A 43,763-nucleotide genomic window follows, 5' to 3' on the forward strand; every position below is an offset into this window, starting at 1 on the left:
ATCGACGAAATCCCCTACGAGCATCTGCGTGATCATCTGGTCGCCTACCGCCAAAGTGGCGAACGCGGCTTGGAATGGGACGACGAGATCAGCTCTGGCTGGGTCCGCCCGCTAAATTTGGATCCGGTCCGAAAGGCGATGAAGGGGCGGATGATCATGGCACATGGGACTTATCTGCTACGACTGCTGACGGGCGAGTATCGACGCCATGCCAGCTATCTCACCGCGCTCGATCTCAAGCCCGCGGGGAACCCCCGCTATGCCGAAGATTGCCGCCAAGCCATCGTCCTGCGGTGGGAGGCGCTGGCGCCGGCCTCAATCGACGGGCGGGCCAAAGACATCTTCAAAAAAATCGTCGAAGCCGTCGACCAGCTTCCCGACGATGTTCCAAGCGTGATCCACATCGGCTTTGAAGCCGTCGAGGGCGACGCCGTCGAACAGGCTCGCTACGACAAGATAATCAAGGCCGTGAAGCGCTTCGATCCGAAGGGTAAACCGCTGCAGTACATCTACTGTCACTATCTCGTACCGGAGAGTCCGCCAGACGAGCATTGGGCCTACGACGAAACCACTCAACACGTCGGTGTCGCGCCGACCCTGGATCGCCCGTTGAAGAATACGTTTCTGGTGCTGCCCCCCGAAGCCGCTGGCCGCAAGGGCCCACACTGGCAAGAATGAAGCGCCAAAGCGCCGGGTGCACACGTCGCCCTCCTCGCGTCGCTGGTGACAACACACGGGACTTTTCAAGGCTCACCCTGCCCGTCGTGGGGGTGCGGAGCCCTTCGCAAGGTCGGCGACCAGCGCCTCGATCACGGCCCGTGTTTTGGCGGCGAAGCTTTTACTCTGCCTGACCGCCACGTGGTTGAAGTCCAGCACGAGCGCCGTACCGGTAACATCGATTAGTCCGCAGCCGCCGGGCGCGCCGATTAGCGTTCTCGTCTGACGCCCGACAACATGTCGGCTAGCGTTGGCCATTGCGCGCCCTACTTTTCGCCTCGCCCCCGTCGCCCACGGACGAACACGCGATCCGTAGCCATGAACCGCGCCAGCATGGGTCCGATCAGGCGTGCGGGTTCGACCGCCTTGCTACCGTTTTGCGCGGCATGGGCCTGGGCGTAGGCCAGTAGATCGCGGTGGATCGCCGCCGGAAGATCCAGACTGAGTTTGACAGGTGTCTCGTCTTCGAGCGGCCCCAGCTTGAGCTTGCTCATCGGCTCGTGTTCTCCAGATAGGGTTCCAACACCAGGTCGCGGGTCAACAGGACCCTGAGCGGCGCGCCCGGGCGAATGGCCAGGGTGGGCGTCAAGGCAAGGCTTTGTCCGACCATTTGCTGGCCAACGTCGCTGACCGACTGGCTAGCTCCGCGGCGGATCGCGCGTTCGAGCTCGCTTCCGTCGCTCGACTGCCCGGTCTCCGCGCCGATGGCCAAGAAGGTGCTAAGGGCCGCGGCGGCGAGCACGGCTCTTCCATGCCGGTCGACGCCATCTTGCAGCCCCGCCATGCCTTGCGGATCCGTGGCTGGAAGCTTGTCCAGGACGATCGATCGGCCCGAAGGCAGGATCAGCCGCGTCCAGGCGACGGACAGACGGCTCTGTCCGGCTTGGGTCGTGGTCGCGTACTCGCCGATCAGACGCGCGCCGGCCGGAATGAGCAGGTGATGGCCGCCCAAGCTGTCGAAGACGTCCTGAGTGACCTGAGCAATGGCCAAGCCCGCCGCGTCTGATCGAAGTCCCGTAACCAGGGCGGCAGGAATGACGGCGCCGGCCTGAAGCAGGTAGGGAGAGACCGGCGCCTGCAATCGCTCGGGGCTGGTCAGACGCTCGTCAGGCACCGGCGTCTGCTGCGTGAGGACAGGCCCAGCAGCCGTTCCCGATCGCCCCCGGATCGCGAACAGATCGCTGGCCCACGGGCCGGTCCTGGCGGCAACGCGTGGGTCGGCCTCCTTTGGCGCGACGGGCCGCGCGACATAGCCAGGCGGATTGGCCAGGTTCGGCGTCGCCAAGTCCGCCGGGCCCGCTTGCACCTCGCCGGGGCCATGCGCCCGCTGAGCACTGAGGATGGGCCGACCCAGATCGCCTGGCAGCGGCGGCCCCAGAACAGGAACCGTATCGCGGCGCTGCAGATAGTCCTTGGGCAAGGCCGAAATTTGCTCGGGCGGTGGCGCCGCCGGTTGAAAGACGGGCTGTGAGATCGTGTGGCCGCGCTCACGCAATGACCAGCCCAAGGCCGTGCAGACCCCGACCGCCATCAGGCCGCCCGCGACGATCAGTGCTTTTCGCGAGACCCGGGTCGCCGCCTTGGGCGCGCCGCGCAAGCGCAGGTCCTTGGCGATGGCCTTTTGCTCCTCGTCGATGGTCCCGCTCATCGCCCCCCCTCCGGCGACGCGGCCAGACGTTTTATGCGAACGCGCTGGCGCCACCGCTTGAGGCCAAACCGCAGTTCGGCGCGGTCGAACAGCCGGTCGATCACCATGCGGCGTTCGGAAATCCGGTAGTTGACCAGCTCGGCGCTCTTGCCGTCCGGACCGACCAGAAACAGCGGCGGCAGATCGCTCAGCACGACGCCGGGCCCAAACTCCACGAAGGTGCGCACGCCGTCGTCATAGACCCGCACAGGCCGCCACCGCGCATTGCCCGTAACGCGATAGGCAAAGCTGAAATTGGCTGAGGCGGGTTCAGCAACAGGCGGAACCGACGGCGCCGGCACGGCGATGACAGGTGCGCCGATCATGGCCGGCGCGGCTTCCGATGACGCGGGATAACGCCAGCCCACCTGAGACAGGAAGGCTCGGTCCGAAGCGCGCAATTGCAGGTGATAGGTGCGACGGGTCGTGTTGATGACCAGATTGGTCGCCAGGTCGCCTTGGACAGGTTTGACCAGGACATGGACCCGGCGGTTAGCGCCCTCCCCGCTCGTGGTGTCGCCGATCACCCAGCGCGCGGTGTCGCCCGCCGCGATCGGATTGGCGTCCACCAGAGCCTCGCCGGCCTCGAGCGTGATGTCGGTGATCCGCCCCGGCGAAGCGACCAGTTCATAGACCGCTCGATCCACGAAGAGGTATTCCGTCGCGGCGGCGACCTGCGGCTGGCGAGCCTGCGTTGCTTTGGGCGCGGCGGCTCCAGGCGTGGCCGTCGCTGCGGCCAATACGGTGATCAGCATGGTCCGGATCATGCGTTGTATTCCCGTGACCAGGAGACGGCGCGAACGTAGATGCCGAACGGGTTCTTGACGAAGGCGTCGGCCGAGGTCGGGGTAACGATCGTCAAGGTCAGGATCGCGCTCCAGCGCTGCGTGGACGCCAACTGGCCTTCGACATAGCGCCGCTCGACCCAGGCCAGGCGGAAGCTGTCGGGTGAAGCCCGCACCACATTGGCGATGTCGACGGAGACCTGCGCCTTGCCGACCTGAGCGAAGGGATCTGCGCCGCGCGCGTAGTCGGAAAGCGCCGCCGCGCCGCCCGCGTCGGTGAAGTCGTAGGCTCGTCGCCAGTTTTGGCCCAGGACCACCGCGTCAGCCGGCACCGAGCGGGTGTTTTCGATGAACCGCGACAGCGCCCAGGCGATCACCGGATCCGGCGGCCGGTAGCCGCGCGTGGCCGGGCCGACCGCCAGTGTCTGGCCCAGCCGATCGACCTCCACGACCCAGGGCGTGATCGTGCCGTGGGCGGCCTGCCAGATCATGCCGCCGGACTGGACGATGTTGCTGGCCAGGAGGCCAACGGCGATCAAGCGCCAGTTGGCGGCTTGGACCCGGGCCGCGCCAATGCGCTCGTCCCAGGCTTGGCCGGCCCGCTGGTATGGCGTTTCGGGAACGGGGGTCGCGCCCAGGCGCGAGCCGCCCTTGAAGGGGTTCATCAGCTTTGCTCCGAGAGAGAGGGACTGGCGCCGCCGCTGTGGTCGTCGCCGCTGGCCAGGCCGTGTGCGGCCAGGCTCGCGCCATGGGCCAGGGCCTGCTGGTGTTTGAGATCGCGCGCCCAATCGGGGGCGTCCGCGCCGTCCGCTCGGGCGGGCGCGCTTCCCGAGCCGGAGCCATCGCTGCCCGTGCTGGACCTTGCCTTGGGCTGACCGCCCGCGGCCCCGGCCGCGCCACCGCCGGATGTGGGACCAGGTCCGCCGCCGGTCGGGCCTTGCGGCGTCGCGGCTCCGGGAGCCGGACCTGGACCCGCCGCTTCAGCCGCGCCGGACGCCGAGGCCAGACTCGCCCCGCCGCCCGCAACCATCTGGGCCGCGCCGGCGCCGACCATGGCCATGCCCGCGACCGTCAGGCCCGTGCCGATCGCCGCGCCCGCTCCAAGTTGGGGCGCGCCCGACACCAGGCCCGAGGCGATGCTGGGACCAAAGATCGACAGACCCAGCAAAGTCAGGGCCGCCAAGGCCATGGCCAGGACCTCTTCCAGGGTTGGCTGACCCGAAGCGGCGCTGGTGAATTCCGAAAACAGGGTCGATCCGATGCCGACGATCACGGCCAGGACCATGACCTTGACGCCCGAGGCGATGACGTTGCCCAGCACGCGCTCGGCCAGGAAAGCGGTGCGGCCGAAAAGGGCGAAAGGCACGAGGACGAAGCCGGCCAGGGTGGTCAGCTTGAACTCGATCAGCACCACGAAGATCTGCACCGCGATCACGAAGAAGGCGACGATCACCAGCAGAGCCACGACCAGCAGGATGACGATCTGGACGATGTTTTCGAAGAACCCCGGGAAACCGCCCAGTTCGCTGGCCGCCATGAGGATCGGCTTGCAGGACGAGATCCCCAACGCCGCCAGCTTGCCCGGCCGCAGGAATTCGTCACCCGAGACGCCCGCTCCCGACGCTTTCAGGCCAAGCCCCGAAAAGCTCTTCAGGACCACGAGGCTCAGGCTGTGAAAGTTGCCGATCAGGAAGGCGAAGAAACCGACATAGAGCGTCTTCTTGACCAGGCGCGCGGTGACGTCCTCCTGCGCCCAGGCCCAGAAGAGCGCGGCCAGGGTCATGTCGATCGCCACCAGGGTGGTGGACAGATAACCAACCTCCCCGCCCAGCAGGCCAAAGCCGCTGTCGATGTGCTGGGTGAAGACGTCCAGCATTCTGTCGATGACGCCGGTGTCGCTCATGACGCCGGCCGCCCGAAGAAGCGGTCGCGAGCCGCGGCCCAGGCCGCTTGGCAAGCAAGGTCGCCCTGCCCGACCGTTCGGCATCGCGCCAGTTCGGTATCGACCGGTGCGGTGCTCGCGGCCTTGATCGGTGGTGGCGCCTGGGACGCTCTGCCCGCCAAGACAGCAGCCCCAAGCAAGATGATCAGTACGGTCCCCCAGATGAGGGACCGGGTCATGGCTGCGGTGCGGCTCCCATGAACTTGGAAAAGCGCGCCTTGGCGTCGGCTCTGGCCGCGGCGCGATCGGCGGCCTCCAGCGCCTGAGCCCGGCCGTTGGCGACAACCACCGCCGTCAGCGCGGAAAGCTGCTGGGCTTGAAGCGCCAGAAGTTGATTGCCGGCCTGCGCGGCCTGCAGCGCTCCGCTGGCGTCCTGGCTGGCCGACACCAGGCTTTGCATCTCGCCGCGGCTGGTCTCCAGCCCCTCGACGACACCGGCCTGGACGGTCAGCGCGTCCTGAAATCCGGCGACCGAGGTTGTCCAGCGCTCGTCGGCGCGCTGCGCGAGGTCGGCGTCGCTAGCCAGGAGATCGGCCAGCCCGTAGCGCCGATGAAAGGCGTCCTGGATATCGCGCACATTGTAGGCCAAGGCCCGCGCCTGGCCGAGCAGCGCCTGGGTCTCCGCGACTTGGGTTTGAAGAGCCGACAGGGACGAATACGGCAGGCTGGCAAGATTCCTCGCCTGGCCGATCAACATCTGAGCCTGGTTCTGCAGGCTGGTGATCTGGTTGTTGATCTGCTGCAGGGCGCGGGCGGCCTGCAGGACGTTCTGGGCGTAGTTGCTGGGGTCATAGACCGCCACTTGCGCCGCGGCGTGGGGAACAAGACCTGGCGCGCCAAGGATCGCGGTCGCGCCGCACAGGAGCGCCGCCAGACGGCGTCGAGAAAAGCTCATCGGGAAGACTCCGCAAGCATGATGGAAGGCAGGAGGTCGGCGGCCCATGGCAGCCGGCGATGGCGCAGCCAGGCGGCGGCAAAGCCCTCGGGCCCATGGGCTTGGAGCACCGAGGCGATGTCGGCCTGGTCGGTTTTCGAGGAGGCCGCGCACAGCGCCAGGGCGATCGGCCCAAGGCCTAGGTCGAACAAACGCTCGCCCGCCCGCGACTGGACGTAGTAGTCGCGCTTGGGGGTGGCCCGGCTGAGGATCTCCACCTGGCGGGCCCTGAGGCCAAAGCGGGCGTAGATCGCCCCACTCTGCGGTTCCAGGGCGCGGGAATTGGGCAGGAAGATCCGGGTCGGACAGCTCTCGACAATAACCGGCGCGATGGGACTGGCGTCGATGTCGGTCAGGGACTGGGTGGCGAACACCACCGAGGCGTTTTTCTTGCGCAGTGTCTTCAGCCACTCGCGCAACTGCGCGCCGAACGCCGGATCATCGAGCGCCAGCCAACCCTCGTCGATCAGGATCAGGGTCGGACGCCCATCCAGACGGCGCTCGATGCGATGAAAGAGGTAGACGAGCACAGCCGCGGCGGCGGGTGTCCCCAGGAGCCCTTCGGTCTCGAAAGCCTGAACCGCATGATCGGCGAGCGCTTCATGCTCGGCGTCCAGCAGACGCCCCCAGGGCCCAGCCAGGGTGTAAGGCGCCAAGGCGTTCTTCAGGTCGAGGGTTGGCAGCAGCGCGACTAGCCCGCTCAGCGTGCGCTCCTGAACCGGGGCGGACGCCAGGCTCGCCAGGGCCGACCAGAGGTGATCGCGAATGGCCGGCGTCGCGTCCACGCTTTGGGCCGCCAAGAGTCCGACGATCCAATCGGCCGCCCAGACCCGTTGGGCCGGATCGTCCAGGTCGGCCAAGGGCTGAAGTGCGACGGCCGGTCGGTCCGCATCGAGCAGGGTGCCGCCGAGATCGTGAAAGGCTCCGCCCATGGCCAGCGTCGCCGCGCGGATCGAACCGCCAAAATCAAAAGCGACGATCCGTGCACCGGCATAGCGGCGAAACTGCAAGGCCAACATCGCCAGGAGCACGCTCTTGCCCGCGCCGGTTGGCCCCACGACCAGCATGTGGCCGACATCACCGACGTGGGTCGAAAGTCGAAAGGGCGTCGAACCCTCGGTCTTGGCCATCAGCAGCGGCGGACCGCCTAGATGCTCGTTCCACCTAGGCCCGGCCCACACCGCCGACAGCGGCGCGATATGTGCCAGGTTCAGCGTCGACAGCGGCGGCTGGCGGACATTGGCGTAGGTCTGACCCGGCAGGGTCCCCAGCCAGGCCTCGACCGCGTTGATCCGCTCCTTGATGATCGTAAAGTCGCGGCCGGTAATGACCTTCTCGGCCAAGGCAAGCTTGGCGTCGGCCTGAATGGGATCGTCGTCCCAGACGACCAGGCTCGCGGTGACCAGAGCATAGGCGACGGCGTCGCCGCCAAGGTCCTGCAGGGCCTGGTCGGCCTCTCCCGCCTTGTTGGTCGCATCGTTGTCGACCAGCGCCGAGGGCTGTTGCGTCACCGCCTCCTGCAGCAAGGCGCCGATAGACTTGCGCTTGGCGAACCACTGGCGCCGGATCTTGCCGATCAGCCGGTTGGCGTCAGCCTTGTCCAGGCAGAGCGCCCGCGTCGACCAGCGGTAGGAGAAGGCCAGGCGATTGAGCTCGTCCAGCAAGCCCGGCAGGGTCTGGCTCGGAAAACCGACGATCGTCAGGGTCCGCAAATGCGCGCCGCCCAGTCGGGGCTCAAGGCCTCCGTCCAGCGGCTGGGTCGCGACCAGCGCGTCCAGCTGCATGGGGATTTCGGGAACACGCACGGCCTGGCGCTGGGTCGTCACCGCACCGTGCAGGAAGCCGAGAGTCTGGCCGTCGTCCAACCAGGCGGCTTCGCGGGTCAGCCCGTGGATCAGCGCCAGCAGACGGTCCGAGCGCTCGACGAAACCGGCCAACTGAGCGCGCCAATCAACGCCGGTCTGCTCTCGTCCCTCGACGAAGAGGTTCTCCAGGCGCCCCGTCCGCTCGGCCGGCGGCAGGTAGACCAGCGTCAGGAAATAACAGCTCTCGAAGTGCGCGCCTTCCTCCAGGAAGGCTTGGCGCCTCTCGATATCGACCAGAGCCGAGGCCGGATCGGGAAAGACGCTGTCGGGATAGGCCATGGCCGGATCGCGGCGGGCCTCGACGAACAGCGCCCAGCCCGAACCCAATCGACGCAAGGCGTTGTTCAGCCGCGCGGCGACGGCGGCCACCTCGGCGTCACCAACCGAAGCCAGGTCTGGGCCCCGGAAGCCGGCGGTGCGCTGGAACGCCCCATCCTTGTTGAGCACCACGCCCGGAGCGACCAGGGCCGCCCAGGGCAGGTAGTCGCACAGGAGCTTGGGTCGGCGCTGGTATTCGCGAAGATCCAGCATCGCTAGACCTCCAGCCGGGCGGGAATGCGAACAGACCGCCGCCCGACATCGAAGATCAGCGGGTCGTTGCGCGCGGCCCAGACGGCCAGGCCGTGACCAGTCACCCAGACCAACAGGCCAATCAGCCACAGGCGAAGACCAAGGCCCAAGGCCGCGGCCAGGGTGCCATTGACCAAGGCGATCGCGCGAGGCGCGCCGGCCAGCAACATCGGTTCGGTCAGAGCCCGATGCACGGGCGCGGCGAACCCCATAGCGCGATCACCGGCCATCAGATGACCGCCCCGCCACCGAACGAGAAGAACGACAGGAAGAAGCTGGAGGCGGCGAAAGCGATCGACAGGCCAAAGACGATCTGGATCATCTTGCGCGAGCCGCCCGAGGTGTCGCCGAACGCCAGGGTCAGCCCCGTAACGATGATGATGATCACCGCGATGATCTTGGCGACGGGGCCCTCGATCGATTCCAGTATCCGCTGCAGCGGCTCTTCCCAGGGCATGGACGAACCGGCCGCCTGGGCGTGGCTGGCGACCAGGATGGCCATCCCCGAGAGGCCGGCTCCCATCGACCGCAGGGTCAGACGCGAGAGCCGCGGACGCGGCAATTGGAGCGAAACGCCAGGCGCGATGAGGCTATGGGACATGGGTCTCTCCTTCAGGTCAGGGCGGGGGTGAGCTGGTAGGCGCCGTCGGGGCCAAGGCCCTGCAGACGGACGAGATCGACCAGGCGGCGCTGGCGGCCGCGGCCGGCGATGACCGCCACGAGGTCGATGATTTCGGCGATCAGGGCGCGCGGTACGGTGATCACCGCCTCTTGGATCAGTTGCTCCAGGCGCAGCAGCGCGCCAAGCGCCGTGCCGGCATGCAGGGTCGCCACGCCGCCCGGATGCCCCGTGCCCCAGGCCTTGATCAGATCGAGGGCCTCGGGCCCGCGGACCTCGCCGATGATGATCCGGTCGGGCCGAAGGCGCAGAGACGAGCGCACGAGGTCGGCGAGACTGGCCACGCCGTCACGGGTGCGCAAGGCCACGACGTTGCGGCCCGGGCATTGCAGCTCCCGAACGTCCTCGATCAGGATCACGCGCTCATCAAGCGCGGCCACCTGCGCCAACAGCGCATTGACCAGGGTGGTCTTGCCGCTCGAGGTCGGACCGGCCACCAGGATGTTGCGCCGCTCGGCGACGGCCAGGGCCAGCGCCCTGCCCGCCTCGGCGCTCATCACTCCCTGCTCGACATAGGCGCCGAGCGGGAAGACCACGCTGGCGGGCTTGCGCAGGGAAAAGGTTGGACCAGAGACCAGAGGCGGCAGCAGCCCCTCGAACCGCTCGCCGCCACCAGGCAGTTCGGCGGCCAGACGCGGCCGACCCGCATGAACTTCGACCCCGACGTGATGGGCGACCAGCCGGATGATCCGCTCGCCGTCGGCGGCGCTCAGCGTCAGATCAGCCGACCGAAGGCCGACATCGAACCGGTCGATCCAGACCGACCCATCGGGGTTGAGCATGACCTCGGCGACGCCAGGATCTTCCAGGCGCGCGAGCAGCAGCGGGCCCAGGGCCGTGCGCAGCATGCGATGGCTGCGCGACATCTCCGGATCGGATTTGGAAGGCTCCACGGCGCATCCCCGTTGTTCACGGGGACGAGTAAGAAGACCGCGTTCGCGCCAGCCTCAACAGCCAAATCGGCCGAGAAATCATCGGCTACAAAAGAGAACCTGCCGGCGTGGTCCAAAAACGAAGCCGATGTCAGCTCTGCTGCTGCGTCGTCTCCGGCTTAGCTCGCTGCCCCGCCTGAGGGGGATGACCGGGCGCACGAAATCTAAAAATTCATCTCAAGAGCCGGTATTTCAATTCCCGGCGTGGTTGCGTCCCCAGGGCGGGTGCGATTAATGCTTGTCTCGGATGAATGCGAGCTCCAGGGGGCAGGATCGATGATCGACCTCAGCGAGGCTCAGGCAAAAGCAGATGAGTTCGATATTCACCAAGTGAATGTCGAACGCGACTATGTCTTTGGCTGGTTGCTCAAGGCGTTCTACGAGAACGAATATCTTCGCAGGCTGCTGGTCTTCAAAGGGGGCAATTGCCTGCGGAAGGCCTATTATCCGCACTCGCGGTTTTCCAGCGACTTGGACTTTTCCGTCCCTGGCGCAATTGACCAGCCACGCCTTCTCCAGGCGATCAACGACGCGTGCGGCGAGGCCCAGCGTATGTGCGGCGTGGAGTTTCTCACCGATCGCAACACGCTGAACATTGGGTCGTTCGGAGATAGAGGCCGCACGGTTTACAAGGGGCGACTGTTCTTCCACGACTTCCTTGGCGAGGAAGACGATCTGACGATCAGCATCAAGGTAGACATCGTTGAGCTAGATCGTCTTTTCCTTCCCCCTGTGACTAGGCGGCTGACCCACGCGTACTCCGACGCCGGACAATGCACCGCTGATCTGACGTGCATGGCGCTAGAGGAGATCGTCGCACTCAAGCTCAAATGTCTGATCCAGCGCCGGCACGCCGCCGATCTTTTCGACCTCGTCCACGCCACGTTCATGGATCGCTCCTTGGAGGTCGATCGCAAGCTTGTCCTGAGGGTGTTTCTTCAGAAGACCATCTTCGGCAACAACCCGGGTGCTGCGAAGGAGATCTTACTGGGGTTGCCGGTGAATTTCTTCGGTGGCCTGTGGTCGAAATTCACCCAGGCGCCACGGCAGGTTCGCTTTGGTTTCGACAAGGCGATGGAAGGCTTCAAGGCGTCCATCGATAGCTTGTTCGAAGGTAGCCCAACGTCCGGATGGGGCGACGATCTTTTCTTTCCGTCCGAGCAGCGAAACCTCATCATGACCGCGGGTGCCGAGCAGAAGCTGCTGCGCCTTACCTATGGAGGCGTCGCGCGCTTAGTTGAGCCTTATTCGCTTGCCTACAAGCAGCCCCAGGGCAAGCCGGCTCGAGAGTACTTCTACGGTTATGATCAGACCGGCGGCACCAATTCTGATCCTGGGATCAAGGCCTTCGTTCAAGCCAACGTCCAAGGCTTGGAACTGACCGACCAGGACTTCGAACCCAGGTTCGAAATCGAACTCTCCAAAGCCGGGGAGAATTCCAAGAAGGGCTATTTCACCAAGAACTTTGGCGCGAGCGTGCGGCGGGCGACGGCGCTGAGAACGATGCGATCGGCGCCGGCCTTCAAGCTGCAATGCCCTTACTGCCAAAAGGTTTTCACGCGGACCACCCGGGACGCCGCGCTCAACGAGCATAAGGCACCGAACGGATTTCGTTGTGGTGGCAGGCGTGGCAGTTGGTTGAACTGAGAGAAATACGGGGGAAGAGCACTTGGATACTCCAACGCCAATCTGGCGCGTCCATCCGCTGCTAGGCACAATGTGGAAGACGAAAAGCTCGCGCTTCCATGCCGCTGATCGCCTCAGATCTCGCGGCTGGTGGAAAGGCATCGCGCTGAGCGTCTTGTCCGCCTACGTGCTGGTGCTTTCAGTCGTTCCTAAGTTTATCGAGGATACTGGAGCGGTCGCGCATCGAGATTATATCGGACTGGTGGCTCTGACCGCTTCTATTTTCCTCCTGGTATTCTCCGTCATGAGCATATTTGACGAAGATAAGCTTCGATATAATTATATGCTCGACAATGCGAAGGATATTGCCAACCTCTATCATATCTACAAGCTTGAGATCGACGCGGCGAATAAGGCCGGGGCAGCGCTGCCGGCGTCCGATGCGACCAACGCGAAATATCAGCTAGCGATCGAGAAATGCCCCTTCAATCACGATCGGATAGATTGGCTCAAGACGACGATTGAGATCGACAAGGAAGAGGGAAAGCCCGTCTTCTGGAAGAGGGTGCATTACGTCTCTTGGATGTTTTACGACATCTATTTTTGGCCCGTGGCCTCAATGATCATAGCCCTCGTCCCGTCATGGGGATTGCTAGCCCGAGTGTGTTGAGCTCCGAGGCAATGATGCGCCATAAGCGGCCGTTGGCGAACCTCCAGGAACACGACGTTCAAAGGAGGGCGTAGGCTCAACGGGCGCCTGATCGGACTAACCGATCAGCCAATCTCGGCTTGAAGCCCTCCCGACTCCGGCACCGGCCAAGTCCCACCATAGCTCGCCCTGGCCAGCGTGGCGTTGAACGCCTGATGCCGTGTGCTGAGCGGTATCTTTTCCAACACCTGACCGTAGAGCCGCTCGACGAGTTGCTGGACCGTATCGGCCTGAGACTTGCTCACTGACCTTTTGCCGGTGTGGACCAAGCTGGAGCGAGCCCCGTAGAGGCTTCGGATCTGAGCCGCCAGGTCAGCGCGTTCGCCCGGGTCCTGCGCAAGGATCACGGCGGCGTGGCGGGCAATCGTCTGGGTTACGGGCGCGGTCTTGTCGTCATTGCTCAGAAGGGCCTCGATGGCGGTGAAGAAATAGAGCAGACGCTCAGCCCGGTCGATGGCGCGCCGTCCCCGGGTCATCCAGCCCAGACCCTGGGCGAACCGCTCGCCGACGGTGCCGCGCGCCGGATCGAAGACGGCCCCGGCGTGATTCAGGAAAGCTTGGCTCTGGGTAATAGCCACGAGCCCGCTATCGACGCGGTAGTAGCCGCGAAGTTCGCCGCCGTCCCCGCTCATGGAGCTGCCGTCGAAGACCAGAGCCATGTCCTGGGCCTCGCTGGCGGCCAGAGGGTGGGCTTCTTCGTCGCCGATGAGCGGGAAATAGACGGTGACGCCCTCGTGCAGCAGCCGCAACAGGCTCAAAGCGACGTCTATCAACCAGGCTGCCTGCTCCTTAACAGTGCGCGGCGAGGCGGCGAGGGCCACCGACCAGACCACCTCGCTCATGTTGAAGGCGACCGGCCCGTTCTCGAACAGCGTCAGAGACCGCCCACCAACACCCAGGAGCCATTGCCGATCAGGTTCACGGGCCTGAAACTCCGCGTCGAGCACGCGCGTGCGGATGGCGCGAACCGGACCGATCCTGATCTGGTCAACATTTTGTTCGAGCATCATCACGTAGTTGCGATCGACATAAACCAACGCCTTGGCCGCGCTAGCTTCCAGCGCTTCTAGGAAGCTCGACACCGTGATCTCGATGGCGGTCTCATGCCCCTTGGCGGCGCGCGCGCCGGCGAACCGCCAAAGAAGATCATGCACGTCGGAGTCGTGGCAGACCACAGGCCCGAGAACCTTGAGGGCCCGTTGGACGACGGCATCATAGGCATCCTGGGTGGTCTGGGTGGTGATGAACGGAATGCCATCTTCGAAGTGGCCTCCAGGATGATTGATCAGGGCCGCCCAGCTGGTCATGAGCGGTTGAACGTCGGCCTGCGCGCCTTGGAAAAACGCGCTTGCCGCGCTGCAAAGCTCTCTATCGCCCTTCAGCGCTCCCGCCATCGGCCTCTCCCCTCACGCCCGACCCCCGCCCGCAGCCAATCGGGCTGCTCCAGCGGTCCTGAGTGCTGTCCCTATCGGCGCATTGCTGCAGGTGGTCGCCAATATGCGCATGAATGAGTGCAAGGGCTAACCTCGGTCTCGCGCCAGTTGCTGACGTTTGGACCCCGCCGTCAGTCCACGGTGATGCCGTCAAAGAAGAATTTGACGACGAACCGATCAAACCGGCTCAGCTCTTGCGCCGCCAGAACCCTTTCCTCCCCAAGCTGCTTGAACCGCTCCAGGGCGACCAGCAGGTCCATGTCAGGATCTTCGAAGTTGACTAGGCCTGCACGGTGGATCTTCTTCGAGATCATCCGTGGAAGACCGTACTCCTCCAGGTGGTAGACCGCGCTTGGCAGGAACGCGCGGCTCATCCGGCCCACGAAGCCGGAGACGTCCACGGACGGGTTGATGATCAACTTGTGCAATTCATTCGTATCGCTGAGCAGCGCCGACAGCTTGAAGGTTACCGCCCGTTCGAGCTTGAAAAATTCCTCGATATCGATCCCGGATTCTTCCAAAGAGCGGATAATCTGAGAGAGGTCCTGCTTCCAATTGTTGGCAATGGCCTTCGTTACGGTGACGACGTTGCTCCACGGCGCGTCCCAGCCATTCGGCTTCAACTTGAGCACCTTATACAGCGTGCTTTCCCAGTTGGACGAATTGCTGGAATTGAGGAAGGCGAACCCTCTCCAATCTTCTGGGGTGTCCCGCATGTCCGTCGCCAGACGCAGTAGAAAATCGGCATCGCTGTCGTGGAGCAGGTTTTCACGCTTGATCCGCGCGAAGTTCTCCTCGCCGACAATCGACGACATCTGAACTTTGTACTCGATAATTTTCTCAACCTGACGGTCAGTCAACTGCTCGGCGTCACCGGCTTCGTCCAGAGTGCCGAGAATTTCCTCGGGAAATTCGATCTCAAGCTGCGCGTCCTCCGATACCGGTGGCACATCGAGCAAATGGATGTTTCCCACGAAATATTTGAACATCCGGCCGCCGCGACCGATGATGTTTTTGTAGGTGAAGTCTTTTAGATTGTTCTTTCCAATTTTGCTCCGCCATAGAATGACGTTTTCGGCGGAGGTGTTGACGCCCTCGATAATTGATGATGTCGAGACGATATTGTTGAAGCCATTATCGTACTCGAAGAGCTTAACCTGAAGCTGACTTATGCAGCGGTGCATGCGCCCGTTATGAACGCCCACGCCACGGTCCGCGAGGTCCGCCAATATCCAATCGGGTTTATAGTTATCACGAAGCCATTGCGCGAAAGGTTTGGTGTACGGGTTATCCACCTTTGGCAAGTGATCAATGACGAGGTCGGAAACTCTCTTAATATCAGCGTAGGTGCCTGCATAGATGAGCGCCTTCTGATCCCCTGCCGAAATCAGCTCAATCAGCTTTTCGCCCTTCTTCTTTTCATCCCCCGCGATTGCGCTGTAGTGATCTTTGATATCCAGATATACGGTGTTGAAATCTAGAAGCTCAATGAATTCCATGCCTTTCGTGAACGCATTTTCACCGAGCTTCTTGATGTTTGGCGCCAGATAGTACCTCTGCGTTGCCTTTTTTGAGAGCTTCAATATCGCCTTGATCAACGAAGGCGCACGCTCCTTGTCGTGCTTTTGGCTGGCCTTGTAAAATTCATCGACAACGAGCAAGTCGATCTTATTGAGAAGATCTAAATAACCGAACGCACGTTCCTGCGGGAATATAAGGATATTCTTCGCGCCAAGCGCTGTGTCTGGCGCGGTGATCACCGTATAGTCTTTGGAGAATTTCTTAAATATCCGCCGACGCGTCTCATCCATCAGCGCGATGGTCGGCACGATTATCACGACGGTGTCGGGCTTCTTCGCCGCAATGAACGCATCAATGATGAAGCTTTTGCCAAAGCTGGTGGGCGCGCTAACGGCGATGCTTGTGCCGTCCAAGAGCTTTGCCAGAACGCTCGACTGCTCGCGATGCAAGGTTGCGACGCGACGACCGACGTCGACCTCGAAGGCCTGATGCACGTATTTGACGTCCCAAGACGCGCCATCGAGCTGAAGGTAGGGAAACAGTCCGGTCTCCCGGATCATGTGGTTCACGACCTGCGGATACGGCGTTCCGGCTTGCTCAAGGTCAGCCAGCAAACGAATGAGAAGGTTTCGCGCCGCAAGTTCATTGCGGGCGGTAAGAAGGTTGTTGATCTCGTGGCAAGTTTCAAAAACCTCCATCAGCCCTGCTCCTTATAGAAGGCGACAGTTTTGACGAAGGCGTCGATGATGCCCTTCTTGTTCGGAACCGGAAATAGAATGATATGAAAGCTTATATCGTCATATTTATGGACGTTGCTCGCCTTTGCCATCTGCTTGGCAAAGTACGCCTCCGCCCTATCCTGATGAGTTAGCTTTATCTGCGCCTTATATTCGTCCGAAGAATCCTTGGATTTTGCGGTGTCATCGCATTCGTGCAGGATAAGGATCGGAATATGAATTTTGGATTTTAGGTTATCGATCGACTCTCTGTTGCTAAGCGCCGCTCGTATATTTTCGCGTAACGTTGGATCTATCTGCAGGCCGTCCAGATCGGACACGCTCGTGATGATCGCGTTTTCCTTTTTCAGCTTGTCCGTCGAGAGGGACGCCATGACGGACGCAACGATGGCGTCGAGGCGATAGTCCTCGATGGAGTTGTAGAACTTCGCCTCCCCGAACCAGAGTGTGAAGTCATCTCCATCAACGACGATGTGGACGCTATCGGCACCCTTGGCGTTGTCCTGAACGTTCTGCTTGTAGAATATTTTCGGAACGACCGGCAGTGCTTTATATTGGTGCCGCATGATCCCATAGAGGAAGACTTCAGCGATCTCGCTGCCCTGCCCGACCTCATCCTTGTCGGTCAATCGCAGGTTCTTGGCCGCAGCCACCAGGCTGCTATGGCTTTGATCAACGAGCGAGGCGCGCTCCCTTTGGGACAGCGCCGTCTGGGCGATGTTGTCCCAGAGAAAGTTCTTGAACTTAGGATAGCGCCATTTCGCGTCCTCGAAGTCGTTCACCAGACTGAGAACGCGCTTTTTCACCAAACCTTTGAGCTGCGCAGCCGAGGTGATGTTGGATAGCGCATCGTCGATAAGGACGTCGAACACTAGTCCCGTCATCGACACGGGCTCCACTTAAAGATCGATCGCACCGATGGCCCCCAAGCTCCAGTTCGCAAAGGAGTTCCCCGACTCCTTGCGGAAAGGTGCAGCTTGCGATGCAAGGTTGCAAGGATCTTGGCCGGCACGCCCGTCGCGCTCTATCTGCGTGTCTCCGCCCGCCACGAGGCCGAAAGCGACCTGTCAATCCCGCGTCAGCCTCGGTCTATGCCAACATCCTCTAGCACCTCGGCCCGGAGCAACCTCCCCTCCGAAATCCTCCGCGCCAGCAGGTCGATGAACGCGGCGTACCGTTCCTGGCCCTTGGCCGCGGCCGCCCGGTCCTCGACGCCGGACATGGCCGGCGTCACCTTCAGCCAAGTCTTCACGTAGAGCCCAATCGCCTCGTTGGCGATCGTCACGTCCCGCTCGAGCCGGTCGAGTTGCCGCGACATCCGGTCCAACCGGCGAAACAGCGCCGCCTCCCCCGCGGCGCCCGAATAGACCCGGAAGTCGGGGCCCTTGGGGCTGGTCTTGTCGACCGGGCGGAATTGCACCGTCCGAACGTTGAGGCTCAAGCTGCGGATGGACCCCGAGAAGGTCCCGTTGGCGTTGGCCGTGAAGGTGCCGATGATAGCCATGTCGTCTCTCCGATCTGAACCGAGCCGCGCCGATCGCGGCCTCGATGGCGATCTTGAGACCGGGCCCAGGCCCGCCCCGCAGCGCGCCGAAGACCTGTCGCCCGGCGAGCCCGCAGCCTTGGCGAAGGACCAAAGAGCACGGGTTTGTTGCCTCGCGAGGAATGGGCGCTCGCGCCCAGGGGAAGAAACCTGGACTCGCGGTTGCGGTGGCGGAACGGGTCCCGGTCAGATCAGGCCAGAAGAGGACGCGGTCGACGCGCTCGTTTCAGATCACCGGAGAGATGACCTGTTTGTCGTCGGCCCCCTTCGCGGACAAGGCCAACCCAACCTTCTCGGGGGCCATTCGCAGCTTGAGCCTCAACCTCGCGACGGTGCGCCCGCCCGGTCGACAAGGCCTGCCCCAAGGGCTTCGGCTTGCGCGTCCATTCCGGCGCCGCGGTCTTCGGCGCGGCCGGGAACGAAGATCTCCAGGGACGGCCAGGATTACTTGTCGGTCACCCTGGACGACCCCAGCTTCACCGAGGAAATGAACGCCGCCCTGGTCGTGATCGATGGCGTCCACAGCCTGGTCTGGTCGCGTCCCGACGACAAGACGGTAAAGCCGGCGACCAAAGCCGAATAGTTCGCCAAGGGCCCGCTCCGCCATCCGGCGGGGCGGGCGCCGGCGCGCGATCGCACCGGTTTCGAGGTCGAAGACTGTCTGGTTTCAAGCCGGCCAGCCGACCGCGATCCCAGCCGGGCCAGGGCAGAGGCGCAAAGCGCGCTCAGACCTCCTCTTCCCAATCTAGCACCGTCAGCGGCGGCACGATGAAAGCGGCGGCCGCGAAGTGCTCGCGCAGGCGCGTCATCGTACCCAAAACCTCGACCGTCGCCTTGTCGACGAGGACGCGGTCGTCCTCGTCAGCGATAAAGCAGGCCGGCTCGCCCTGGCCAGTGAACACCACCCGCTCGGCGCTCCAGGATCCTGGATAGGATCCCGACCAGCGCGCGAACGGTACGCCGTGCGCGACGCACCAGGCTTCCAGTTCGTCAAATTGCCCGCCGGTCACTTCGCGGGCGACCAGCCGCAGCGGCTGGCCCTGAAGCAGATCCTGCGCCCTGAACCAGGGGCCATCCCAGTCGGTTGACAGACCTTCGTCGGCGATGAGACCGGCCATTTCGACAAAGGTCTCGCGATCAAGCGCGCCGCCCAGGGTGATCGTCGCGGAACAGCGATCGGACATTACGGCCTCCTGTTGGGAAGGGAGGCGCCGCCGCCGGGCGGACGCCTCGCCGGTTGGGTCAATATTCTTCGGGCAGCAGCAGGGTCAGCACGCGTCGGGTCACCGCCGGATCCGAAGGATCGGGCGACCCGGCCACCAGGTTCTGGTCGTAATAGTCGATCTTCCAGAACACCCGCCGGCCCTGGATGACCAGCGAGCCAAAATCGCGCTCGCCATAGGGGTCATCGTCCGGGTCGAAACGGTCATAGGCCATCACCGCAGCCATAGCCTCGGCGACGAAAAGCCGACCAAGGTTGGCCAGACCGCTGGTGAAGTACCAGCCAAGCCCCGGCGTGCGCCGCAGGGCGTCGTTCAACTCGGCGATCCGAGCGCTTCTGGTGTCGTCCATTGATCCCTCTCCTTGGGGCTGGGGTGCAGGCGCAAGGCGCGCCTGAACCCCTGCCCGTCGGCGAGACCGGGGGTGCAAACGGAGGGGCGGCTTCGCGGGGACCCGGCTGCAGGGCCTGGGCTGGACACGAATGGGCAACTTCACATCCCAGGTCCGAAGCGGGGCAGAAGCCGATCCGAAGTGCGCTGGGGGCGGAGCCCCAAGCCACCTGGCCGCGCAGCGGCCAGAACCAAGGCCGCGGCAGCGGCAAACAGACCCACGCGCTCGCCCCGAGCGCTTCTTCGCAAAATGAAGACTGCAAGGAGCCCGCGCTCGCGCGTGGCGGGAAGCGGCGCCGAGCGGCCGGCGGCGACCTCAAAGCTTATCTTTGAGGTCGCCCGCCAGGCGTCGCGCCCGAGGGAGCGGCGAAAGCCGCGGGACCGAGCGTGACCGCAGGCCGCTCTCCGGTTCTGGCGAAGCTGCGGAGCGCAAGCGAGCGGCGCAGCCGCCCTGGCATCGAACCGGGCCAAGCTTCGGGTCGACGTGGGCTCACACGAACATCCCGTGGCGTCGGACCCTTGCGATCCTGCCGTTTCATTGTCTTTGGCGCTGCCGGATACATGGCTCTGGTAAGCGCCTTGCCCTTGCGAAGCCAAACCCCAAACTCACCGCATCAAGCGGAGTTTCCGGCATGCGACAGCTCGACCTCACCGCCCAAGATCAACATCAGGCGACGGATCGCCTCGCCTATCGGGTCAAGGAGGCCGCCGAAAGCCTGGCGATCAGCCGCAGCCGCTTCTACGAGTTGGTCGCGGCCGGCGAAATCCGCGTGTTGAAGGACGGATCACGCACGCTGGTGCGCCGGAGCGAACTGGTGGCCTATCTCGATCGCCTGGAAGAGGCTGGCGACGCGCTCAATCGGCGAGCGCGCCGGCGCTCGCCCAGTCGTTCATGAGGGCGTGACGCTTGGCGAACATGTCGCCGCGTCGGTAGGCGGCTTCGACCTTGTTGGCGACCTTGTGCGCCAGGGCCATCTCGATCATTTCGCCGGGATAGTTGGTGGTCTCGTGAGCCCAATCGCTGAAGGTGCTTCGGAAGCCATGGGTCGTCAGGTCGCTGCGCTTTAGGCCCTTGAGGACCTTGAGCAGGCTCATGTTGCTCAAGCCCTTGCCCGCCCGCAGGCCAAAGAACACCGGGCCGGTGGGCTCGGCCGGCTGCTCCGGCGCGCCCCTGCCCCGCCAGCGCCTGGCGTCGACCTCGAGCCACCGCACGTGCATGGCCTCGAGGATGGCGATCGCCGGCGCGCTGAGCGGAACGCGGTGATCCCGTTCGGCCTTCATGCGCTCGGCGGGGATGGTCCACACCTTCTTGACCAGGTCGATCTCGCTCCAGACCGCGCCGACGACCTCGCTGGTGCGCGCGGCCGTCAGGATCGCAAATTCCAGCGCCCGCGCGGCCACGCCTTGGACCTTGGCCAGCCGTTTCATGAAGTCGGGGAGTTCCGGATACGGCAAGGCGGCATGGTGCTGAACCTTCGCCACCTTGGCCTTGGCCGGCAGGATCTTGTCCAGATGGCCTTTCCAGCGGGCGGGATTGTCGCCTGCGCGGTGGCCATAGACCGTGGCCCAATCGAGCACATTCTCGATCCGGCCGCGCACGCGGCTGGCCGTTTCGGTCTTGGACTGCCAGATGGGCTCGAGCACGGCCAGGACGTGGCGCGTTTCCACCTCGCCGACTGGCAGCTTGCCGATGCGCGGCGTGGCGTAGGTCGTCAGCGTGCTCTTCCACTGCTTGACGTGCTTTTCATTTCGCCAGGCGGCCTTGTTGGCCTCGATATAGGCGTCCACGGCATCTTCGAAGGTGACGCCGCTGCCCTGCTCGAGCTTTTGGTCGGCCTCGGCCTTGCGACGCTCCTCGATCGGATCAAGGCCTTGGATGCGAAGCTGGCGCGCGTCCCTGGCCGCGGCGCGCGCCTGGGCGAGCGAAACGGTATGGGCTGGCCCCAGGCCCATTTGCCGCTGGCGCCCCGGGACCCTGTAGCGAAAAATCCACGAGCGCCCGCCGTCCCCCATGATCTGGAGGTACAGACCGCCGCCATCGGCATGGAGTCCCGGCGCGTCGAGTCGCCGGACCTGAAGGGCGTTCAGACGTTCAAGAAGCCGGGCCACTACCCACACTCCTACCCACTCACCTGACGTCGACTGTGCTGGATCTGACTGGACGCGTCCAAACACGATTTCGCGATTTTCCCTTGTAGAACAAGGAATTTAGCGGACCCGCACGGACGCTGATGGACGGCTATGGATGGGGTGGTGGCGGAGACGGAGGGATTCGAACCCTCGATACCCTTTTGGGGTATGCCGCTTTAGCAAAGCGGTGCCTTCAGCCTCTCGGCCACGTCTCCTCCTGAGAGGGAGCGGTTCGATAGCCTGTTCGCGGCGGCATGACAACGCGCTGTCTCGAAAAATCCGCGTTAACGCGAAGCTCAGACCGCGAGGCTAGGTTGAACCCTGTTCTACAAGGGGTCTGAGCTTCATGTCGTCTGCTATCGCACATACGGAACTCGAGGCGGCCATCGCGACGGACGGCTCGACGGCGTCCGGTGTCGTGATCGGCAACGACCTGGCCGAGGCCAAGGGCCGGCGCGGTCCGTTCCGGCCGGGACGCCTGGTTCCGGCCCGGGCCCGGATGCAGGTGCGCAGCCTGTCGCGGCTGTTCCGCGTGGTCGACGGCCTGGCCTTCGCCGCCGTCACCGCCGCCGCGATCGCCATCGCCCGCGCCGCGCCCGAGGACTATGCGCCGCTGGTCCTGGGCGCCCTGGCCCTGCTGCCCGCCCTCTACATGCTGGAGGCTTACACCTTCCACCGCCGCGAGACCCTGGGCCGCCAGGCCCTGCGGGTGTCGGCCGCGTTCGGCGCCGCCGCGGTGGTCGTGGCGCTGGCGACCCTGGTCTTCGGACGAGGCCAGGCGGACGTCGCCCTGGCGGCCGGCTGGGCCGTGGCGCTGGCCGTGACCACCGCCGGGCTGCATGTGGCCTGGTGGCGCGTCGTCGACCACGGCCGTCGCGAAGGCCGCCTGACGCCGAACGTCGTGGTGGTGGGCGCGACCGCCAACGCCGAACACTTCATCCGCGCCGCCCTGGCCACCGGCGACGTCAACGTGCTGGGCGTGTTCGACGACCGCGCCGACCGCGCCCCGCCCCAGGTGCTGGGCGTGCCGGTCCTGGGCGACACCGGCGCCCTGATCGGCCACCGCATCATGCCCTTCGTCGACCGGGTGATCATCGCGGTGAGCGCCACCGCCCAGGCCCGCGTCGACCAACTGGTCGAGCGCCTGGAAGTGCTGCCCAACCCGGTCAGCCTGTTCGTCGACCTGAACCGCGACGCCCAGCGCAACGCCTCCCTGGCCCACTTCGTGGACCTGTCGGGCGCGGCCACCGACGCCCGCCGGGCCTTCGTCAAGCGCGCCCAGGACCTGGTGATCGGCTCGCTGGGCCTGCTGGTCGCCGCGCCGGTGATGCTGCTGGTCGCCGTGGCCATCAAGCTGGACACCCCCGGCCCGGTGTTCTTCCGCCAGCGTCGCCACGGCTTCAACAACGAGGCGATCCTGGTCTGGAAGTTCCGCTCGATGCGCCACGAGGCCGCCGACGCCAAGGCGGCCCGCCAGGTCACCGCCGGGGACGACCGCGTCACCAAGGTCGGCCGGTTCATCCGCAAGACCAGCCTGGACGAGCTGCCCCAGCTGTTCAACGTGCTGCGCGGCGAGATGTCGATGGTCGGCCCCCGCCCCCACGCCATCGGCATGAAGAGCGGCGACGTGGAGTCCGAGACCCTGGTCGCCCGCTACGCCCACCGCCATCGCATGAAGCCCGGCGTCACCGGTTGGGCGGCGATCAACGGCTCGCGCGGGCCGGTCGACACCGCCGAGCAGGTGCAGGAGCGCGTGGCCCTGGACATCGAATATATCGAGCGTCAGTCGTTCTGGCTTGATCTCTACATCATCGCCATGACTATCCCCTGCCTGCTTGGGGACCGGTCGGCTGTGCGCTGAGGACCAAACATGTTCTGGCGTGGCGTACTCGGATATCTGCCGGTCAATATCGCCCAGGGCGTGGTTGGCCTGCTCACCATCGTCCTGTTCACCCGTGTCCTGACGCCCGAGCAGTACGGGGTCTACGCCCTGGCCTTCTCGGTCCTGAGCCTGACCCAGACCATCCTGCTGACCTGGACGGAGGCGGCGATGGCCCGTTTCCACGCCCGCCAGGACGCCGACGGCCGCCTGCCTGATCACTTCGCCACCCTCTACCGCCTGTGGTTCGGCCTGGCGCTGGTCGCGCCGATCGTCGCCGCCGGCGTGCTGCGCTTCGCACCGCTGTCAGCCCCGATGAAGGTGGCCGTCGCCGCTGCCTTCGCCGGTGCGGTGGTCAAGAGCCTGGCCAAGCTGTCGCAGGAACGCCGCCGCGCGGCCGGCGAGGTGTCGGGCGCGGCCCTGCTGGACATCGTCCAGACCGTGGGCGGCTTCGTGCTGGGCCTGGTCCTGGCCCTGGTCGGGCTGGGGGGCGCGGCGCCGCTGCTGGGCATGGGGGCCATCTCGCTGCTGTGCCTGGTGTTCGTGCTGCCGGCCGAGCTGCGTCGCTCCACGGGCGGCCGCTATGATCCGGCCATGGCCAAGGCCTACGCCGCCTATGGCGTGCCGGTGGCGTTGTCGCTGGTCCTGGCCCTGGTGTTGTCGACCACCGACCGCTTCCTGCTGGCCGCCTTCCTGAACGAGCAGGCGGTGGGCGTCTATCACGCCGGCTATTCCCTGGGCTCGCGGACCCTGGACGTGGTGTTCATCTGGCTGGGCATGGCCGGCGGACCGGCCCTGGTCGCGGCGCTGGAGCGCGGCGGCCACCCCGCCCTGAAGGACGCCGCCCACGAGCAGGCCGGCTTCATGGTGCTGCTGACCCTGCCCGCCGCCGTCGGCCTGGCCCTGGTCGGCCGGCCGCTGGCCCAGGTGATGGTCGGCCCCGATCTCAGCGCCGGCGCCGGCCACGTCGTGCCGTGGATCGCCGTCGCCGGCTGGCTGTCAGGCGTGACCACCTACTACCTGCTGCAGGCCTTCACCCTGGGCCGGAAGACCCTGATGCTGATCGGCTGCATGGCCATTCCGGCCGGGGCCAACGTGATCCTGAACCTGGCCCTTATTCCGCGCTTCGGCCTGGACGGCGCCCTGTGGTCGACCGCCGCCAGCTATGGCGTCGGCGCGGTCGGCGCGGCGCTCCTGGGCCGCCGGGCCTGCCCCCTGCCCGTGCCATGGGCGGCCCTGACCCGGTGCGGCCTGGCCTGCGCCCTGATGGCCGCCGCCGTGCTGGCCGTGCCGGCCTTCGGCGGCGTGGTCGAGTTGATCCTGAAGGCCTGCGCCGGCGCCGTGGTCTACGGCGTCGCGGCGCTGGCGCTCGACGCGGGCGGCGTGCGCGGCCGGGCCCTGGACATCCTGCAACGGCGATTGAAGCCCGCATGACCGTCGTGACCGAAACCCTGACCGACAACGCCGCCTGGGCCGCCTTGGACCAAAAGGACGCCGCGCCACGCCTGTCGGTGTTGATCCCCACCTATCGCGACGACCCCAGCGCCCTGCTCAAGGCCTTGGACGAACCCGGCGCCGACGCCGAGATCGTGTTGCTGGACGACGGCGGCGGCGACGCGGCCCTGACCCGGCGCATGGCGGCGCGCATCGAGAAACTGAAGTTGCCGGCCCGGCTGATCGCCCTGTCGTCCAACGAGGGCCGCGCCAAGGGCCGCAACCGCCTGGCCCGCCACGCCCGGGGGCGCCACCTGCTGTTCCTCGACAGCGACATGCTGCCCGATCCGATCGGCTTCCTGGCCCGCTGGGCGGCCGTCGCCGCGGACGATACACCCGTCGCCTTCGGCGGCTTCACCCTGGACCAGACCCCGCGCCGCCCCGAGCACGAGCTGCACCGGGCCATGGCGCTGAAGAGCGACTGCACCCCGGCCCCGGAGCGGGCCAAGGAACCGGAAAAGCACGTCTTCACCTCCAACCTGCTGGTCCGCCGCGACGTCTTTGAAACCATCGGATTCGACGAAGGCTTCGCCGGCTGGGGTTGGGAGGACGTCGAGTGGGCCATGCGCGTGGCCCAGCGCCATCCGATCCTGCACATCGACAATTCGGCCACCCATCTGGGCCTCGACACCGCCGCGACCCTGGCCGCCAAGTACGAGCAGTCGGCCGGCAACTTCGCCCGGGTGGTGGCCGCGCACCGCGACGTGGTCAGCGCCTATCCCAGCTACAAGGTCGCCACGAAACTGAAGGCCTTGCCGCTGCGCCACGCGTGGCGGCCAATGCTGAAGACCTTCGCCCTCAACGAGGCGGCCCCGACGCCGCTTCGCGCCCTCGCCCTGCGGCTCTACCGCGCCGCGCTCTATTCGGACGCCGTCTGATGCAGATCTCTCACGAGAAAGTCGACGCCTACGAGCCCGACCGCAGCCTGAAGGGCAAGGTCCGCCGCCGGCTGATCCGCCTGGCTCACCGCCGTCCGGCCCGGGTGAAGCTGGAGCGGCCGATGGTGTCGTTCAGCTTCGACGACGCCCCGGCCACCGCCTGCGAGGCCGGGGCCCAGGTGCTGGAGGCCCGTGGCCTGCGCGGCACCTACTATTTCGCCGCCGGCCTGACCGGGCGCGACGGGCCGATGGGTCGCTTCGCCACCGGGGACGACGCCGCCCGCCTGCACGCCGCGGGCCACGAGATCGCCTGCCACACCTTCTCGCACCTGGACTGCGGCCAGGCCTCGCAAGCCGAGACCCTGGCCGACATCGACCTCAACGCCCGGCATCTGGCCGCGTGGGGAACGGGCGCGCCCGTCAGCTTCGCCTATCCCTATGGCGATGTCGCCGCGCCGGCCAAGACGGCGTTGGCCGGGCGCTTCAAGACCCTGCGCGCCCTGCACCATGGCCTGGTCGCCAACGGCGCCGACCTCAATCAGGCGCCGGCCGTCGGCATTGAGGGCGCGGACGGCGAGCAGGTGGCGCTGGACTGGCTGGACAAGGCCCACCGGCGCAAGGCCTGGCTGATCCTCTACACCCACGACGTCTCGCCCCAGCCGTCGCAATGGGGCTGCACGACCGCGGCCCTGGAGCGGCTGGTCGACGGCGCGCTGACGGCGGGCTTCGACGTGGTGACGGTGGCCGAAGGCGCGCGGCGGATCGGGCTGTAGCCCGTCTCAGTCCGACTCCTTCGCCGTACCGCCCATCGTCGCGAAGCCGTGCGCCTCGGCCAGGCTGGCCTGACCCGCCGCGATGCGCGCCGATGGATTGGGACGCGGCTCGGCGACCTTGGTCAGGGTGTTGCGGTCGACGTGGCGGAACGGCGCGGTGCGGCCGCGCACCTGGAGCATGGTGGTGGACACGTACGACCAGCCGCCGTCGGCGTCGAAGCGCACCTCCAGCTCATAGGAATCCGTCCGAAACGCCCATTCCAGGAAGTCGGCCGAACAGATCCCGTAGCCGGGACCGCCCCGCTCGGCCCGGACGACCAGGCCGGCGCCGTCCGGCGTGGCGCGGCCGCTGGCCAGGGCCACCTGTCCGCGCGGAATGGCCAGGGTCTGCATGATCAGGCCGGTGGCCGGTTCCCAGAGCCAGTAGCCGACCTGGTCGTGGAACGTGGTGTCCTCGTCCGACGCGACGATATGGACGTGGTAGCGCAGGCCGTAGAGCAGTTGCGGTCCGTTCGCCTGGGGGTCGATCGGCTGGATCTCGATGCGTTCGAGATAGTCGCGCCGCTCGGGCCCGTCGGCCTTCGGGTTCAGGTCGACGCCCTTGCGCCCTTCCCAGACCCCGGCCAGCGGCCGCAGCGGGCCCAGATTGGCCAGGGTGTCCGGATCCACGTCCTCGGGTTCGCTGAAGATGTCTTCGGGGAAATCGATCATCGGGTCCTCGGGCCAAGCTCGGGCATTGCCTCTAGCGGCAAGGCCTTCGGCGTCAAGCCCAGGTCGGGGCGGAAAGCGCCTAGGCCATCCACCACAGCGCCAGCGCCACCATGGCCGGCAGGGTCTGGACCAGCAGGATCGAGCGCTTGACGGTCAGGCCGCCCCACACGCCGGCCACGGCCACGCAGGCCAGGCCGTAGAAGGCGAACGCCTTGGCCGTCACGTCGTCGGGCCAGAACAGGCCCAGCGCCAGGGCCGCGACCAGGAAGCCGTTGTAGCAGCCCTGGTTCGACAGCGCCGGCTTGACGATCGCCGCCGCCTGGTCGGTCAGGCCGAACACCCGCTTGCCCCGGGTGTCGAACAGCACCGTCTCCAGCAGGACGATATAGACATGGATCAGGGCGACGATCCCGGTGACGATCTGGGCGGCCAGCAGCATGGGTTGTCCCTCCAAAGGTGGGAGTGAGACCCGGTTCGTCCCCCAAAGCAACGCTTAGGCCTGGATCTCGCGGTCCGGGAAGGCCAGCTTGGCGGCGAAGGCCACGAACAGCACCCAGCGGAAATCGTTGTAGACCACCGCGATGCTCTCGGTCAGCGACACCAGGCTGTAGACGACCAGGAACGGGAAGGCCAACAGCGCGCCGCGGTCACGGAAGACGGCGATCACCGCCAGGGTCATGGTCTGCAGGTAGAACAGCCCCCAGGCGATCAGGCCCACCAGCCCCAGGCCCAGCCACTGCTCCAGCCAGCTGTTGTGGGCGTGCTGGGCCTGGAAGCCGGCGTTCTTGCTGATCCAGGCGAACGGCCCCCAGCCGCTCTTGTCGCCCCATACCGCGGAGTAGCCATAGCCCTGCCAGGGACGGTCCTCGATCTCGCGCATCACCGCGCTCCAGATCTTGGTGCGGCCGGTCAAGGTGGCGTCCTTGCCGAGGATGGCGAAGAACACGTCGGCGGCGAACAGGGAAAAGGCGATCAGCAGGACGACGCCGGTCACCCCCGCCCAGGTGGCCGCCGTGCCGACGGCCGGGCCGCGGCGAGCCACCAGCACGAAGCCGACGGCCCCCGCGCCCAACACCAGCGAGACCAAGGAGGTCTTGGAGGTCGACATCAGCACCAGCACCACCGCCAGCCCCGCAAAGGTCCACCACAGCCGGGCGCGCCTGGGGTTGAGCAGGGCCGCCGCCGACAGGATGCAGAAGCCGAAGGCCATGAGGCCGCCCAGGCCGTTCTTCTCGCGCCACAGGCCGCGCCAGGCGCCGGGGAACAGCTCGGTCATCACCCCGATGCGCGGCACGGCCAGGCAGACGACGAAGCAGGCGACGATCAGCACCGCGAAGGCCGCGCCCACCACCTCGGCCAGCTGCGGCCAGCGGAACCGCGCCGCCAGGGCCACGCCGCCCAGGGTGGTGCAGACCAGGGCGAAGCAGCGCCGCACCGTCTGGTCGGGATTCACCGACCAGAACATCGAGGCGACGGCCACCACCATCAGGGCCACCAGGAACGGCTGGCGGATCACCACTCGCAGGGTCGCGCCCGGCCGCAAGGCGATCAGGGCGAAACCGGCGGCGTAGGCGGGCAGATAGCCGACCCGCAGGATGGCCGAGCCCGCCTCGGTGGCGTTCTCGCCGACCGCCGGCAGTTCCCAGCCGCCGCTGAAGACCAGCAAGGCGAAGACGGCCAGGCCAAACAGCGCGATCTGCGAGAACATCAGCCGGGCGGGCGCGACGGGCGCCGCGCCGCGCACGACGCTCACGGCCCAGTCCTCACGGTAGAGCCCTCACGGCAGGATGGCCTTCAGGAACTTCGGCGGCTGGACCGAGGCCTGGTTGAAGAACACGCCGGCGGTGCGTCCGCCCGCCGAGGCCAGGGCGTCGCGCAGCAGGCCCGGCGGCCGCACGTCGGGCTGCTGGGCGCTGACCACCAGCACCGTCTGGTCCATGTGCTGGGCCAGGGTCAGGGCGGCCTGGGAGCGATCGGCCGACGGGCTGTCGACCACGATGATCTCGGCGTGACGGCGCAGGGCCGCCCAGTATTCGACGCCGGGCAGGATGTGCGCCTTCTGGCGGCCGCGCAGGGCCTCGCGGTTGAAGCGGGTCACCCAGAAGCGCGGTCCGCCCACGCTGTGGGCCGTCAGGTACTTGGCGTCGGGCCAGACGCCGCCGTCCGGCTTGGGGGCCGGCGGCTGGACGGTGAAGAAGGCCGAGCCGTCGGGCGAGGCCAGCGTCCCGCCGCCCAGCTGGCCATAGCGCTCGGGGTCGGCGGCGATGGCTTGGTATTGCGGCGAGGTGACTAGGTCCACGTCGATCAGCCAGGTCTTGCGGCCGGCCCGCTTGGCGGCGAAGCGGGCGAATTCGCGGGCGGCGGTCGAGGTCCCCTCCCCGCGTCGGGCGGCGACGAACTGGATGACGTGCGCGCGGCCGGGCGCAGGGGCGCCCAGGGACCCCCACAGCTCCGCCATCTCGACGTTCAAATCCACCATTCGCCGAATCGCCGCGCGTTGAAGTCCGTTTACCTTAAGGGCCAAACGCGCTCGCGCGAAAGGCGACGAAAGCGCTCAGGGTTGCAAGCCTCAGCGCTTGTAGTTGGCCGTGGCCAGCACGGGCAGGCCCAGGGTGCGCGAGGCGGACGCCGGGGTCTGCAGGCCGGGCCGCAGCAGCATGCGCACCAGGCCGGCGCAGGCGGCGGTGAAGGCCGCGAACAGGAAGGCCAGCACCATGACCGGCTTCTTCAGGCTCTTGCCGGTCGACGGGGCCACGGCGCGCTGGACGATGCGGATGTTGTCGCTGCCCTCGGCCGACATCTGCCGCTGGGCCTGGTCCTGCTGTTCCTTGACCGTGAAGTCCTTGACGTTCGACGACAGCACGTCGCGGTCGCGCGACAGCTGGTTGAAGGTGGGCTCCAGCTCGGAGAGCCGCAGCAGGCGCTGGTTCACGTCCTGGATCTGCTGGGTGTAGGCGTTCAGCGACTGCTGGAGCGCGGCGACCTCGGCGGTCAGGTCGTTCCGGGTGGACTGCAGGGTCTGCCAGATCGGGTTGGGGCCGCTGCGGCGCGCGCCCTCGCCGTTGGTGCGGCCCGACGACACGCCCTGCTGCAGCTGGGCGATCTGGGCGTCGATGTCGCGGACCGGCTGGGCGTCGGGACGATAGCGGGACAGCAGGCCCTCGCGGTCCAGCTTGAGCTGGGCCAGCTTGCTGGACGCCGACATGTCGCTGTCGCGGTACAGCACCATGTCAGTGGGGGTCCTGGCCAGCTCGGCCACGACCGCGGCCAGCCGGCCCTTGCGGTCCTGGAGCTGGGCCTCGGTGGCGTATTTCTGCGACTCGGCCTGGGCCTGCAGCTGGGTCAGGGCGGTCTTCTGGGCGGTGAAGTCGCCGATGTCGTTGCCCGACAGGAAGGCCTGGTAGGCCGCGTCGGTCTGGGCCAGCTTTTCGGTGAACAGCTCGCGCTGGCGCTCCAACCCGTTGTCGTCGCCGCCGATCAGCAGGTTGCGGCGATAGATCAGATATTCCTCGAGCAGGGTGTTGAGCACCTTCTCGGCGACTTCCGGATCCTCGTTGGAATAGGACAGCCGAATGATCGAGTTGTCGGGGGCGGTCTCGATCTTCAGGTTGCGGGCCAGGCCCTCGCGGCCCTCGGCCATCAGCTTGCGCTTCGCCTCGGGCGAGGCGACGGCGTATTTGGCGGCGCTGCCGGGAAAGACCCGGCCGAAGCCGACCTTGCGGATCACCCGCTCGCGCAGCTCGCCGCTGCCCAGGATTTCCGATTCCGACTGGATCACCTGATCGACGTCGGGCACCGCGCCGCGGGCGGCGTCACCGGCTCGTGGCTCGTAGACATATTCCTGGCCCAGGCGGACGAACAGGCTGGCGCTGGCGCTGTAGGTCTTCTTCATCGTGGTGGCGAACGCCAGGCCCACCAGGAAGATGGCCAGGAACACCCCCAGCATCAGCCAGCGCTCGCGCCACAGCAGGGTGACGAAGTCGGTCGGCGCATAGCGGGCGCGCGCCGACCAGTCGCTGCGCGACGGCGGGTCATGCGGCACACTGCTCCAGGCGCTCGTCGTCGACATGCGAATCCGATGGGTTCAATCTCAGTCTCACCCTGGCCGGAGCGCGCTTAAGGAGTCGTTACCCATTCCTGTTAAGACTTGTCGCATGCACAGGCGCACCATCCTTTCGGCGGCTTTCGCCCTGCCCTTCGCGGCCACCGGGCTCTCGCTCGGCCTGGCCGGCTGCGGCCACGTGGACCGCGAGCCGATCACCCCCACGGCCCGTCCGACGGCCACTTTTTCCGATATCGGCTATGCCGACTGGTCGGATCAGGAGCCCGACTACCGGTTCTATCCGGGCGACGAGCTTGAGGTCACCGTGCCCTCGGCGGCCGAGCTGAACAAGTCCGTGGTGGTCCAGCCGGACGGCCGCGTCGCTTTGCCGCTGATCGCGCCGGTCATGGCGGCCGACCGGACGATCGGCGAACTGGAGGCGGCGATCACCCAGGCCTATTCCAGCCAGCTGCTGCGGCCGCAGGTGCAGGTGTCGATCAAGTCGACGGTGCCGCTGAAGGTGTTCGTCGGGGGCGAGGTCGGCAATCCGGGCGCCTTCGACATGGCCGGCGACAGCGACGCGCTGCGGGCCGTCATCCAGGCCGGCGGGTTCAAGACCTCGGCCAAGCGCACGTCGGTGGTGATCATTCGTCGCGGCCCCAACGGCCGGGCCATGCTGCGGACGGCGAACCTGCTGTCGGGGATGACCGGCGGCCGGGCGGACCTGGTGCCGCTGCGCCGGTTCGACGTGGTCTATGTGCCGCGCAGCGGGGTGTCCGAAGCGGGCCTGTTCATGCAGCAGTACTTCCGCGACCTGCTGCCGATCAGCTTCAGCTACGCGATCAACGGCTTCAGCGGAAACTGAAGCCGCCGCCCCGCGCTGGGGGTCGACGGCTGAACCTCAGGTTCAGCCGTGGGCCAGCCATTCGCGCGCCTGGCGCTGGGCTTCGGCGACGTCCTCGCTGGCCATCTCCTGCGAGATTTCCTTGCGATAGACCTTGGCTTCGACCGAACCGCGCATGGCGGCCAGGTTGAACAGCATGTGGGCCGACACGTAGTCCAGCGGCGCGCCGCCCTGGCCGGTCGAATAGAGCATGCCCATGCGGAACAGCTCGTCGCCCGAGGCGTCGGCGGTCGGCAGCGGAATCCCGTGGATCGCGGCCGGCGGTTCGATACTCATCATCATGGCTTCAATTCCCCTTCCCAGCCCGCCTCGCCCCTCCGGCTCCGCTTGGCTCGAGAACAGAAAAGTCCATCGCCACTGAACATATAGTTAAAGGCGGCGACATCATGAATCTTAGCCGAGAATACATGAATCGTTTAGAGACATTACGTCGCATTCATGGGTGTTACTGAATGTAAACTGCCGTATACAGCACGTTAACGGGCGCGCTGGCCAAACAGCACCTTTCGGGCTTCTTCCTGAGCTTTTCCGGGCGCTTGCAGGCCCTGGCGGCGCAATTCGGCGCCCAGCTTGAAGCCCCGCTCGACGGCGTCGCGGGCGCCCATGCGCTCGAACCAGGCCTTCAGGTGCGGAAACTCGTCCAGAATGATGCCCTGGTTTTTCCACGGCACAACCCATCCCCAACAGGCGAAGTCGGCGATAGACAATTGGCCGCAGATGAAATCCCGCCCGTCCAGCCGCTTGTTCAGCACGCCGTACAGCCGGTGGGTCTCGTTGGTGTAGCGGATGGCGCCATAGGCGATCTGGCGCTGGTCGCTGACGATGGCGGCGGCGTACTGGCGGAAATGATGGGTCTGGCCGGCCATGGGGCCCAGGCCGCCCATTTGCCACATCAGCCACTGGTCGATCTCGACCCGCTCGCGCTCGCTGGTCCCATAGAACCGCCCCGTCTTGCGGCCCAGATACTGCAGGATGGCCCCGGACTCGAACACCGAGATCGGCTGGCCGTCGGGACCGTCGGGATCGACGATGGCCGGCATGCGGTTGTTGGGGCTTATGGCCAGGAAGTCCGGCTTGAACTGCTCGCCCGCCCCGATGTTCACCGGGATCATCGTGTAGGGCAGGCCCATCTCCTCCAGGGCGATGGAGATCTTCCAGCCATTGGGCGTGGGCCAGTAGTACAGTTCGATCGGACGGCTCATCCAGACGCTCCCTGACGCGCGACGACCTGAGGCAAGCCTTGCCAAAGGCAGGTTTTGTTTGACCACCAACATGGTCCCGTGGAGCGCCATCGCCAAGCCCACCCACGCTCCAGCCTGACGGCGCCGTTCAGATCAGGTTCAGCCGCCGAGGCGGAAGCTGTCTTCAAGGTCGAGGGATCAGGCGGTTTGAACAGCCGCCGACCGAAGTAAGGAGACGTCGGATATGAAGCGCCTGTTGCTCACCATCGCCGCCGTGGCCGCCGTCGCCGGGCCGATGGCCGCCGCCGCGAGCGACGCGTCCGCCCAGGATCACGGCCGCTGGGGCCATCGCGACGAGCGCGGAGACCGCGGCGATCGCGGCGATCGCGGCGGCCGCCATGATGGACGCCATGACGGCCGCTGGGACGATCGCGGCGGACGCTGGGACGGCCGCCACGACAACGGCCGTCACAACGGCTGGGACCGTGGCGATCGCTGGGATGGCCGGGACCGTTGGGACGGCCGCCGCTACAACGGCTACTATTACAACAACCGCTGGAGCTATGGCGCGCCGCCGGCCCATTACTATGGTCACCCCGGCTATCGCCCCGGCTACAACGCCTGGCGACGCGGCGGCTACCTGCCGCCCTATTATCGCGGCAACGGCTATGTCATCCACGACTACGGATACTATCGCCTGCGCCCGCCGCCCCGCGGTTACTACTGGTACCGCGCCGGTAACGACTATGTCCTGGCGGCGATCGCCACCGGACTGATCTTCGACATAATCAACAACTAGGCGATGTCGACCTGAAGCGTCTGGCGACGTTTTCCAAAACTCTTGGTAAGCGTCGCCATTCGCCACATCCTGGCCGCGTATGCGGCGAAATCGCCCGATTGGCGAGTTATTCCCACCGCATTCCCAGGTCAGCGTGGCGGCCGTGTCACTTTCCGACGCGACAGTAACGAGACGCTTCCATGACCAAGCTCCGCCTCACGGCCGCCGTCGCTGCACTGACCCTCGCCGGCTATGCCGGGTCGGCCCTGGCTCAGCAAACCGCGCCCACCGACCCGACCGCGCAGACCACCCAAAGCGCGCCCTCCTCGTCCACGACCTCGCCGTCCTACGGCACGGACCCGGCGGCCACCCCGGCCCAGGATCCGGCGGCTGACGCCAGCGCCAGCGGCACGCCCAGCTCCGCCACGGCTTCGGACACCTCGACCGACGCCTCGGCCCCCGCCGCCGACGCCAAGTCCGAGAAGAAGGCCAAGAAGCACCACAAGCCGGCCGGCTCCGAAACCGACCCGTCCGCCAGCTCGACCACGGACACGCCCAAGCCGTAAGGCCGCCGCTCCGTTCGTGAAAAGGGCCCGTCGCGCGAGCGGCGGGCCCTTTTGTCTTTTACAGCCTCACTGCGTCCTTCGAGGCCCGCTGCGCGGGCGCCTCAGGATGAGGAGCTTTGTTGCTGCTGAATTCCTCATCCTGAGGCGCGAGGCGCAGCCGAGCCTCGAAGGACGCACGGCGCCTAAAGCCCCAGCTTGCTCCGCAGCAGTTCGTTGACGGTGGCCGGGTTGGCCTTGCCCCCGGTCTCCTTCATCACCTGGCCGACGAACCAGCCGATGGCCTGGGGCTTTTCCTTCACGGCCGCCGCCTTGTCGGAATTGGCCGCGATCAGCTTGTCGATCGCCGCCTCGATGGCGCCGGTATCGTTGATCTGCACCAGGCCCCGCGCCTCGACGATCTGCGCCGGACGGCCCTCGCCGGCCCACATGTGCTCGAAGACCTCCTTGGCGATCTTGGAGCTGATGACGCCGGTCTCGATCAGCTCGACCAGTTGGGCGATGTCTTCCGGCGGCAAGGGCGAGCTGGCGATCTCGTGGCCGCCGGCCGACAGCTTCGACAGCAGCTCGTTGGTCACCCAGTTGGACACCAGCTTGGCGTCGCGGCCTTTCGCGGCGGCCTCGAAATAGTCGGCGCGGTCGGCCTCGATGATCAGCACGCCGGCGTCGTAGGCCGACAGGCCGTACTGGCTCTGCAGGCGCTGCTTCTTGGCGTCGGGCAATTCCGGCAGGGTGTCCTCGATCGCCTTCACCCACGCGGGATCCAGCACCAGCGGCAGCAGGTCCGGATCGGGGAAGTAGCGGTAGTCGTGCGCCTCTTCCTTGCTCCGCATCGACCGGGTCTCCAGCTTGTTCGGGTCGAACAGCCGGGTCTCCTGGTCGATCTTGCCGCCGTCCTCCAGGATCTCGATCTGGCGGCGGGCCTCGTACTCGATGGCCTGCTGGATGTAGCGGTAGCTGTTGACGTTCTTGATCTCGCAGCGCGTGCCCAGGTGGCTGAAGCTGCCGGTCTCGCGGAACTTCTCGTAGTCGCCGGGACGGCAGACCGAGACGTTGACGTCGGCGCGCAGGTTGCCCTTCTCCATGTCGCCGTCGCAGGTGCCCAGATAGACCAGGATCGTGCGCAGCTTCTTGACGTAGGCGGCGGCCTCTTCCGAGCTGCGCATGTCGGGCCGGGAGACGATCTCCATCAGCGCCGTGCCCGCGCGGTTCAGGTCCACATAGGTGGCGTTCGGATCCTGGTCGTGCAGCGACTTGCCGGCGTCCTGCTCCAGGTGCAGGCGCTCGATGCGCACGTCGAAGGTCGTGCCGTCGTCGCGCTCGACGGTCACCACGCCCTCGCCGACGATCGGCTGGTCGAACTGGCTGATCTGATAGCCCTGCGGCAGGTCGGGATAGAAGTAGTTCTTGCGGTCGAAGCGGCTCTTCAGATTGATCTGCGCCTTCAGCCCGAGGCCGGTCTTCACCGCCTGCTCGACGCAGAACCGGTTCAGGACGGGCAGCATGCCGGGCATGGCCGCGTCCACCAGGCTGACCTGCTGGTTCGGCCCCGCGCCGAAGCCGACGGCGGCGCCGGAGAACAGCTTGGACACGCTGGCGACCTGGGCGTGGACCTCGAGGCCGAGAACGATTTCCCAGGGGCCGGTGCGGCCTTGGATCACTTTGGAAGAGGCGGTTTCGGTCATGTCTCAATTCCTGGCCACATAAGGCGGCCATTAACTTAGATCCCTTCCCTCCCCCTTGTGGGGAGGGTAGCCCCGAAGGGGTCGGGTGGGGCTCGCTGCGCTCAGGGCCTGACAAATCACGCCCACGACCGCGTCGATATCCTCATGCACCGCACGGGTCGGAAAGCGCAAGGTTTGGAAGCCCGAGCGACGGAAAACTTGGTCGCGATACGCGTCGTGAGCAGCCTGTTCCAGTTCCTCGTGATGCCCGTCCACTTCCACGACGAGGCGTCGGCCGAGGCAGATGAAGTCAGGATAATACCCCAGCAGCGGCGCCTGCCGCCGGAAGTGAAAGCCGTCTGCTCGCAGCGACCGGAGCCGCACCCACAGGCGAACTTCCTGCACGCTCATCACCTTCCTTAGCGCTCTCGCGCGTTCGACGCTCATGGCTCGATCCCCCACCCGACCCGCTGCGCGGGCCACCCTCCCCGCAAGGGGGAGGGACGATCGAGGAAAGGCGACGCTGAAATGGAACTTTCGGGCAATTGGAAAAATGACCACTTCTTGTCAAACTAGAGGTCATTCCTGGCCAACCGGAACCGCTAGGGTCACCTCTCGTTGACTCCTCGAACGCGAATAACTCGCAGGAGGAAATCATGGCTGTTCTGAACCTCGATGCTAGCGAACCTTATGTCGCCCCCGCGACCACGGCGGACTCTTCGGCTCTATTTCCGAGCGCGCCCGTCTATGCTCGCACGCCGACCAGGAAGTCTTCGTCCAACCTGCCGCTGATGATCGGCCTGCCGGTGCTGGCCGTCGCCGCCGGCGGGCTGGCTTGGGGGCTGATGAGCCGTCCGGCCCAGACCCCGACGACGGGGGAGGCGCCGGTCGCCAAGGTGGCCGAGGCCCAGCCCCTGCCCACCACCCAGCCGCCGGCCCCGATGCCGACCCCGGCGCCCGCCGCCGCCACGCCCGCCGCGACCCCGGCTCCGACCCAGGTGGCTCGCGCCGAGACGGCGCCGCCGCCGCGGGTGACCCAGCCCGCCCGTCGCAGCGCCCCGGCCCGCCGCGCGGCGCCGGAGACCGCGCCCGACGCCGGCTCGGCCTCGGAGAACGTCAGCGCCACGGTTCCGGCCCCGGTCGCCGCGCCCGCCCCGGCGCCGGTGATCGCCGCCCCGGCCGCGTCGACCCCCGCCCCCGCTCCGGCTCCAACGCCCGCTCCGGCGGCGGTCCCCGCCACGCCGGCCACGCCGATGTAATCGTGGCGCAAGCCTAAAAGAGAAGGGCGGCTCCTCCCGGAACCGCCCTTTTTCTTGATCGCTCGTTCCTAGCGCCGCGCCTTGCGACGAAATCAGACCGCTGGCCTGCGAACCGTGAACAGGTCCTGCCCGCCGCCGTACCGGGTCGGCGGCAGCCAGCCTCCGAAGAGAACGTCGGCCGGCAGATCCAGGCCGCCTTGGCGGATCGCGGCGACCAGGCTGGCCAGCGGATGGGCTATGGCCCGCTCCGGGGACTTGGGGTCGATCACCATGGCGCCGTCCCGCCAGGGCTTGAAGTCCAGATGACCTTGCCCTTGCTGGATCGCGGCAATTCGCTCGGGCGTCAGCGCGTAGGCGGTAAACATGAAACGTCCGCCCGGCTTCAACACCCGTCGCGTCTCGGCCAGATAGTGGCTGATGGAGTCCAGCGTCATGTGGCTGAAGACGGAGGTTGCGAAGGCCACGTCAACGGACGCGTCCTGGACCGGAAACTCGAAGGCCGTCTCGGCGATCGAGCCGCCAGACCGATATTCCCGATTTCTGACGTCGGCGTGAACGAAGCGAAAGTCGGGTCGCCGCGCGCCGAGGGTTCGCCTGCACGTGGAGATGGCTGACTTGGAGACATCGAAGCCGACGTAGCCGGCGCCGTCCCCCAGCCAGGCGGCCAGCGGCATGGCCATCCGACCCGTGCCGCAACCGATATCCAGAACGCGGCTGTCACGGTCGAGGCCGGCATGCTCGATCAACAGCGCCAGGGTCTCGCGGCCGGCACGGGCGAAATCGCCGCCGCCGACGTTGTGGACGCTCTGCCAGGAATCGCCGCGGCGTTCGGGATCCGCCAGCCGGACGGGCAGGCTCATGAGGTCGAGCATCGCGCCCGACGCGGCCCGGCGAAACGGCGGAGGCAGCAGGCCCGCGGCCTTCCGCAGAAAGAGCGGCGTCATCGCCTGCCCGACCGCCTGAGAGGCGACGAAGACGTCACGGACTTCAAGACGATTCCTCCTGGACGGAAGGAAGGAGGATGGCAGGCTCGAAACTAGCCTACCACCACTTCTTCGCCTTGACGTTGAATCCCGCCGCCTTTTCCAGCGCCCCGGCCACCGAGAACACCGTCCCCTCGTCCAGCGGCTTGCCGATGATCTGCAGGCCCAGCGGCAGGCCGTTGGCGTCCAGGCCGGCCGGCAGGGACAGGCCCGGCAGGCCCGCCAGGTTGGTCGTCACCGTGAACACGTCGTTCAGGTACATGGCGATCGGGTCGTTGCTGTTCTCGCCCAGGCCGAACGCCGCCGACGGCGCCGTCGGGGTCAGGATGGCGTCGACCTTCTCCCAGGCGTTGTCGAAGTCCTCGGCGATGCGGCGGCGCACCTTCAGCGCTTTCAGGTAATAGGCGTCGTAATAGCCCGCCGACAGCACATAGGTGCCGATCAGGATGCGGCGCTTGACCTCGTCGCCGAAGCCCTGGGCGCGGGTGTTCTCGTAGACCTCGGTGAGGTTGCCGCCCTCGGCCCGCAGGCCGTAGCGCATGCCGTCGTAGCGGGCCAGGTTCGACGACGCCTCGGCCGGGGCCACGATGTAATAGGCCGGCAGGGCGTACTTGGTGTGCGGCAGGCTGATCTCGACGATCTCGCAGCCGGCGTCCTTCAGCCAGGCGATCCCGTCGGCCCACAGCTTCTCGATCTCGGCCGGCATGTTGTCGACGCGGTATTCCTTGGGGATGCCGATCCGCAGCCCCTTGACCGACTTGCCGACGAAGGCGGCGAAGTCGGGAACCGGCACGTCCAGGCTGGTGGAGTCCTTGGGATCGTGGCCCGACATCGAGGTCAGCAGGATCGCGGCGTCCTCGACGGTCTTGGCGATCGGGCCGGCCTGGTCCAGCGAGCTGGCGAAGGCCACGGTGCCCCAGCGCGAGCAGCGGCCGTAGGTCGGCTTGATGCCCACGGTGCCGGTGAACGAGGCTGGCTGGCGGATCGAGCCGCCGGTGTCGGTGGCGGTGGCGCCCAGGCACAGGTCGGCGGCCACGGCCGCGGCGCTGCCGCCCGAGCTGCCGCCCGGGGTCAGCGCCTGGTTCGAGCCGGCCTTGCGCCAGGGATTGACCACGGGACCATAGGCGCTGGTCTCGTTCGATGAGCCCATGGCGAACTCGTCCAGGTTCAGCTTGCCCAGCATCACCGCCCCGTCGCGCCACAGCTGGCTGGTGACGGTCGACTCGTAGGATGGGACGAACGGCTCGAGGATCTTCGAGGCGGCCGTGGTCGGCACGCCCTGCGTGCAGAACAGGTCCTTGATGCCCAGCGGAATACCGTCCAGCGGGCGGGCGGCGCCAAGAGCACGTCTTGCGTCCGAGGCGGCGGCCATCGACAGGGCCTGGTCGGGCGTCTCGACCAGGAAGGCGTTCAGGCCGCGCGCGGCCTCGACGGCCTCGATATGGGCCTGGGTCAGTTCCACCGAGGTGAAGTCCCCGGCGGCCAGCCCGTCCAGCGCGCCCTTCAGGGTGAGAGAGGTCAGCGCGCTCATTATTCGACCACCTTGGGGACCACGAAGAAGCCGCCCGCCGACTTGGGGGCGTTGCCGGTGACGAGGTCGGCGTCGCCGCCCATGGTCACCACGTCGTCGCGCAGCGGCAGGCCGGCGTGCACGACGCTGGTCAGCGGCTCGACGCCGTCGGTGTCGACCTCGGCCAGCTGCTCGATCCACGTCATGATGCCGTTGAGCTCCTGGGCCAGGGCCTCGATGCGCTCTTCGGGTTCGGCGATGCGGGCGAGCCGCGCGACCTTCCGCACGGTGGCGGCGTCAATGGCCATGGGGGCCTCCTGAAATTCGAGCGTGTGGGTTAGCCGGCTGACGGCAGGGTTTCAAGGCGCGGTGTTTGTTTTCAACCTCATCCTGAGCCCGTCGCCCCTTTGAGTTTTGGCTGGCGGAGCCAGCCACGGGGACGAGGTTGACGCGCTGTGCGACGTCCTCGTCCTTCGACAAGCTCAGGATGAGGACGTAAGAGTGGGCCATGCCCGTTCTCGACATCGCCGAATTCGCCGCCGCCCTTCCCGACTATCGGCCGATCGTCGGCCTGGATCCGGGCGAGAAGACCATCGGCGTGGCCGTTTCGGACGTCACCCTGACCGTCGCCAGTCCCCTGGCCCTGATCAAGAAGGGCAAGTTCAGCGACGACGCCAAGACCCTGTTCCAGCTGATGGACAGCCGCAAGGCCGTCGGCATCGTCATCGGCCTGCCCATGAACATGGACGGCACCGAGGGCGTCCGCTGCCAGTCCAACCGGGCGCTGGGCCGCAACCTGCTGCGCCTGAACCCCGACCTGCCGATCACCTTCTGGGACGAGCGCCTGTCGACCGCGGCCGTCACCCGGGTGCTGATCGACGAGCACGACGTCAACCGCAAACGCCGCGGCGAGGTGGTCGACAAGATGGCCGCCGGCTGGATCCTGCAGGGGGCGCTGGAGCGGATCCGGGGGATCAACGAAGCGGCGGGCAAGGGGTTCTGACGCCCTGCGTCCTTCGAGGCTCGCCTGCGGCTCGCACCTCAGGATGAGGAGCTTAGTATTGGAATTCCTCATCCTGAGGCGCCCGTGAAGCGGGCCTCGAAGGACGCAAGGCGACCGACGAATCCTTCCCTCCCCGCCCAAAGCCCCGTATGACGCCCACTCATGACGGCCAAGCCCCCGCCCCATGAGCCCGCCGACCCGATCGAGACGATCCGTCAGCGCATCTTCTCGTTTCCCCGTCGCCACTTCCTGTCGGCCGGCGACCTGAACGCCTTGCAGGCGACCGACCTGCTGGACCTGGCCGACGCCTTCGTCGCCCTCAATCGCCAGACGACCAAGTCCCTCGACATCCTCAAGGGCCGGACGCTGATGAACCTGTTCTTCGAGAACAGCACCCGCACCCAGTCCAGTTTCGAGATCGCCGGCAAGCGCCTGGGCGCCGACGTCGTCAACATGAGCCCGCGTACCTCGTCGATCACCAAGGGCGAGACCCTGATCGACACGGCCGTGACCCTGAACGCCATGCGCCCGGACCTGCTGGTGGTGCGCCACGCCTCGTCCGGCGCCGCCAGCCTGCTGAGCCAGAAGGTCAGCGGCAGCGTGATCAACGCCGGCGACGGCCAGCACGAGCACCCGACCCAGGCGGTGCTGGACGCCCTGTCGATCCGCCGCGCCTTCGGCCGGGTCTCTGGCCTGACCGTGGCGATCTGCGGCGACGTGCTGCACAGCCGCGTGGCCCGCTCGAACGTCGCCCTACTGCACACGCTGGGCGCCAGCGTCCGGCTGGTCGGCCCGCCCACCCTGATGCCGGCCCAGGCCGAGCGCTGGGGCGTCACCGTCCATCACGACATGAAGGCGGGCCTGGCCGGGGTCGACGTGGTGATGATGCTGCGCCTGCAGCTGGAGCGGATGCAGGGCGCCTTCGTGCCTTCGACCCGCGAATACTTCCGCTTCTACGGCCTGGACCGCGACAAGCTGGCCAAGGCCGCGCCCAAGGCCAAGGTCATGCATCCTGGACCGATGAACCGGGGCGTCGAGATCGATTCCGACGTCGCCGACGATCCGGAGATCAGCCTGATCCAGGACCAGGTCGAGATGGGCGTCGCCGCCCGTATGGCGGTGCTGGCGAGCCTGGCTCATCGGCTCGAGGAGCATGGGAAGTGAGAGGCTCTGCGTCCTTCGAGGCTCGGCTGCGCCTCGCACCTCAGGATGAGGATGTTAGCGGCCACAAAGCTCCTCATCCTGAGGCGCCCGCGCAGCGGGCCTCGAAGGACGCAGGGCATATCGAGATCAGCCAATGAACGGTCCCACGCCTCCCCTCGCCCTGATCAACGCACGCCTGGTCGACCCCGAGAGCGGCTATGACGGCCCCGGCGGGGTAATCGTCTCCGAAGGCGTGATCGCCGACGTCGCCAAGGGCCGCGAGTTCGGCAAGCTGTCCAAGGACGTCCGGGTCATCGACTGCGGCGGGGCCATGCTGGCCCCCGGCCTGATCGACCTGCGGGTCAAGACTGGCGAGCCCGGGGCCGAGACCAAGGAAACCCTGGCCAGCGCCGCCAAGGCGGCTGCAGCGGGCGGCGTGACCAGCTTCGTCGTCCAGCCCGACACCGACCCCGCCGTCGACGACCCCAGCGTCGTGGACTTCATCCTGCGCCGCTCGCGCGACATCGACGCCGCCCGGATCCTGTGCGCCGGGGCGGCGACCAAGGGGCTGAAGGGCGAGCAGATGGCCGAGATCGGCCTGATGCGCGAGGCCGGCTGCGTCTATGTCACCGACGCCGACCGGCCGATCGTCGACAGCAAGGTGATGCAGCGCATCCTGACCTATGCGCGCGGCTTCGACACCCTGCTGGCCCACCGGCCGCTGGATCCCTGGCTGGCCAAGGGCGGCGCGGCCACCGGCGGCGAGTTCGCCGGCCGCATGGGCCTGCCCTCGATCTCGCCGATGGCCGAGCGGATCATGCTGGAGCGCGACGTCGCGCTCCTGGAAGCGACGGGCGGGAGGCTGCTGGTCGACCAGGTCACCAGCGCCCAGGCCCTGGAGACCCTGGCCCGCGCCAAGCAAAAAGGGCTGAGGATCCACGCCAGCGTCTCGATCAACCATCTGTCGTTCAACGAGCTGGACATCGGCGACTATCGCAGCTTCGCCAAGGTCACCCCGCCCCTGCGCGGCGAGGACGACCGCCAGGCGCTGATCGAGGCCCTGGCCTCGGGCCTGATCGATATCGTGGTCAGCGCCCACGCCCCGGCCCCGGCCGAGGACAAGCGCCTGCCGTTTGACGAGGCCGCCCCCGGCGCCGTGGGTCTGGAGACCCTGCTGCCGGCCCTGCTGAGCCTCTATCACGAGGAGCGCCTGCCGCTGGTCGACCTGATCCGCGCCGTCACCCTGGCTCCCGCCGCCCTGATCGGCCTGCAATCGGGCCGCATCGCCCCCGGCGCCCCGGCCGACTTGGTGCTGTGCGACCTGGACGCCCCGCTGATCATCGACGCCGGCAAGCTGCTGTCGAAGTCCAAGAACTCGCCGTTCGACGGTCGCCGGCTGCAGGGGCAGGTGCTGATGACGATCGTCGACGGCCGCGTGGTGCATCGGGCGGAGGGGTAAGGCCCTCCGTCCCTCCCCCTGTGGGCAGGGGAATCGCATATGGATTTTTGGTCCGAACGGGATTCTGAGGGTGTCTCCTTGTGAGAGGGAGACGGTCGGATGGAGACGTTCGCGGCTTG

48 protein-coding genes and 1 tRNA gene (1 of these 49 cut by a window edge) are annotated in these 43,763 nt (G+C 66.5%); 17 read left to right on the top strand and 32 right to left on the bottom strand.

Features of this window, described 5'->3' with window-relative positions; all coding sequences use genetic code 11:
* Window positions 1–678: the 3' portion of a hypothetical protein gene (locus ASD47_RS20285; RefSeq protein ID WP_056760349.1), read on the top strand. The gene continues 672 nt to the left of window position 1, outside the view; 678 of the gene's 1,350 nt are visible here — the last part of the coding sequence; its start codon lies off the left edge, out of view; its stop codon occupies window positions 676–678.
* A 305-nt stretch (window positions 679–983) separates the two neighbouring features.
* Here ASD47_RS20285 and ASD47_RS20290 read toward each other — a convergent pair whose 3' ends face one another.
* The 11 genes from ASD47_RS20290 to trbB form a co-directional block, all read right to left on the bottom strand.
* Window positions 984–1,211 carry a DUF2274 domain-containing protein gene (locus tag ASD47_RS20290; protein ID WP_056760351.1) on the bottom strand — a complete coding sequence of 76 codons (228 nt, stop codon included), beginning with the start codon at window positions 1,209–1,211 and terminating at the stop codon, window positions 984–986.
* Window positions 1,208–2,365: a TrbI/VirB10 family protein gene (locus ASD47_RS20295; protein ID WP_056760353.1), complete on the bottom strand. Its 1,158-nt coding sequence runs from the start codon at window positions 2,363–2,365 to the stop codon at window positions 1,208–1,210. The genes ASD47_RS20290 and ASD47_RS20295 overlap by 4 nt, the downstream gene beginning before the upstream one ends.
* On the bottom strand, window positions 2,362–3,171 hold the full coding sequence (gene trbG / locus ASD47_RS20300; protein WP_056760355.1) for a P-type conjugative transfer protein TrbG: 810 nt from the start codon (window positions 3,169–3,171) through the stop codon (window positions 2,362–2,364). Before trbG ends, ASD47_RS20295 begins: the two co-directional genes overlap by 4 nt.
* Entirely contained in the window at window positions 3,168–3,854 is a 687-nt protein-coding gene (trbF, locus tag ASD47_RS20305; protein ID WP_056760356.1) for a conjugal transfer protein TrbF, read from the bottom strand. The genes trbG and trbF overlap by 4 nt, the downstream gene beginning before the upstream one ends.
* Window positions 3,854–5,092 (bottom strand): P-type conjugative transfer protein TrbL, encoded by a 1,239-nt coding sequence (gene trbL, locus ASD47_RS20310; RefSeq protein ID WP_056760358.1) that lies wholly within the window; start codon window positions 5,090–5,092, stop codon window positions 3,854–3,856. The genes trbF and trbL overlap by 1 nt, the downstream gene beginning before the upstream one ends.
* Window positions 5,089–5,310, bottom strand: a complete 222-nt coding sequence (gene trbK-alt, locus ASD47_RS26270; RefSeq protein ID WP_082564715.1) for a putative entry exclusion protein TrbK-alt — start codon at window positions 5,308–5,310, stop codon at window positions 5,089–5,091. The genes trbL and trbK-alt overlap by 4 nt, the downstream gene beginning before the upstream one ends.
* Window positions 5,307–6,026 carry a P-type conjugative transfer protein TrbJ gene (gene trbJ, locus ASD47_RS20315; protein WP_056760361.1) on the bottom strand — a complete coding sequence of 240 codons (720 nt, stop codon included), beginning with the start codon at window positions 6,024–6,026 and terminating at the stop codon, window positions 5,307–5,309. Before trbJ ends, trbK-alt begins: the two co-directional genes overlap by 4 nt.
* The gene (gene trbE / locus ASD47_RS20320; protein WP_056760364.1) at window positions 6,023–8,461 is read right to left on the bottom strand and encodes a conjugal transfer protein TrbE; all 2,439 of its coding nucleotides are present in this window, start codon (window positions 8,459–8,461) and stop codon (window positions 6,023–6,025) included. Before trbE ends, trbJ begins: the two co-directional genes overlap by 4 nt.
* A 2-nt stretch (window positions 8,462–8,463) precedes the next feature.
* Window positions 8,464–8,730, bottom strand: coding sequence for a VirB3 family type IV secretion system protein (locus tag ASD47_RS20325; protein ID WP_056760367.1), 267 nt, complete (start codon window positions 8,728–8,730; stop codon window positions 8,464–8,466).
* Window positions 8,730–9,023, bottom strand: coding sequence for a TrbC/VirB2 family protein (locus ASD47_RS20330; protein WP_235525976.1), 294 nt, complete (start codon window positions 9,021–9,023; stop codon window positions 8,730–8,732). The genes ASD47_RS20325 and ASD47_RS20330 overlap by 1 nt, the downstream gene beginning before the upstream one ends.
* Before the next feature lie 89 nt (window positions 9,024–9,112).
* Window positions 9,113–10,027 carry a P-type conjugative transfer ATPase TrbB gene (trbB, locus tag ASD47_RS20335; protein ID WP_056760534.1) on the bottom strand — a complete coding sequence of 305 codons (915 nt, stop codon included), beginning with the start codon at window positions 10,025–10,027 and terminating at the stop codon, window positions 9,113–9,115.
* Between the two features lie 360 nt (window positions 10,028–10,387).
* Here trbB and ASD47_RS20340 point away from each other — a divergent pair, with 360 nt between their 5' ends.
* On the top strand, window positions 10,388–11,758 hold the full coding sequence (locus ASD47_RS20340; RefSeq protein ID WP_056760374.1) for a nucleotidyl transferase AbiEii/AbiGii toxin family protein: 1,371 nt from the start codon (window positions 10,388–10,390) through the stop codon (window positions 11,756–11,758).
* A gap of 22 nt (window positions 11,759–11,780) precedes the next feature.
* Window positions 11,781–12,407 (top strand): SLATT domain-containing protein, encoded by a 627-nt coding sequence (locus ASD47_RS20345; protein ID WP_156402339.1) that lies wholly within the window; start codon window positions 11,781–11,783, stop codon window positions 12,405–12,407.
* A 104-nt stretch (window positions 12,408–12,511) separates the two neighbouring features.
* On the opposite strand, the gene ASD47_RS20350 is transcribed toward ASD47_RS20345, so the two are convergent.
* The 4 genes from ASD47_RS20350 to ASD47_RS26275 form a co-directional block, all read right to left on the bottom strand.
* Entirely contained in the window at window positions 12,512–13,840 is a 1,329-nt protein-coding gene (locus tag ASD47_RS20350) for a HEPN domain-containing protein (RefSeq protein ID WP_056760380.1), read from the bottom strand.
* 170 nt (window positions 13,841–14,010) lie between these two features.
* Window positions 14,011–16,098, bottom strand: coding sequence for a DEAD/DEAH box helicase (locus tag ASD47_RS20355; protein WP_056760383.1), 2,088 nt, complete (start codon window positions 16,096–16,098; stop codon window positions 14,011–14,013).
* A complete protein-coding gene (locus tag ASD47_RS20360; RefSeq protein WP_056760386.1) occupies window positions 16,098–17,021 on the bottom strand; it encodes a DUF1837 domain-containing protein in 924 nt (307 codons plus the stop codon). Before ASD47_RS20360 ends, ASD47_RS20355 begins: the two co-directional genes overlap by 1 nt.
* A gap of 194 nt (window positions 17,022–17,215) precedes the next feature.
* Window positions 17,216–17,641: a DUF736 family protein gene (locus ASD47_RS26275; RefSeq protein WP_082564717.1), complete on the bottom strand. Its 426-nt coding sequence runs from the start codon at window positions 17,639–17,641 to the stop codon at window positions 17,216–17,218.
* A gap of 487 nt (window positions 17,642–18,128) precedes the next feature.
* Here ASD47_RS26275 and ASD47_RS27295 point away from each other — a divergent pair, with 487 nt between their 5' ends.
* Window positions 18,129–18,263, top strand: coding sequence for a DUF736 family protein (locus tag ASD47_RS27295; protein ID WP_200945281.1), 135 nt, complete (start codon window positions 18,129–18,131; stop codon window positions 18,261–18,263).
* A 142-nt stretch (window positions 18,264–18,405) separates the two neighbouring features.
* Here ASD47_RS27295 and ASD47_RS20370 read toward each other — a convergent pair whose 3' ends face one another.
* Together ASD47_RS20370 and ASD47_RS20375 are read right to left on the bottom strand one after the other, a co-directional pair.
* Window positions 18,406–18,864, bottom strand: coding sequence for a hypothetical protein (locus ASD47_RS20370; RefSeq protein WP_056760389.1), 459 nt, complete (start codon window positions 18,862–18,864; stop codon window positions 18,406–18,408).
* A gap of 58 nt (window positions 18,865–18,922) precedes the next feature.
* On the bottom strand, window positions 18,923–19,252 hold the full coding sequence (locus tag ASD47_RS20375; RefSeq protein ID WP_056760393.1) for a DUF3768 domain-containing protein: 330 nt from the start codon (window positions 19,250–19,252) through the stop codon (window positions 18,923–18,925).
* Between the two features lie 670 nt (window positions 19,253–19,922).
* Here ASD47_RS20375 and ASD47_RS20380 point away from each other — a divergent pair.
* Window positions 19,923–20,186, top strand: a complete 264-nt coding sequence (locus ASD47_RS20380) for a helix-turn-helix domain-containing protein (RefSeq protein ID WP_056760396.1) — start codon at window positions 19,923–19,925, stop codon at window positions 20,184–20,186.
* Here ASD47_RS20380 and ASD47_RS20385 read toward each other — a convergent pair.
* Both ASD47_RS20385 and ASD47_RS20390 read right to left on the bottom strand, forming a co-directional pair.
* A complete protein-coding gene (locus ASD47_RS20385; protein ID WP_082564719.1) occupies window positions 20,146–21,399 on the bottom strand; it encodes a site-specific integrase in 1,254 nt (417 codons plus the stop codon). The two genes, ASD47_RS20380 and ASD47_RS20385, sit on opposite strands and share 41 nt — an antisense overlap.
* Before the next feature lie 145 nt (window positions 21,400–21,544).
* Window positions 21,545–21,635 (bottom strand) — tRNA-Ser (locus ASD47_RS20390).
* 131 nt (window positions 21,636–21,766) lie between these two features.
* On the opposite strand from ASD47_RS20390, the gene ASD47_RS20395 reads away from it, so the two are divergent.
* From ASD47_RS20395 to ASD47_RS20410, 4 genes are read left to right on the top strand one after another with little or no spacing between them, the layout of a single operon-like run.
* Window positions 21,767–23,281 carry an exopolysaccharide biosynthesis polyprenyl glycosylphosphotransferase gene (locus ASD47_RS20395; protein ID WP_056760401.1) on the top strand — a complete coding sequence of 505 codons (1,515 nt, stop codon included), beginning with the start codon at window positions 21,767–21,769 and terminating at the stop codon, window positions 23,279–23,281.
* Window positions 23,282–23,290: 9 nt separating this feature from the next.
* Window positions 23,291–24,733 (top strand): lipopolysaccharide biosynthesis protein, encoded by a 1,443-nt coding sequence (locus ASD47_RS20400; RefSeq protein ID WP_056760404.1) that lies wholly within the window; start codon window positions 23,291–23,293, stop codon window positions 24,731–24,733.
* On the top strand, window positions 24,730–25,671 hold the full coding sequence (locus tag ASD47_RS20405; RefSeq protein ID WP_056760406.1) for a glycosyltransferase family A protein: 942 nt from the start codon (window positions 24,730–24,732) through the stop codon (window positions 25,669–25,671). The genes ASD47_RS20400 and ASD47_RS20405 overlap by 4 nt, the downstream gene beginning before the upstream one ends.
* Window positions 25,671–26,444 carry a polysaccharide deacetylase family protein gene (locus ASD47_RS20410; protein ID WP_056760409.1) on the top strand — a complete coding sequence of 258 codons (774 nt, stop codon included), beginning with the start codon at window positions 25,671–25,673 and terminating at the stop codon, window positions 26,442–26,444. The genes ASD47_RS20405 and ASD47_RS20410 overlap by 1 nt, the downstream gene beginning before the upstream one ends.
* 6 nt (window positions 26,445–26,450) lie before the next feature.
* Here the strand turns inward: ASD47_RS20410 and ASD47_RS20415 are convergent, their stop codons facing one another.
* From ASD47_RS20415 to ASD47_RS20435, 5 genes are all read right to left on the bottom strand, one after another.
* A complete protein-coding gene (locus tag ASD47_RS20415) occupies window positions 26,451–27,155 on the bottom strand; it encodes an FABP family protein (protein WP_056760412.1) in 705 nt (234 codons plus the stop codon).
* A gap of 79 nt (window positions 27,156–27,234) precedes the next feature.
* Entirely contained in the window at window positions 27,235–27,594 is a 360-nt protein-coding gene (locus ASD47_RS20420; protein ID WP_056760414.1) for a DUF1304 domain-containing protein, read from the bottom strand.
* Window positions 27,595–27,648: 54 nt separating this feature from the next.
* Window positions 27,649–28,863 (bottom strand): O-antigen ligase, encoded by a 1,215-nt coding sequence (locus ASD47_RS20425; RefSeq protein ID WP_056760537.1) that lies wholly within the window; start codon window positions 28,861–28,863, stop codon window positions 27,649–27,651.
* Between the two features lie 69 nt (window positions 28,864–28,932).
* Window positions 28,933–29,634 (bottom strand): hypothetical protein, encoded by a 702-nt coding sequence (locus tag ASD47_RS20430; RefSeq protein WP_056760418.1) that lies wholly within the window; start codon window positions 29,632–29,634, stop codon window positions 28,933–28,935.
* Between the two features lie 90 nt (window positions 29,635–29,724).
* Window positions 29,725–31,224, bottom strand: coding sequence for a GumC family protein (locus ASD47_RS20435; protein WP_056760422.1), 1,500 nt, complete (start codon window positions 31,222–31,224; stop codon window positions 29,725–29,727).
* Window positions 31,225–31,309: 85 nt separating this feature from the next.
* On the opposite strand from ASD47_RS20435, the gene ASD47_RS20440 reads away from it, so the two are divergent.
* Window positions 31,310–32,062, top strand: a complete 753-nt coding sequence (locus ASD47_RS20440; RefSeq protein ID WP_056760425.1) for a polysaccharide biosynthesis/export family protein — start codon at window positions 31,310–31,312, stop codon at window positions 32,060–32,062.
* Between the two features lie 42 nt (window positions 32,063–32,104).
* On the opposite strand, the gene ASD47_RS20445 is transcribed toward ASD47_RS20440, so the two are convergent.
* Both ASD47_RS20445 and ASD47_RS20450 read right to left on the bottom strand, forming a co-directional pair.
* On the bottom strand, window positions 32,105–32,383 hold the full coding sequence (locus ASD47_RS20445) for a sel1 repeat family protein (protein WP_035081619.1): 279 nt from the start codon (window positions 32,381–32,383) through the stop codon (window positions 32,105–32,107).
* Between the two features lie 194 nt (window positions 32,384–32,577).
* Window positions 32,578–33,303: a glutathione S-transferase N-terminal domain-containing protein gene (locus ASD47_RS20450; RefSeq protein WP_056760427.1), complete on the bottom strand. Its 726-nt coding sequence runs from the start codon at window positions 33,301–33,303 to the stop codon at window positions 32,578–32,580.
* A 223-nt stretch (window positions 33,304–33,526) separates the two neighbouring features.
* Here ASD47_RS20450 and ASD47_RS20455 point away from each other — a divergent pair, with 223 nt between their 5' ends.
* Window positions 33,527–34,081, top strand: a complete 555-nt coding sequence (locus ASD47_RS20455; protein WP_056760431.1) for an RcnB family protein — start codon at window positions 33,527–33,529, stop codon at window positions 34,079–34,081.
* A 179-nt stretch (window positions 34,082–34,260) separates the two neighbouring features.
* Window positions 34,261–34,626 carry a hypothetical protein gene (locus ASD47_RS20460; protein ID WP_056760433.1) on the top strand — a complete coding sequence of 122 codons (366 nt, stop codon included), beginning with the start codon at window positions 34,261–34,263 and terminating at the stop codon, window positions 34,624–34,626.
* A gap of 58 nt (window positions 34,627–34,684) precedes the next feature.
* Here ASD47_RS20460 and ASD47_RS26760 read toward each other — a convergent pair whose 3' ends face one another.
* Genes ASD47_RS26760 through ASD47_RS20470 form a run of 3 tightly spaced genes read right to left on the bottom strand, consistent with a single transcriptional unit; the run spans window position 34,685 to window position 36,734 of the window.
* Window positions 34,685–34,783, bottom strand: a complete 99-nt coding sequence (locus ASD47_RS26760; RefSeq protein ID WP_156402348.1) for a hypothetical protein — start codon at window positions 34,781–34,783, stop codon at window positions 34,685–34,687.
* Between the two features lie 25 nt (window positions 34,784–34,808).
* Complete coding sequence (gatB, locus tag ASD47_RS20465) at window positions 34,809–36,308, bottom strand: Asp-tRNA(Asn)/Glu-tRNA(Gln) amidotransferase subunit GatB (RefSeq protein WP_056760438.1); 1,500 nt, start codon at window positions 36,306–36,308, stop codon at window positions 34,809–34,811.
* Window positions 36,309–36,338: 30 nt separating this feature from the next.
* Complete coding sequence (locus tag ASD47_RS20470) at window positions 36,339–36,734, bottom strand: endonuclease domain-containing protein (RefSeq protein ID WP_056760442.1); 396 nt, start codon at window positions 36,732–36,734, stop codon at window positions 36,339–36,341.
* A gap of 209 nt (window positions 36,735–36,943) precedes the next feature.
* Between ASD47_RS20470 and ASD47_RS20475 the strand changes: the two genes are divergently transcribed.
* Entirely contained in the window at window positions 36,944–37,546 is a 603-nt protein-coding gene (locus ASD47_RS20475) for a hypothetical protein (RefSeq protein ID WP_056760445.1), read from the top strand.
* Between the two features lie 92 nt (window positions 37,547–37,638).
* Here ASD47_RS20475 and ASD47_RS20480 read toward each other — a convergent pair whose 3' ends face one another.
* The 3 genes from ASD47_RS20480 to gatC all read right to left on the bottom strand — a co-directional run bounded on the left by ASD47_RS20480 (window position 37,639) and on the right by gatC (window position 40,347).
* Window positions 37,639–38,490, bottom strand: a complete 852-nt coding sequence (locus ASD47_RS20480; RefSeq protein ID WP_056760450.1) for a class I SAM-dependent methyltransferase — start codon at window positions 38,488–38,490, stop codon at window positions 37,639–37,641.
* Between the two features lie 97 nt (window positions 38,491–38,587).
* Window positions 38,588–40,060 carry an Asp-tRNA(Asn)/Glu-tRNA(Gln) amidotransferase subunit GatA gene (gene gatA, locus ASD47_RS20485; protein ID WP_056760453.1) on the bottom strand — a complete coding sequence of 491 codons (1,473 nt, stop codon included), beginning with the start codon at window positions 40,058–40,060 and terminating at the stop codon, window positions 38,588–38,590.
* Window positions 40,060–40,347: an Asp-tRNA(Asn)/Glu-tRNA(Gln) amidotransferase subunit GatC gene (gene gatC, locus ASD47_RS20490; protein ID WP_056760456.1), complete on the bottom strand. Its 288-nt coding sequence runs from the start codon at window positions 40,345–40,347 to the stop codon at window positions 40,060–40,062. Before gatC ends, gatA begins: the two co-directional genes overlap by 1 nt.
* 200 nt (window positions 40,348–40,547) lie before the next feature.
* Here gatC and ruvX point away from each other — a divergent pair, with 200 nt between their 5' ends.
* From ruvX to pyrC, 4 genes are all read left to right on the top strand, one after another.
* Window positions 40,548–41,042, top strand: coding sequence for a Holliday junction resolvase RuvX (gene ruvX, locus ASD47_RS20495; protein ID WP_035081601.1), 495 nt, complete (start codon window positions 40,548–40,550; stop codon window positions 41,040–41,042).
* 24 nt (window positions 41,043–41,066) lie between these two features.
* A complete protein-coding gene (locus ASD47_RS27745; protein ID WP_230983920.1) occupies window positions 41,067–41,195 on the top strand; it encodes a hypothetical protein in 129 nt (42 codons plus the stop codon).
* Between the two features lie 9 nt (window positions 41,196–41,204).
* Complete coding sequence (locus ASD47_RS20500; RefSeq protein WP_056760459.1) at window positions 41,205–42,206, top strand: aspartate carbamoyltransferase catalytic subunit; 1,002 nt, start codon at window positions 41,205–41,207, stop codon at window positions 42,204–42,206.
* 133 nt (window positions 42,207–42,339) lie between these two features.
* A complete protein-coding gene (gene pyrC / locus ASD47_RS20505) occupies window positions 42,340–43,644 on the top strand; it encodes a dihydroorotase (protein WP_056760464.1) in 1,305 nt (434 codons plus the stop codon).
* Window positions 43,645–43,763: the final 119 nt, after the last annotated feature.

Origin of the sequence: Caulobacter sp. Root1472 (assembly GCF_001426985.1) — a bacterium.
GTDB classification, from domain to species: Bacteria; Pseudomonadota; Alphaproteobacteria; order Caulobacterales; family Caulobacteraceae; genus Caulobacter; species Caulobacter rhizosphaerae.

What these genes read in the sequence shown, in the direction of transcription:
- ASD47_RS20360 (WP_056760386.1), bottom strand. Translation starts at nt 17,021, where the DNA reads ATGACGGGACTAGTGTTCGACGTCCTTATCGACGATGCGCTATCCAAC.
- ASD47_RS20355 (WP_056760383.1), bottom strand. Translation starts at nt 16,098, where the DNA reads ATGGAGGTTTTTGAAACTTGCCACGAGATCAACAACCTTCTTACCGCC.
- ASD47_RS20450 (WP_056760427.1), bottom strand. Translation starts at nt 33,303, where the DNA reads ATGAGCCGTCCGATCGAACTGTACTACTGGCCCACGCCCAATGGCTGG.
- ASD47_RS20380 (WP_056760396.1), top strand. Translation starts at nt 19,923, where the DNA reads ATGCGACAGCTCGACCTCACCGCCCAAGATCAACATCAGGCGACGGAT.
- trbK-alt (WP_082564715.1), bottom strand. Translation starts at nt 5,310, where the DNA reads ATGACCCGGTCCCTCATCTGGGGGACCGTACTGATCATCTTGCTTGGG.
- ASD47_RS20415 (WP_056760412.1), bottom strand. Translation starts at nt 27,155, where the DNA reads ATGATCGATTTCCCCGAAGACATCTTCAGCGAACCCGAGGACGTGGAT.
- ASD47_RS20430 (WP_056760418.1), bottom strand. Translation starts at nt 29,634, where the DNA reads ATGGTGGATTTGAACGTCGAGATGGCGGAGCTGTGGGGGTCCCTGGGC.
- ASD47_RS20410 (WP_056760409.1), top strand. Translation starts at nt 25,671, where the DNA reads ATGCAGATCTCTCACGAGAAAGTCGACGCCTACGAGCCCGACCGCAGC.
- trbB (WP_056760534.1), bottom strand. Translation starts at nt 10,027, where the DNA reads ATGCTGCGCACGGCCCTGGGCCCGCTGCTGCTCGCGCGCCTGGAAGAT.
- ruvX (WP_035081601.1), top strand. Translation starts at nt 40,548, where the DNA reads ATGCCCGTTCTCGACATCGCCGAATTCGCCGCCGCCCTTCCCGACTAT.
- ASD47_RS20445 (WP_035081619.1), bottom strand. Translation starts at nt 32,383, where the DNA reads ATGATGATGAGTATCGAACCGCCGGCCGCGATCCACGGGATTCCGCTG.
- gatB (WP_056760438.1), bottom strand. Translation starts at nt 36,308, where the DNA reads ATGACCGAAACCGCCTCTTCCAAAGTGATCCAAGGCCGCACCGGCCCC.
- ASD47_RS20290 (WP_056760351.1), bottom strand. Translation starts at nt 1,211, where the DNA reads ATGAGCAAGCTCAAGCTGGGGCCGCTCGAAGACGAGACACCTGTCAAA.
- trbL (WP_056760358.1), bottom strand. Translation starts at nt 5,092, where the DNA reads ATGAGCGACACCGGCGTCATCGACAGAATGCTGGACGTCTTCACCCAG.
- ASD47_RS20470 (WP_056760442.1), bottom strand. Translation starts at nt 36,734, where the DNA reads ATGAGCGTCGAACGCGCGAGAGCGCTAAGGAAGGTGATGAGCGTGCAG.
- ASD47_RS20435 (WP_056760422.1), bottom strand. Translation starts at nt 31,224, where the DNA reads ATGTCGACGACGAGCGCCTGGAGCAGTGTGCCGCATGACCCGCCGTCG.
- pyrC (WP_056760464.1), top strand. Translation starts at nt 42,340, where the DNA reads ATGAACGGTCCCACGCCTCCCCTCGCCCTGATCAACGCACGCCTGGTC.
- ASD47_RS20330 (WP_235525976.1), bottom strand. Translation starts at nt 9,023, where the DNA reads ATGGGAGCCGGCCTCTCGGGGATGGCCATCCTGGTCGCCAGCCACGCC.
- gatC (WP_056760456.1), bottom strand. Translation starts at nt 40,347, where the DNA reads ATGGCCATTGACGCCGCCACCGTGCGGAAGGTCGCGCGGCTCGCCCGC.
- ASD47_RS20395 (WP_056760401.1), top strand. Translation starts at nt 21,767, where the DNA reads ATGTCGTCTGCTATCGCACATACGGAACTCGAGGCGGCCATCGCGACG.
- ASD47_RS20375 (WP_056760393.1), bottom strand. Translation starts at nt 19,252, where the DNA reads ATGGACGACACCAGAAGCGCTCGGATCGCCGAGTTGAACGACGCCCTG.
- ASD47_RS20440 (WP_056760425.1), top strand. Translation starts at nt 31,310, where the DNA reads ATGCACAGGCGCACCATCCTTTCGGCGGCTTTCGCCCTGCCCTTCGCG.
- trbJ (WP_056760361.1), bottom strand. Translation starts at nt 6,026, where the DNA reads ATGAGCTTTTCTCGACGCCGTCTGGCGGCGCTCCTGTGCGGCGCGACC.
- ASD47_RS20455 (WP_056760431.1), top strand. Translation starts at nt 33,527, where the DNA reads ATGAAGCGCCTGTTGCTCACCATCGCCGCCGTGGCCGCCGTCGCCGGG.
- ASD47_RS20295 (WP_056760353.1), bottom strand. Translation starts at nt 2,365, where the DNA reads ATGAGCGGGACCATCGACGAGGAGCAAAAGGCCATCGCCAAGGACCTG.
- ASD47_RS20325 (WP_056760367.1), bottom strand. Translation starts at nt 8,730, where the DNA reads ATGGCCGGTGATCGCGCTATGGGGTTCGCCGCGCCCGTGCATCGGGCT.
- trbG (WP_056760355.1), bottom strand. Translation starts at nt 3,171, where the DNA reads ATGATCCGGACCATGCTGATCACCGTATTGGCCGCAGCGACGGCCACG.
- ASD47_RS20340 (WP_056760374.1), top strand. Translation starts at nt 10,388, where the DNA reads ATGATCGACCTCAGCGAGGCTCAGGCAAAAGCAGATGAGTTCGATATT.
- ASD47_RS20460 (WP_056760433.1), top strand. Translation starts at nt 34,261, where the DNA reads ATGACCAAGCTCCGCCTCACGGCCGCCGTCGCTGCACTGACCCTCGCC.
- ASD47_RS20400 (WP_056760404.1), top strand. Translation starts at nt 23,291, where the DNA reads ATGTTCTGGCGTGGCGTACTCGGATATCTGCCGGTCAATATCGCCCAG.
- ASD47_RS20425 (WP_056760537.1), bottom strand. Translation starts at nt 28,863, where the DNA reads ATGTTCTCGCAGATCGCGCTGTTTGGCCTGGCCGTCTTCGCCTTGCTG.
- ASD47_RS20405 (WP_056760406.1), top strand. Translation starts at nt 24,730, where the DNA reads ATGACCGTCGTGACCGAAACCCTGACCGACAACGCCGCCTGGGCCGCC.
- ASD47_RS26275 (WP_082564717.1), bottom strand. Translation starts at nt 17,641, where the DNA reads ATGGCTATCATCGGCACCTTCACGGCCAACGCCAACGGGACCTTCTCG.
- ASD47_RS20370 (WP_056760389.1), bottom strand. Translation starts at nt 18,864, where the DNA reads ATGTCCGATCGCTGTTCCGCGACGATCACCCTGGGCGGCGCGCTTGAT.
- ASD47_RS20420 (WP_056760414.1), bottom strand. Translation starts at nt 27,594, where the DNA reads ATGCTGCTGGCCGCCCAGATCGTCACCGGGATCGTCGCCCTGATCCAT.
- gatA (WP_056760453.1), bottom strand. Translation starts at nt 40,060, where the DNA reads ATGAGCGCGCTGACCTCTCTCACCCTGAAGGGCGCGCTGGACGGGCTG.
- ASD47_RS20475 (WP_056760445.1), top strand. Translation starts at nt 36,944, where the DNA reads ATGGCTGTTCTGAACCTCGATGCTAGCGAACCTTATGTCGCCCCCGCG.
- ASD47_RS20480 (WP_056760450.1), bottom strand. Translation starts at nt 38,490, where the DNA reads ATGACGCCGCTCTTTCTGCGGAAGGCCGCGGGCCTGCTGCCTCCGCCG.
- ASD47_RS20500 (WP_056760459.1), top strand. Translation starts at nt 41,205, where the DNA reads ATGACGGCCAAGCCCCCGCCCCATGAGCCCGCCGACCCGATCGAGACG.
- trbE (WP_056760364.1), bottom strand. Translation starts at nt 8,461, where the DNA reads ATGCTGGATCTTCGCGAATACCAGCGCCGACCCAAGCTCCTGTGCGAC.
- ASD47_RS20350 (WP_056760380.1), bottom strand. Translation starts at nt 13,840, where the DNA reads ATGGCGGGAGCGCTGAAGGGCGATAGAGAGCTTTGCAGCGCGGCAAGC.
- trbF (WP_056760356.1), bottom strand. Translation starts at nt 3,854, where the DNA reads ATGAACCCCTTCAAGGGCGGCTCGCGCCTGGGCGCGACCCCCGTTCCC.